Origin of the sequence: Prosthecobacter sp. (assembly GCF_044227185.1) — a bacterium.
Classification (GTDB): domain Bacteria; phylum Verrucomicrobiota; class Verrucomicrobiia; order Verrucomicrobiales; family Verrucomicrobiaceae; genus Prosthecobacter.
In genome coordinates, this window is sequence record NZ_JBGAFO010000001.1 from 624758 (window position 1) to 678265 (window position 53508).

Below are 53508 nucleotides of genomic sequence, written 5' to 3' on the forward strand. Positions count from 1 at the left end.
GCTACGGCCGCGCGGTGTTGCTCCAGGTGAATTCTGGATGGGCGGAGCCCGGCAGGATTTTCTTCTGCAAATGCAGGATGAGCATGGACATGAAGGTGGGCTTGACCCGCAAGGCTTTTAAGTCTGCGGCGGTGCCACGCTCGAAACGGACGCCCACGGCAAAGGGCGACTCAGGCCGGGGAACCGAGACCTGAATCTCCATGACCGAGTGCGGCGCGAGAGTGTGCCATTGGAGGCCCGTCAGGCACCAGGTGGCGTGCTGGATATCAACGGGAGAAGGCCCGTCGATTTTGTAGCTGAAGGCCGGCGCGGAGGGGTCGCCGCCAAAGTAGGAGTAGGGCTCGTCCGTGTCATTGGCGACGCGGAAGGTGGCCATCTTTCCATGCTTCGCCTCCATAAACCCCACGAAGCGGATCGAAGGTCCGGGCCGCCAGAGAAACAAGAGGAGGGCTCCCACCAGCAGCAGACCGATGAGCGAGCCGAGGATGATCCAGCGGGTTTTTCTTTGGGACCAAGTCATGGTGATGTGTGCGTTTGCGGGTGCACCGTGTCGCTCCAGATGGGTTCTGGATAGGCGAAGTCCGGTTGGATTTTCATCCGCAGTTTCAGGATGAGTACAGACATGAAGCTGAGGCCGGGCCCGCGAGCGCTTATCTCTGCGGGGGTGCCGCGCTCGAGATAAATACCCACCTTGAAGGGAGATGAAGACGCATCGTGAGGAGCAGGCACCATAATCTCGGTCTCCGCATGCGGCGCCATGGTGAACCAATCGCCGCGTGTACAGTTCCAGACGTCAGACTGAACCTTCCAGCCGGAAGCCTCTTGAATTTTGTAGCTGTAAAGCGGGAGGTTCATTGCGTAACCCGTGAATGAATACGGATCGTCCGTGTCATTGGCGATCCGGAAGGTGACCACCTTTCCATGCTTCGCCTCCTGAAAACCCACGAAGCGGATGGATGGGCCGGGCCGCCAGAGGCACAGGAGAATCCCGCCCACCAGCAGCAGGCCGATGAGCGAGCCGAGGATGATCCAGCGGGTTTTTCTTTGGGGCCAGGGCATGAGGATGTGTGCGGCTAGGGCTAGGGTTGCGCGACTTCGCTCCAGGTGGGTTTCAGATCCCCGGAGCCTGGCTGGATTTTCTCCCGAAGATACGTGAGGAGATCGGAGATGAAGTTGGAGTAGGCAGGCGTCATCAACTGCTCGGCCGAACCGCGTTCGAGATAAACGCCCACCTTGAAGAGCGCTGAGGGCGCCTCTGGAGAAACGGCCACCTCAAACTCCGTCACCGCATGGGGCGCAACCGTGAACCACGCCGTATTCGGGCGGATCTCGCCCAGATAAAGATCCTTCCAGCCGGAAGGCCCCTGAGTTTTGTAACTGCAGACTGGGGAGAACGGCCCGTCGCCCAAGAACGAATACGGGTCGTCCCTGTCATTGGCGATCTGAAACGAAGCCAGCTTTCCATGCTGTCCCTCCTGGAAACCCACGAAGCGGATCGAAGGCCCGGGCCGCCAGAGAAACAAGAGGAGGGCTCCCACCAGCAGAAGGCCGAAGAGCGAGAAAAGGATGAGCCTGGATTTCATGCAGAGGCGGCAGAGCGCGTGGTGGTGGTGGCGGTGGAGTCAGGCGGAAGGGAGGGCTTCATTCATGGGCTGGCCTGGAACAGCACGCTCCATCACTCCAATGTCTTGGAGTCTGAGGGTGCAGGCTGCGGCTGCGGCGCCGCCCGCGGGCTGCGGCTGCGGCGGTCGAGCCATTTCATCATGGATGGCACGGGGACAAACGTGACCAGCAGCACGATGAGCAGACCGCGATCCCCAGCAGGCACGAGCGGGAGCGCGATGCTGAGCGCAAAGCCCAGGCCCGAAAGCAGCGCCAGGTACAGCAGCACCGTGCGCCATGCAAAAGGGCCGCCGGCGGAGAGCCGGTGGAAAAGCAGCGCCGCCGGCAGAAGACAGAAGCCCTGGAGATAGGCGGGGACGCCGAGCGCGCTGCCCAGCGCAAACCCCAGCACCACGGCCAGCAGGACCAGCGCGGTGTTTCGCAGCAGCAGCAGGGAGATCTCACACAGAAGCTTCATACGAGGTGGCGGCGGTGAGCGAATGAGGAACGGTGCAGGCCTGGGCGAGTGCCAGGTCTGCCCTGCATGCTAGCAAGCCGCCCCCCACCTGCGCAAGCACGGCTTGCCAGCAGGCGGCGGCTGCCCGGGCGGAAGTGTTCAGCGACAGCCCTCCCTCACCTCGGGGTGCGTGTTGATGTAGGTGTTGAGGCCTTTGCCCCCGTCTGCCAGGCGCTTCATCGCCCGCACGTGGGCTGCGCCGATGATGGAGGCAGGGTAGTCATAGGTGCCGCCTCTTCTGAAGCGGATGCGGATCCAGTCCGCGCCGTACTCGTAGGCGGCGATGCCGGAGTCTCCGCTTCTGTCTTGATATGATTTCATGGTAGGACTTGGCATCCGCCGGGGTTACCGTAAATTCGCACCCCGGCGCGGATGTGGATTGTCCCTGATGGCTGGAACGTTGGCAGCGGGGCCGGGGTGCAGGACCCCGCAATGCTACGGGAGCGTCCGATGGCGGCGAGAAGCCCACGGTCTCGGGCATGCGCTTTACGGCTGGACGACGTCGCTCCAGGTGGGGTCCGGGTCTGCGGAGCCGGTGATCTTTTCACGCAGCAGAGAGATGAGTCCGGAAAAGAACCGGCTGACGCCGCTGTGAGTGCGGTCGGTGAGCTGTGTGGCGCTGCCACGCTCAAAATAGATGCCGATGACAAAGGGAGCCGCGGAGGCTTCCTGAACGTCCCGCACGGACACCTCAAACTCAGTGACGGAATGGGGCGCGAGCGTGTGCCACCCGGAGCCGGTGCCGCACCAGCCCATGGCGTGAGCCCGCCAGCCTGCAGGCTCGTAGATTTTGCAGCAGTAGTGCGGAAACTTCAGCCCCTCGCTAAAAATGGAATAGGGCGCACCGGAGTCATTGACCATTTTGAAGACGGCCACCCGCCCTTGGTTCTCACCCTTGAACGCCACGAAGCGAATCGACGGACCGGGCCTCCAGAAGACGCCGACGAGGAGGAGACCCACGAGCGAGAGAAGAATGAGCCTGGGTTGCATAAGGGGGCATCAAGAACGCATGGGAGTGGCGAGGAACGAGGGTGCACGATGTGACCCAAGAACCACGCTGCATGATGGACATGCCTTGGGGTGGAAGTGTGCAGCCAGGCCGTCTCAGCTCAGACGAGGCCTGGACCTGCCACGTTTTCGGAGCTGATGCTGATAGTGGCCAGGTCTCCCTCCAGCAGCTTCAGATCTTCGGGATCGGTGATGCCCGCCGCGGCCTGGCGTGCGGCGGCCAGGTGCGCCAGCGCGGCCTGCGGCTGCGTGAGCGAGAGGGCGCGGGCCATGGCCTCATGACCAAAGGCCACATGAAAGGGGTGAAGCTGATGCTGCAGGGCCGTCTCCAGCGCACGGCGGGCGTGATACAGCGCGGTGTCCGGCTGGCGCAGCACGGCATGCACGCGGGCCACCTGCCACTCGCCGATGGCGAGGTTTTCCGCATTTCCCACAAAGCCCCAGTGGAGGCGCGAGGCATGCGCGCTGTGGCTCATGAGGGCGTCGTCCTCCGGAGTGCGGTCCGGTTTGTCCAGCAGCGTCCAGGTTTCATTGAAGAGGTCCACGGCCATCTTTTTGTGAAACTGCGTTTCGGTGAGCGCGGGCTCTCCGGTCTTCACGGCAGACGTGGCGGTGGTGCTCATGGCGGAGCGTTTTAGCCTGCCGGGCCGGTCCAGGGCAATCCAAAAGTTAAGACTCAGGAGGAGGAGGCTTGTGACGGAAGATTTAGCGAATGGCTTCATTCCACCGGTTGACGTCGAAGCTCGGCAATGTGCTTTTGATGACCTGCTCAATCGTCGCCACCTGACTGGCATAGGCTCCGTCCGCAAAGTGGAACGTCATCTGCTGATAGCACTTTCCCCATTCGCTCCCGTGGAGAAGAAACACCACCGTGACGGACGTTCCCGTTCTAGAAATGAGCCGGTCATAGCCGTCAAACTTAGTGCGCACGGGATTGGGACCGCAAATCTCTTTCAGCACATAGGCCTCGGGAGATTTGTACCCCTCCACTGCACGAAGGCGCTCGGAGCAATATCCGAGACTCATCGCCTCAATGGAAAGATCGCCCTTTGGGGACGTGAAGCGAGCCCACCATCGAATGTCTTCCTTTTTGGCCTTCGGGTCCTCCACGAACGACTGCGGATAGGCAAAAGTGAGCGAGGCCAAACCCCGATCATAGACCGCATTTTTGCCTGGCTCCCCGCCCCCGGCCGACACGTGCCAGACCATCATGAGGGAGACCAGTGCGGTCTTCATGGTTTTCCATATCAATGCCCTTCCAGCCCCTTTGCTCCGCACCAGGCCAATGTCCTCCTCCAGCCGCCGCGTCCACTCGGGGCAGGGGCGGTCATAGGGCAGGCCCAGTTTGTCCCGCAGCTCCGCCCAGGTGGCGCCGGCACGGCTGCGCCTCAGGTGCTGCTGGATGGCGGCTTTGAATTCGTGGTAGTTCATGGCAGTCGCGGAACGAGGCACGCTGGGGCAGACGGCCGGGCCGTGCAAGGCAGACTTTGCGGGCGCCCGCCGGCGCGGCAATCTGATGCCTCACGCTTCATTCACTTCCGCTTCCGCATCCGCGGGCATTTCCTCAAACAGGCCTCTCCACATCTCCACGTCTGTGCCGTCATCGACATCCCAAACCCGGAGCTCCTCCTTGCCTTGCTGCCGGAAGAAAAAGCCTGTGCTGCTGTCGTAACACGAGTAGGCGCTGTAGTAAAACGTCAGCACCTCACCTTCCGCGAATGAATCACGAAAGGCAGCAAAGCTCTGCCTCACGCGATAAACGTGACCCCGTTTGAACGGGCCGTCGTGCACAGTGCTGGCATTGGGCGGGAGACTCATTTTTCAAAAGGCCTTCATGCCGCGGTCATGCCACAGGCACCCCATCCATCACAAAGAACTGCGCCTCCGCCGCGCCCTCTCGCAGGCTTTTGGCGTGTCGGTACTCCTCCGAATGGAAGAACTGCTGCGCGGCCGCATACGTGGGAAACTCCAGAATCACCACGCGGTTCGTTTCCTGCGGCCCTTCGAGCGTCATCGACTCGCCCCCGCGCGCGATGAAGCGCCCGCCGTATTGCGCGATGATGCCCGGCGTCAGCTTCATGTACTCCGCATAGCGCGTCCAGTCCGTGACTTCGATTCGTCCGATGATGTAGGCAGGCATGGGTATGGGAGTTGGGAGGTGGAAAGGTTCGCGGGGGTGGTTATGCACCTGGCAGGCGCCGCTCAGTTGTCATCCAGATAAATATAGGAGCCGGGATACAGCGGGTAGTAATGCTCCGGGTAGACCACTTCTTCGTGGCCATCTTTCCCGCCGCCATGAAAGCCATGCCCGTGCGGAGGAATCTCTTCATCAGAGAGCACCAGGCCGTGGCGGGCGATGAGAGAACCGCCCCACACCAGCCTCATTCCCGTCAGCCTCTCCTGCTTGTCGAAGGAGCAGGAGGCATAGCTGGGCGCTCCCCACAGGGTGCTGACAGCGGCAGGGGGAAGATCGGCTTTCGTGAGTTCAACAAACCCTCCGCCACCCGCTTTGGCGGACTTCCTGGCGGCGGCTGCGCGCAGCTCCGCGATCACGGCGGGAGTGAACGTGGCACGGATGTGCGCCCGGCGGCCCATCTCGAAATAGCCATCGTCCCAGTACGAAGGCAGGCGCAGGAAGTACCAGCAGGCCGCCAGCGCGGCGCCGCGCATGAGCCAGCGCTGCCAGGCCGAGGCCGGAGTCCGGCAGGGCAGCAGCACCCACACCGCCGCCAGCAGGGTCAAAAAGCCCGGCAGGAACCACGGCGGCACGAGGAACAAAACCGCCCAGCGCCCGCCGGCATAAGCCGTGAGCGCGGTGAGCAGCGCGAAGCCTGCGAGGAAGAGGATGCGGCGCTTCATGGCGGAGCCGGATGATGGCTCTCGCGCGGGTGGAAGCAAGCCTCCGGTCCTCGCATCATGCCAAAAGACGCACGCCGTGACTTCTGCGCTCCGGGCGTAGGTCGGTTGTGTTTGGCGTCGAGAACGCATCAAGCTCCAACACCGCCTCCGCCAAACCGCCCGACTGCGAGGACGTTCGTACGCCATAGAGTTTGCAGCACGCTCGCAGACGGGCGGGGTTCGCCACACCCATCCTACGGCCCGCAGGCGCAGCCTCGATCACCCAGCCTTTTCCTTTTCCGCCGGACTCTGCATCAGCCACAAAATCGCCGCGGCGATGTCATTGTAAAACACACGGTGGTTCAAATCTCCAAACGCCAGCCGCGCGAGATACGCGATGGAAGTATTCGGCACCACGATGGCCACGCACAGCGCAGAATCCTTCAGCTCCGCGGAGAAGGACTGCTGCGTCAGCACGATCTCGATCGGCGGGCGCTCCAGTTCCAGCGCATCGTACAGCACCCGCGTGCAACGCGTGTCTGCCTGCAGGGCGATGACGCGCTGCTGGCACTCGCGGATGAGCTCCTCCGTGGGAATGCCGCGAATGCGCGCGACGATGATCTCGCCGACGAGCTCGACCCAGAGCTGGGAGGTGGGGTTCATGGGGGTAGGCTGCGTGGGTTCCGGAGTTCGTGCCCACGAACGGACCTGCGGGAAGCATGATCAGGTGTGGCGTTCATTGGGGGCGAGCTGGAAGTAACCGGACAAAACCTCAGATATGGCGTCTTGAAACTTGCCGGTGATATACTGGCCCCAGGTGCGCGCCGCCTGGCAGGTGCCTGCTGCTGGATCCGCCAGGAAGAGGTTCTGAATGATCGCCCATTGGTTGTCAAAACGGGCAACGTGCCGGGCGGGATCAATGCCTCTTTGAGCGAGGCCGGGGCCGATGATCACCACCTGAATGCCGATGCCCCATACCAGAGGAAAAAAGCCGCATTTAAAAGCCACGCGTTTGCGAAGCTGCCGCAGGTAGGCACGGAAATCTGCCGGAGGCTCATCCGGGGACACCACCACGATGGCCCGGTTGGTGTTCCAGGTCTGCCGTTTCAGAAGGAGGAGGGCATCGGGAATGGAGGCGATGCCATCCACCCGGACAAACCCGTGCTCGGTCATCGTCAGGGCCAGGTCTGACAGCAGTTCATCGTTCATGGGAGGCGGTGGCAAGGCACGCTGTCTGGATGCAGCGTCTTCATGCGCCGGACCTTGCCAGCAAGGCGGACACTTTCAAGAAATTAGCCGTGAGTCTGCATGGGCGCTAGGTACACCACGCTGCAGCCGGTGAAGAGCTTCCTCAATAAGTCGCGCATGAAGTGAGTCTGTTTATGTGCCCTGGGGCTCATGGAGCTTCCGCGCGGCCACCACGAAGTCGAGCCAGGCGAGGCGGCGCTGACACTCCGGGCAGACGTTGTCCCAGGTATGCTCCGGGGGTGGGTAGATCACACGGAGCAATGGGAAGGGACACGCAGCTCTCAACTTCCGCGGTGACACACCGAAATAGGCCGGATCGTAGGAAAGAAAATCAATCCAGCAAAAATTGCACAGCACGATGGGAAGCTTTCCGAACGCTTCGTACTCGGCGTATTGATGTTTGCCTTCACGCAAGTGCTGCAGTTCTTCCGGATGGTGGCCGCAGTCCATGCAGGGCGCCACCTCCCGCCGCTCAAGCGGGGAGAAGCACAGCGGGCATTGCGGTGGGTTTTTCATGCAAACAAGCTTGTCGTCGGTGCCGTAACAAGCCGCTGGTTGTTCGGCATTCCATCGAACATTTCATGCGTGGTCAGATCGAAAGGCAGTATTGAAGTGGTCGAAGCCGGCTGCTTCCATGTCGAAACAGGCTTTGCCGTGCATGAAGTCGAACAAGTCGGACCGTGCTTTGGCAGAGATCTCGAAGACCGAGGGCGTGAAGGTCATGTCGCGATGACGCCCGCGGGTCACGTAATCACGAAAAGCGTCTTTGCTGGCCAGCGCGGCAGTAGGGAGCTCGCTTAGAAGGACGTGGTTCTCCCCGACCCACATGCGCCATCCTTCGTGTTCATTGTTGGTTCGACGAAAGCTCATCCATGAAAGTGTAACCGCCAAAGCACGGCGGCTGCAAGACAGACATGGGAATCTGCTGGAAGGCCGCTCTTGTGCGCTGGGTGTGGCGGGGCGCTGATCGACGGGCAGGAGCGCCCATCGTACTTACACCAGATCCGCCCGCGTGAACGCCGCGACCACCGGATAGCCTTTCTCCTCGATCGCCGCGCGGCCGCCTTCGGAGCGGTCCACGAGGATGAGGGCGAAGGCGACTTTGCCGCCTTCTTCTTCGATGGCTTCGATGGCCTTCAGAGTGGAGCCGCCGGTGGTGATGACGTCATCGACGACGACGACGGGCTGCGTGGTGATGAAGTTTCCCTCGATGCGCTTGCCGCGGCCGTGTCCCTTGGCTTCCTTGCGCACCACAAAGGCCTGCACGGGCGTCGCGTCGCCCGCGATGCTGGAGCTCATGGCGACGGCGAGAGTGAGAGGATCCGCCCCCATGGTGAGGCCGCCGAGGGAGCCGATGCTGAGGCCGCGCTTTGCCTCTTCTTTGCGCAGCAGGTCATGCAGCACCCGGCCCACGAGCACGGCGCCGCGGGCGTCCAGCGTGGTGACGCGGCAGTCCACATACAGGTCGCTCTCCTTGCCGGAGGCGAGCGTGAATTTGCCGGTCTTGACGGACTTGGCTTTGAGAATTTTGAGGAGTTCTTCGCGGTCTTGTTCGAGGGACATACTCCGGCCAAATAAAGGGGCTGGCATGGAATGACAAGCGCTTTGCACCGCGGGATGCTGGCGCAGTGAATTTCCTATTGACCGCACAAGGCATTTCCCGGTATTTCTCGCAGCATGAAGTGGAAAATTTTCTTTGTGGGCCTCGGGCTGGCAGGCGGGACGGTAGGCGCATCAGCCAAGACACCGTCATGGTACGAACCGCGCGCCAGCGACCTGAGGCTGCAGGGCAGCTGCGCGGTGAGTGGCACGCGCATCTACTCCCTTCCGGAGCAGAAACTCGTCATCAATCCGAAGCTGCTCGCGGCCAGGACAGACTCCCTGGAGCTGTCCTTTGAAAAAGGCACCTCGGTCACAGCGACGGTGTTTGAAGTGGGCCCGGGCGGCAGGCTGATCTTTCGCGACTGCAACCTGAACCAGGTGTGTGTGATCTGCCAGCCTGGCGGAGAGGTGCGGATCGAGAATTGCGCGCTGATGCAGGCTTACTTTCCCGCCGCCGACCCCGTTTCCACAGAGCCTGGTTCCCCCACGCCGAAGATCGTGATCCAGGATTCCGTCATCAGCCATTCGCACATCGGCTCTCCTGTGGCCACGGGTCTGACGGCCAAAAACAGCCGTTTCATCATCTCAGAGCTCACCGCCACCCAGCAGGACGGCGCCAACACGGTCTCCAGTTTCAACGGCTGCGTTTTCTCCCAATGCACGCTGATGGCCGGCGAGGTGCTCATGTGCTCCTCCCAGTGTTGGTTCAGCCAGTGCGAGTACCCCGGTGAGTTTCCCCAGGATTTCGCGTCCTACCTGCCGAAGCCCGTGCTGGTGCAGGTGGCCTGGAGCGGCCTCGCGCCGGTGAGCCTGCCGAAGAAGGCGGGCATGGTGTTTTTTGAATCAATCGATGCGTCGTCCCTGAGTTCCGCAGGCACGCGGAGCGGCGGCCCTGAGCTGGCGAGCTCCGCGGCAGCGGGCCAGAACCTCACGGACGCCCTGAGCCTGGCCGATGTGAATGGAAGCATTGCCAAATACCCGTCCAGAATCACCTCCACCCCCAGCGCGCTCTCATCCACATCCACGGCCACACCCGTACAGGCGCCCACGGTGGTGGCGGCGGGGCTGAACTTCAAGGCCCGCCTCACCAGCGTGAACGGCCTGCTGATCCAGCAGCTGCTGTCCGGAGAGGAGGCGGGAATGGTCACCAAGATGAGCCTCACGGCGCTGCCCTCTCTCGGCAGCCAGCCTTCGGTGGTGAAGTTCAACCAGTCGGTGGGAGACGACATGCAGAAGGCCCTGGATGAGGTGAGCAAGTTCACGCAGCTCCGTCATGGCGGCCTGCCAGGCGGGCACACGGTGGAGGTCGGATTCGCGGACAAGTACGTGGCCAAGGACGGCCCCTCCGCCGCCGTGGCCTGTGCGCTGCTGCTGGAAGGGGCCATCACCGGGAAGACATGGGACCCCGCCTTTGCCGTGACGGGAGACATGAATGCCGACGGCAGCGTGCAGCCCATCGGCGGCGTGCAGGCAAAGATCCGCGGTGCCACGAAGGGCGCCTGCAAGCTCGTGGGAGTGCCGGTGAAAAATGAAAAATCGGTGCTGGATGTTTTGATTCTGGAGGGCCCGGCCCCGCTGGTGGGCATCACCGTCTTTGGCATCAAATCCTTCGACGAGGCGCTGCTGCTGGCGGGCTCTGAACGCCCGCAGGCGCTGCAGGCGGCCCTGACGGACTTTGACAACATGCGCACGGTGATGCTGCGGGACCCGCGCCAGATAGTGCCGCTGCTGCGCACGCCGCACGCCGCGCAGCGCCTCCAGGCGCTGCTGGCCGCCGCGCCCAACTGCTACTCCGCGAAGTATCTGCTGATGTACGTGCAGGGCCGCGCCCCGCGCACCCTGTCCATCGGCGGCTCCATCGAGGCTGCGCAGGGCAGCGCGGACGCCATCGTGTCTTCCATCGATCATGACGTGGACACGAACGTCTCCAGCCTCAAGGGAGACGAACTGGGCACCAGCCTGAACAAGCTGCGCACCCTGCGCCCGCTGCTGGACCCGCGCGTCTGGCCCTATGTGGACAATCTGACGACTTACGGCGATGTGATCCGCAGCGCACTGCTCAATCCCGTGCGCTCGGGCGCGCGCTACGTCGATCTCGTCACCAAAGCCAACAAAGCCGCCGCCGGCGCCAAGGCGGCCTATCAAAAGCTGATCAACGACGTTCAGGTGCGCGAAGAGCTGGGGCTGTAGGACCCCGAACTCTGGCTCCTGGCTTCGGAGCCCTCACATCGAGTGCTCTGGAGGAATGAGGCTTCCATTCAGCGCGGCGCAGGAAGACAGGATTCCCCATCAAGGCGTCCTGTGAGTCCTGTCATCCTGTCCAAATCGGCGGCCTGGGACCGCGACGAGTTCAATGGGTCTTTAGCTCCCAGCAGGTGGCAAAACACGAGGGCAGCGGGAAGCGCAGGCGGGAGCGCCTGCGCGGAACGGTCTGGCTTGGCGGAGTGCTGCGGGCTCGGAGGGCCCGCGCTCCAAAACGGGTTGCGACACGCCGTGCACCGTCCCGTTTTCAGACGCCGCCGCCTTCGGTTTCGGAAGCGTCGCTCTCAGTCTCGTTTTCCGCCTCGTTTTCGCCTCTGGTCTCGCTCTCCGGTTCTGTTTCTGTTTCTGGCGCTGCCTCTGCCTCCGGCTCCGATTCAGTTTCGGATTCCGACTCTGCCGCAGGCTCTTCACTCGTCGCTTCGGACTCGGGTTCTTCCTCCGCGACGGGCTCGTCAGACTCTGCTTCCGCGGCCTGTTCAGGCTCTGCTTCTGCGGCGGGCTCGGGCTCGGGTTCGGCTGCAGATTCGGCGTTTGTTTCTTCGCCGGCTGGGGCTGAAGCAGCAGCAGCAGCAGCAGCATCGGCTTCACCGGCCGGCGGTGCTTCCGCATTCGCATTCGCATCCGGCGCTGGCACCACGCCGTCCACCGTGAGGGTCACGCCCACGGCCTTCGCGGCGTCCGCAGCAGGACCGCCGAAGGCCAGCAGCGTGGCCACTTCGTCCTGCATGTCGGCGATTTCATCCAGGCGCAGCTCGGGATCCCGCACGATGAAGATCTCACCGGTCTTCTTGTTTTCGTAGAAGAGCATCTTCGCGCCATCCACCTCCTTCTCGGCGGTCTGCGAGAGCTGGCGTTTGCGCTCCAGCATCAGGGCCAGGATGTAGCGCGCGTTTTCCGTGCGCGGGTCGCCTTCCTCAATGAAGCGCTGCAGCAGGGCCTGCGCGCTTTCCTTCGGGGCGATCTCGGGCTTCGGCTCCACGAGGACCTTGTTGTAGATGGTCTTCCAGGAGGCCACGGGCTTGCGCTGCTCCAGCTCCTGCGGCCAGGCTTCGGCGCACACATCCCGCCGCACGTAGCCGTTTTCCTCCGGGTCGAAATAGATGGTGGTGTGGAAGCTTTCGCCGTCTTCAAAGGGACGGCCGGTGATGGCGCAGGCGTGCGCCCGACTGCGGATGGACCAGTTTTGCTGCATCAATGAATCAGTGAGGTTTAAAGTTGCAGGTTTGAAGTTTCAAGTGGCCGAGGCGCCCGGCACGGCGGCGCTGCGGTTGCGCGGGCGGGCGATCTGCGCGGCCTTCTTCTTGAAGAGGCGGAGCGTGAACGTGGGCAGGTCGCGGTTCTGAGAGCGGTAATGGAACAGCACGGCCCCGAGCGTGCCAAACAGCAGGTGCGGCATCCACACCGTGAGCCAGGGGGGCAGGTGGCCGCCTTTGCCGAGATTGAGGAAAAGATTGTTCATGAACATGAAGATGAAGAAGATGAAGACGCTGCCTGCAATGCCGCCCACCGAGCCGCGGCGGGAGTAGGCCACGCCCAGCGGCGCCGCCACCAGCACCAGCGCCATGGCCTGCCACGGCAGGGCAAAGCGGTGCCAGAGGTGCGTGCGGAAGGGGGCCAGCTTGTCATCCGCCGCCTTCGGGTGGGCGCGCAGGTAGGACACCAGCTCCGGCACGCTCATGAAGTCCGGGCGCAGCGCGTAGCTCACGAGGCTCCAGGGAGTTTCCTCGATGCCGGCCACCTCCAGCACACGCTGGCCGTTTTTGTCTTCCGGAAAGGAGCGGATGTCCGCCGCGCTGCCGTTTTTGTAGATCCATTCCTTGCCGTCGTAAAAACGCCATCCGGCGCGCGGGGACCAGCCCACCGCCGGCGCGATGATGGTGCGCCGGGGCTGCCCTTGGGCGTCCTCCTCACGAATCTGCACGCCGTGCATGCGCTCCTGGCCGCTGCGCATGGAGAAGGGAAAGGTGGCCACGTACCAGGTGCGGCGCGTCTGCTCATCATGAAACATGATGGCGGAGGCCATGATGGAGTCCGCCGCATGCACGCTCATGGCGCGGAAGACGGCCTCGCGGTTCCCCTCCGCGCGCGGAGCCCAGTAGTAGTTGGCCGCCATGTCCAGCATGCAGGCATAGACGCTGCACACGAAGATGGGGCGCAGCACCCGGGAGAGACTCTGCCCGGTGCCGAGCATGGAGATGAGCTCGTTCGCCTTTGACATGCGCGTCAGCGAGTACAGCACGGCCAGCAGCAGGGCCACGGGCAGGATCTGCGTGTACACAAAGGGAATCATCCCCAGGTAGAAGGTGATCACCCTCACCGCGCCGGATTTTGACTCCTGGAAGTCCTTCATGTTGTCCAGCAGATCCATGATGATCCACAGGGTGAAGAAGGACACGAAGCAGAACACCAGCGGATGGAGGAAGGTGCGCAGGGTGTAGCGCTCCAGAATGCCGATGCGCCGGTAGTAGTGCAGGGCAAACGGGGCCGAGAGAAACACCAGCGCGATGAAAACCAGCTTGAAGGCAAAGGCCACGGGCACCGGCGGCTCCCCGATCTCCGTCATGTGCGAATGCGCGATGTAGTCCACCAGATCGCTGGCGATGGCCCACACCGCCAGGGAGACGGAGGCCACGCTCACGGGAAACATGAGCCGGCGCAGGTCTCCCCAGCGCCGCCAGATGACGATGAGCAGCACCGGCACGCCCAGCCTGATCCACAGATTGAGATAGGGCAGCACCCGCGCCAGCACCAGGATGCCCTCCGGCACATCCATCTGGGACTGCTGCGCCTGCTGCACCGCGGCATCCACCGCATCATCCGGGTGGGTGCGGTGCCAGCCCATGAGCATGGAGATGATCAGCAGGGTGATGATCACGGCAAACGAACCCCGCCCGAGATAGGGGAGTTCACGCGCCTTTTGCCAGGCCTGCATCACACGTTGCAACCACTGCTTCATGCCGGAGGGGCCATGAGAGTCGGTGAGAGGGCCGGGTGCGTCAAGGCTGCACGGGCACCGGACCCAAAGAAGAAGCCCGGAGCGGCGGCCCCGGGCTTCGAATTTCTCAGAGGTTTGAGAGGCTTGGGAACCGGCTCACTTCACGTCCAGGCACACGCCTTCGACGGTGCTGCGGGCGAAGATTTTGCCGTTGGCCAGGATCGGGTAGCTCCAGACCTTGCCGTCCAGCACGTCCTTGCGCGCCACTTCCTTGTATTTGTCAGGGCTGGCCTCGACGACCACGATCTCGCCCTTGTCGCTGGTGGCGATGATCTTGTCTCCGGCGAGGATGACCTGGCCGGGGCCAAAGCCCTTCTCCGCCCACTTGTCCTCACCCGTGCGGATGTCCACGCAGGCCAGGGGGCCGGCGCCGTATTCCTTGAAGCTGAACATGCCGTAGAGGTAGCCGTCCTTCACCACCGGGGTGCTCCAGTGGTTGAAGCACTGGTTTTCACGGCGCCAGATCTGCGTGGCCTCCAGCTTGTCGCCGCTCTTGCTGATCTTGAAGGCGCCCGCGCCCACGCCGTAGCCGGCGGAGCAGTACACGATGTCCTGATAAACCACGGGAGAGGCCGCGGTGCTCACCTTGTAGGGGAAGGGGGCGCGCCAGAGGACATCGCCCTTCTGCGGGTTCACCGCGACGAGGCCGGTCTGCGTGAAGAAGATGGCCTGATGCACGCCCAGGATGTCTGCCAGCACGGGGGTGGCGTGGGTCATCTTGTCGTCCTCGCCCTTCCAGAGCACTTTGCCGGTGTTTTTGTCCAGGCCGATGAGCGCCTGGCCTGCGCCGCCGCCGGCGAGCAGAAGCACATCGCCGTCGATCACGGGAGACGCGGCGTTTTCCCATTTGATCTGCACGCCCGCGTTGTCCTTCATCACATCATGGTCCCAGACGGGCTTGCCCGTGGCGGCGTCAAAACAGAAGACATGCAGCATGGAGTCGATGGCATACACCTTGCCGCCATTCACCACCGGGGTGGAGCGGGAGCCGTCTCCGCCTTTGTTATCGGGCGTGCCGGAGTCGCCGCCGCCGTCATACTTGGGCACCACGCTCAGTGGCTTGCTCCAGAGTTCCTTGCCGTTCTTTTCATCCAGGCAGGTGAGCATTTCGCCGCTGTTGCCCTCGCTCTCTCCGGTGACGAGAGTGTACACCTTGCCGCCAGCCACCGCGAAGGAGCTGAAGCCGTTGTGGGTGGGGTGCTTCCAGACCTGCTTGAGGCTCCACTTGGCATTGGCCAGAGCGGGCACGATGCCGTTGCCGGACGGGCCGCGGAAGGTGCCCCAGTCGGTGGAGTCAGCGGAGAAGGCGGTCGTGGCCAGGGCCAGGCCGAGTGCGGTGGTGAGGTGAGTGCGTGTCATGATGAATGAGGAGGGGGGGATGGGAACGGGCAAGGCGCGGAGGCTCTTTCGTGCAGCATCGTCACAGAAGCGAACGCGGCTGCGCGGGATGGATATTAAACTGCGGACTGGCGCGAATGTCCACGAATGAGCGCACGAGTTGTGTGCGGGGCCGGCAATAGGATGGGCGTGGCGTAAGCCCGCCCGCCCATAAGCGTGCTGCGAACGCCACGGCGTATGAGAGTCCTCGCAGTCGGGCGGAATTACTCCACCGGCCGGCGGGAGCGCGGCTCGGCGTGCACTTTGTCCGTGGCGCCTGCGGCGGTGACGAAGGGGCCGTCAGCCATCGGGGCCACTTTGCTGAAGCCCACTTCCGGCATGTCGCTGGGCTTGCCTTCCAGGGGGAAGTCTTTGCGCAGCGGGAAAAACGGAAAGCCTTCCCACATGAGGATGCGGCGCAGGTCTGGATGGCCGCTGAACTTGATGCCCATCATGTCGTACACCTCGCGCTCATGCCAGTTGGCGGTGGGCCAGAGATCGCTCACGGTGGGGACTTCCTCATCCTCCGCCACGGCGGCGCGCACGCGCAGGTGCTGCAGGTGGCCGTAGCCATAGAGCTCATACACCATCTCAAAGCGCGGCTCGCGGCCCATGTAGTCCAGGCTGGAGACGTCCACGAGGTAGTCGAAGTTCAGCTCATCGCGGCAGTACTTCAGCAGCGGCTTGGCGCTGGCGAGTTTGACCACGAGGGTGTGCTCTCCACGAAACTCCTTCGTTTCCAGCACGGCATCGCTGAACTTCTGCTTCAGGGCTTCCACCATTTGAGGGGCTTTCATGGTCGTCAGAAAAAATTAAGCGGTGAGTTCCTCCAGAAGCTCCCTCTTCTGGTCTGAGGTGGAGTGCTCGGTCTCGATCTTGTGCTGCAGGCGCATGAGGCCTTCCAGCAGCGCCTCCGGGCGCGGCGGGCAGCCGGAGATGTAAACGTCCACCGGAATAAGCTGGTCGATGCCCTGCAGCACCGCGTAGCTGCGGTACATGCCGCCGCTGCTGGCGCAGGCGCCCATGGCGATGCACCACTTCGGCTCCGGCATCTGGTCCCACACGCGCTTCACCGCCAGGGCCATCTTGTAAGTCACCGTGCCGGCCACGATCATCACGTCGGCCTGGCGGGGGGAAAAGCGCATCACCTCCGCACCGAAGCGGCTCAGGTCATAGCGGCTGCACGCCGCGGCCATCATTTCGATGGCGCAGCAGGCCAGGCCCATCGGCATCGGCCACATGGAGTTCTTGCGCATCCAGTTGATGGCGGCGTCCATCTTGGTGACGATGATATTGCCTTCGACCTTCGAGTCGTAAGCAGCAACAGTGGAATCAGCGGAGGCGACCATGGGAGTCAGGGGATTTTGGGACCCCTAGAATTACGCCCCCTGCGCAGGGGCGGCAATCGGATTGTGAAATATTTCACAAGGGGGGAACGATCAGCAGTTGGAAACGAGCCTTGGTGCGGTCTCAAGCTGAGAAGGCTTCATCGTTCTTGATACAGGCCATTTTCAATGGTTTGTGGTATTAGATGATATGAACCCCCTAGACCCAGCTCGGCTATGAAAGGAAGAAGCACAAATCGCTCATAGATTCTTGCAATTCGCTTCCATGATAAAGCGACGTAACGAATTTATTTTCAGTAATTTATATTTGATTTCAGCGCGCTTTCAGAAACCACCATTCATCAAAATTGATAAAGTGGTTGACCCCAAACGAGAGGGGTGATGCTTTCTAGGTATGTCCGAATCATTTCTTCGCTACACTGACCTCGCTGCAGCCATCCAAATGGCGCGGCTCATGGCATGAGCACGGAACAAATCATCCGAGCGCTCACGGGTGGCATGGTCTATAAAGATGCACTTCGGCTGGCGAGGAGGGCAGCGCCACTGATGGATCTTTCAGTTCAGGAGTTCATGCGTCTTCGCAAGAATTTGTCCTGATCAAGCCTGTTCTACTTTTGCGATGAACCGCTCGCTGTAGCCTTCTTTGAGAAGTTGGTCACGTTTCAATGGCTTACCTTTGGCAGCCGCTTGCTGTTTGACCGCCGCGAGCAATTGTGAAATGCCCTGATCAAGCAACTGATTGTCGCTCTTGATCCGTTTCGTGGCTGCGGCGGCTTTCTTCATGTGTTGAAGATTACGCACCTAAAGCATCGCTGCCAATCAATTGTTGCGGGCAACAATTACTGACGATCACAAAGGAGTTCACGCCCCAACTGCGCCAAGTGCCAGCTCCACCTGTGCCATCTTTGACACTTTGGCACAATCTTTGACTCCTTGGCCGTTGACCCCTTGACCTCTCACATCACTCACAATCAACAACTTACATTCCTAAAACCCCACTTGGCACGCGTCTAGCCATAGAAAGACCACCAAAACCCTCAGTTTAACCTTTCTCCCCCAACCCTAAAACCATGAGCAAAATCCTCGGCATTGACCTCGGCACCACCAACTCCTGCATGGCCGTCCTCGAAGGCGGCAAAGCCACGGTGCTGGAAAACAGCGAAGGCGCACGCACGACGCCTTCCATCGTCGCCTTCACCAAGAGCGGCGAACGAGTCGTCGGTCAGGCCGCCAAGCGCCAGGCCGTCACCAACCCCCGCAACACCGTCTTCTCCGTGAAGCGCCTGATGGGCCGCAAATTCACCGAACTCACCGACGCCGACAAGCGCATGCCCTACAAGATCGTGGCCGCTGCCAATGGCGATGCCCACGTGCAGGTGGAAGTCGGCGGTGAAACCAAGACGTATTCCCCGCAGGAAGTCAGCGCCATGATTCTCTCCAAGCTGAAGGCCGACGCTGAAGCCAAGCTGGGTGAAACGATCACCGACGCCGTCATCACCGTCCCCGCCTACTTCAATGACTCCCAGCGCAACGCCACCAAGGCTGCAGGCGAAATCGCCGGCCTGAACGTGCGCCGCATCATCAATGAGCCCACCGCCGCCTCCCTGGCCTACGGCCTCGAAAGCAAGTCCGACGAAAAGATCGCCGTGTATGACCTTGGCGGTGGTACCTTCGACATCTCCGTCCTCGAAATCGGCGACGGCGTCTTTGAAGTGCTCGCCACGGACGGCGACACCCATCTGGGCGGTGACGACTGGGACAACACCCTCATCACCTGGATCGTCAACGAGTTCAAAGCCGACAGCGGCATCGACCTCAGCGGCCAGCCGGACGCCCTGCAGCGCATCAAGGAAGAAGCGGAGAAGGCCAAGATCGCCCTCAGCTCCAGCCAGAGCTACGACCTGAACCTGCCCTTCATCACCGCCGACGCCACCGGGCCGAAGCACATCATGAAGACCCTCACCCGCGCCAAGATGGAGCAGCTCTGCGACTCCCTCTTTGAGCGCACCATGAAGCCCGTGCGCGACTGCCTGGCCGCCGCCAAGCTGGACGCCAGCAAGATCGACGAACTCGTGCTCGTGGGCGGTATGACCCGCATGCCCAAGGTGGTGGAAACCGCCAAGAAACTGGCCGGCAAGGACCCGCATCAGGGTGTGAACCCGGACGAAGTGGTCGCCATCGGTGCCGCCATCCAGGGCGGTGTGCTCAAAGGCGACGTCAAAGACGTGCTCCTGCTCGACGTGACGCCGCTGACCCTCGCCATCGAAACCGCTGGCGGTGTGGCCACGCCGATGATCCCGCGCAACACCACCATTCCGAAGAAGCACAGCCAGACCTTCTCCACCTATGCCGACCAGCAGCCCGGCGTGGAAATCGTGGTCCTGCAGGGCGAGCGCCCCATGTCCCGCGACAACAAGACCCTCGGCACCTTCAAGCTCGACGGCATCCCGCCGATGCCCCGTGGCGTGCCGCAGATCGAAGTGACCTTCGACATCGACGCCAACGGCATCCTGCACGTCTCCGCCAAGGAAAAGACCACCGGCAAAGAGCAGCGCATCTCCATCCAGGGCAGCTCCGGCCTCAGCCAGGACGAGATCGAAAAAGCCAAGCGCGACGCTGAAGAGCACGCCGAGGAAGACCGCAAGCGCAAGGAAGGCGTGGAAGTGAAGAACAAGGCCGACAGCCTGAGCTACGAGATCGAGAAGACCCTGAAGGAGTGGGGCGACAAAGTCCCTGCCGAGCAGACCAAGCCGATCACCGACAAGCTCGCCGATCTCAAGTCCGCCATCGAAGCGAACGACATCGACAAGATGAAGTCGCAGACCGAAGAGATCGAGAAGCTGTTCGCCGCCGCCTACCAGGCCGCTGCCGCCGCAGGAGCCGGAGCCCCCGGTGCCGAAGGAGGCATGCCCGACATGAGCGGCATGGGAGGCCAGCCCTCCGGCGGCACCGCCGAAGCCAAGTCCCAGGACAAAGGCAAGGTGGTCGATGCCGACTTCGAAGTCGTGGACAAGGACAAGTGAGTTCTTCTAACTGACGCAAACTCAGCTAGCTGACCTAATGTTGTCTCTTCAGACCAGAACGATTCCCACTCCGGTGACGAGCCTCCGCGGCTCGTCACCGCGTGGCGTCCTGGAAGGACGCGAGATATTAGCCGGTGGTGCAACCACCGGTTCGTATCGCACGTCCTCGGTTCTCTCCCGTGGCGCACCGGTAGGTGCGCGAGAAGCGTCCGCCATCGGCCCAGCGCCGGTTCGCGGCTGCTTCTCGCGCCCCTCCAGGGCGCTCTCTTCCCCAACGCTGGGGAATCGCGTGGATCCGGTGGTTGCACCACCGGCTAATATCTTTCGTGCCTCCGGCACGACCGAGCGGCACTCGTTCGTACCCCTCGTTTCCCCACGATGAGCCTCGAAGCCCTCAAAGAACTGTCCGCGCTCGATGGAGAGGTGAAACGCCTCCTCCAGCGATACGAGGAGCTGCTGCTGCAGAGGCGGCGGCGCTACCTCTCGCAGATCGTGGAGTGCTTTGCAGGGCTCACGGAGGCGGAGGGCTTCCGCATCAAGCGCGATCCCATGGGCGTCAGCGCGCGCCTGTCAGACACGGAGCTGGCCATCAGCGGCACGGACCCGTCCCACATTCTCGTCGAGGCGCAGGCCAAGTACATCATCACCTGCTCGCTGGCGCAGAACCGCGCCTACGGCATCCTGCTCTGCCGCCAGCCGCTGGTGGAGTTCACCAACCAGAGCTCCGACACGAACGACCAGATCACCAACAAAAAGCTGGAGATCCAGTACCTGCAGTCGCTCATCGAAAACCAGAGCAACGACCAGTGGTACGTCATCGGCCGCCTGGAGACCATGGCGGACAACCTCAACATGGTGGGAGTGCAGCCGCAGTTTGAGTCTTTCCAAACCTTCGACCAGGCGGTGAAAACCGCGCTGCGTGAAATCTCCAACGCCGCCATCGCCCCCCGCGCGCCATGAAGACGACGAACTCACAGCTTCCCATGATGGCGCAGCGCTCCGATGCCCGGAGCGCGGGCGCTGCGCGGCTTTGCACGCTCGTCACCCTCGCCGCCCTTCTCGCCGCCTGCGGTAAAAAGCAGGAGGCACCGAAGGCCGCTGAGGCTCCGAAGCCGGCTGCTGTCTCTGACACCAAGATCGAGGCGGAAGTCTCCGCGGCGCTCACGCCGGCACCGGCTGCTTCTGCCGCGGACCAAGCCTTGAAGGCTGAAGCGGAAGACATCCTGGGCCGCTACCCCGGCAAGAACGCCGTGGAGCTGCTCGCCACGCCTGAGGTGAAGGACAAGCTGGCCGCGACGATGAAGAAGCTCGCCGCCGACCCTGTGCTCATGAAGCGCGTCAACTCCAGCGTGGATCTGGCCGCCCAGATCAAAGGCCTCGAAGGCGCGGCCAAGCTGGACCTGGACATGAAGGACTACGACCGCGCCCGCACCTCCCGCATGCTGCAGTCCGTGCTTTCCGAAGAGCCGCAGCGCATCGTGGACTTCCTCATTGGCGAGATCGGTGAAGCAGCGCCGGACCTCAGCTACGGCGGCCTCGAGCGCGCACCGAACGGCGTCGCCATCGTGCCAAACACCATCCCCGCTCCGGCGCCCGCGCCCGCGCCTCCTCCGGAGGAATGACGAAACCAGAATTCCGAATGACGAATCAAGTTCCAATGACGAAACCCCGAACATCTGCCGAAACGCCCCGTAGCACTTCCTTCGTGCCTGAGGCTTCGTCATTCATTCGACATTCCTCATTCTGGTTTCGTCATTCCTCTCTCCGCAAACACCACAATCTCCTTTCCTAGACTTTCCGCCCGGCCAGCCGGCACACCAACCCGTGTGACAGCAGGCCGGGCAGACAACCCGAACCAAACCGAACCAGAACCAGAAACCCTAAAAGCAGAAACCAGACCAACTATGGCCACCTCCATCACTCCCCTCGGACGCCGCGTCCTCGTGAAGCGTTCCTCCAGCGAAGAAAAGACCGCCGGCGGCATCTTCCTTCCCGACACCGCCAAAGAAAAGCCCCAGGAGGCTGAAGTGCTCGCACTCGGCACCGGCAAGGACGACGAAGGCAAAGACGTGTCCACCCTCTTCACTGTGAAGAAGGGCGACAAAGTCCTCATCTCCAAGTACGGCGGCACGGAAGTGAAGCTCAACGGCGATGACGTCCTCATCATCAACGAAACCGACATCCTCGGCATCATCGGCTAATCCCCACTCAAACCTCACACCCCCAACTCACTACTTATACTGTTATGGCTAAACAACTTCATTTCGACGAACACGCCCGCCAGGCCCTTCTCCGCGGCGTCACCAAGCTCGCCAAGGCCGTCAAGGCCACGCTCGGCCCCTCCGGCCGCAACGTCATCCTGGAAAAGAAATTCGGCTCCCCCACCATCACCAAGGACGGTGTGACCGTGGCCAAGGAAATCGAGCTTCCAGACCCCTATGAAAACATGGGCGCCCAGCTCATCAAGGAAGTCTCCTCCAAGACCTCCGACACCGCTGGCGACGGCACCACCACCGCCACCGTGCTGGCTGAAGCCATCTACTCCGAAGGTCTCCGCAACGTGACCGCCGGCGCCAACCCCACCTCCCTGCAGCGCGGCATCCTCAAGGCCACCGAGGCCATCGTCGCCAAGCTCAAGGAAATCTCCACCCCCGTGAAGGACAGCAAGGAAGTGGCCCAGGTCGCAACCGTGTCTGCCAACTGGGACGCCAGCATCGGCAACATCATCGCCGAAGCCATGGACAAAGTGGGCAAGGAAGGCACCATCACCGTGGAAGAGGCCAAGAGCATCGAAACCACTCTGGAAGTGGTGGAAGGCATGCAGTTCGACAAGGGCTACCTCTCCCCCTACTTCGTGACCAATCCGGAAACGATGGAGTGCAACCTCGAGAACGCCTACATCCTCATCAACGAGAAGAAGGTCAGCAACCTCAAGGACATGCTGCCCCTGCTTGAGAAGGTCGCCCGCTCCGGCAAGCCCCTCCTCATCATCGCTGAAGACGTCGAAGGCGAAGCCCTGGCCACCCTCGTGGTGAACAAGCTGCGCGGCACCCTCAACATCGTCGCCGTCAAGGCTCCTGGCTTCGGCGACCGCCGCAAAGCCATGCTGGAAGACATCGCCATCCTCACCGGTGGCCGCTGCATCACCGAAGACCTCGGCATCAAGCTTGAGAACATCGAGCTCTCCGACCTCGGCCGCGCCAAGCGCATCACCATCGGCAAGGAAAACACCGTCATCGTTGAAGGTGAAGGCTCCTCCGAAGCGATCGCGGGCCGCGTTTCCCAGATCAAGAACCAGATCGCCGAAACCACCAGCGACTACGACCGCGAGAAGCTCCAGGAGCGCCTTGCCAAGCTCGCCGGCGGCGTTGCCGTCATCAACGTCGGTGCCGCCACCGAAACGGAGATGAAGGAAAAGAAAGCCCGCGTCGAAGACGCCCTGCACGCCACCCGTGCAGCCGTTGAGGAAGGCATCGTCCCTGGCGGCGGTGTGGCCCTCATCCGTGCTCAGGCCGCCATCGGCGACCTCAAGCTCGTCGGCGACGAAAAGACCGGCGCTGAAATCATCGCCCGCGCCATCGAAGCCCCCCTCCGCCAGCTGGCCGCCAACGCCGGTCTGGAAGGCGCGCTCATCGTGGCCGAAGTGAAGAAGGGCAAAGGCAACAGCGGCTACAACGTCGCCACCGGCGAATACGTGGACCTCATCAAGGCTGGCGTCGTTGACCCTGCCAAGGTGACCCGCAGCGCTCTCCAGAACGCCGCCTCCATCTCCGGCCTGCTCCTCACCACGGAATGCCTCATCGCAGACATCCCCAAGGAAGAGAAGGCTGACGCCGGTCACAGCCATGACCACGGCGGCATGATGTAATCACATCCTTTTGACCGCTGCGTGACCCAACCCACGCGGCGGCTCAGAAACCCAAAACGCCACGCGGCCCGGAAGCAATTCCGGGCCGCTTTTTGGTACTCAATCCTCTGCGTGCCCCGTCACTCTCTCAATCCTCCTCTTCCTCCTGCTCTGCCTCTTCCTCCCGGACTCCAGGAGTAGGAGTAAGAGAAGGAGTAAGATTGAAATGCTCGCGGAACTCACTCATATTTTCAGCGTTTTCCCGCTGCACGAACCTTTCTTATTCCCATCCTCCCATGACCCTCTCCCACGCTCTCCGCCTCTCCGCTCTCACCGCCGCCCTGGCCCTCTGCAGTTGCGCCACCAGCACCCCGCACGCCACCATCATCGCTCCTCTCACCGCTCAGATCTGCCAGGGCGACGAGGTTTATGCCAAGGTGACTACTTCGGACGGCCGCATGACCGAGGCAGAGTGCGAGACGCTCGGCCTGCAGATCACCCGCGACGTCCAGGCCATGGCACCGCCCCCGGCTGGCGCACCCAACCGCTATGACGTGGAGGTGAACATCACCCGCTACTCTGGCGGGAACTTCTTCGCACGCACCCTGCTGCCCGGCACGGGCCAGATCCGCACGGAGGGCACCGTGACCGTGTATCAGATGCCGAAGCATGTGCTTGTGGGGCAGTTCGTCATCAACAAGCACTTCATGATCGGCGGGATCTATGGAGCAACCGTGGACGTCAACACCATCTCCACCGCCTTCTCGCGCGCCGTGGCCAAGACGCTCTGCCAGGTGCGGTAGGAAGGCACGATGGTCACTCCTGACCGTCGATCAGCCTTCACAAAAGCTCCAGCGCCCCTTCAAATCAAAAGAACGTTCTCCGCCCGCTGAACGTGGCGGGGACGCGCTGACCACCAGACCCGCGTGTCCGCCGCACTCTGCTGGAGCGCGCGCGTCCCGCGTGCCGCATTCAGCGTCCCCGCTGAATGCCGTCCACAAAGGACGGCTCCCTCCCGCAGCTCACAGCAGACCCGACCCGCGGGTGCTTTAGGGACGGTTTTTCGCGAGACGCGAAAACAGCACGCGAGGACGCGCGCGCTCCGGCGTTTCCATCGTCCACCATGTTCCGACCTCTCGCCCTGCTCCTCACCGCCTTCGCTCTTTCCGCCACTGCGGCGGACCAGCCCAATCTCGTCTTCATCCTCAGCGACGATCTCGCTCAAGGCGATCTGGGTTGCTACGGCCAGAAGCTCATCCAGACGCCAAACCTGGACCGCATGGCGAAGGAGGGCACGCGCTATCTTCAAGCCTACTCCGGCACCAGCGTGTGCGCGCCTTCACGCTCCTGCCTGATGACCGGCCTGAATACCGGCCACTGCCCCATCCGCGCCAACCGCGAGATCGGCGCCGAAGGCCAGAAGCCGCTGCCGGCGGGGACCATCACCGTCGCGCAGATCCTTCACGATGCCGGCTACGCCACCGCCTGCATGGGGAAGTGGGGCATGGGCATGTTCGACACCACCGGCAGCCCTTTGAAACTCGGCTTTGACCACTTCTACGGCTACAACTGCCAGCGCCACGCCCACAGCTACTTCCCCACCTATCTCTACAACGACGACAAGCGCTTTGACCTCCCCGGCAACACCGGCCACGGCGTGGGCAAAACCTACGCGCAAAATCTCATCTCCGACGAAGTCATCCGCTGGGTGCGAGAGCACAAGTCCGGCCCCTTCTTCCTCTTCTTCGCCATCACCCTGCCGCATGGAAACTTCGAGATCGACGACCAGGGAATCTACAAGGACAAGCCCTGGACCGAAAAGCAGAAGAACTACGCCGCCATGGTCACCCGCCTCGACAGCGATGTGGGCCGCCTGCTCGCCACGCTCAAAGAGTGCGGCATCGATGAGAAAACGCTGGTGATGACGTCCGGCGACAACGGTTCCTCCTTCGCTCCCGATTCCGAAATGGGCAGGCTCTTTGACCAGGCCTCCAACGGCCTGCGCGGCTACAAACGCAGCCTCTATGAAGGCGGTCTGCGCCAGGCCGCACTGGCACGCTGGCCCGGCCAGGTGCCCGCGGGGCGCGTGACCGATGAGCCCTGGGCCTTCTGGGATTTCCTCCCCACCGCCGCCGAGCTCGCCGGGGCCAAGATCCCCGCCGCCTGCAAAACGGACGGCCTCTCCTTGGTCTCCTTCCTCAAAGGCGGCCCGGCACCGAAGCGCGACCATTTTTACTGGGAACTCCACGAAGGCCCCTCACTCCAGGCCGTCCGCTTTGGCGACTGGAAAGCGGTGCGCAACGGGCCCGAGAAACCCATCGAACTCTACGACCTGAAAACCGACGTCGCCGAGGCCCATGACCTCGCCAAAGAGAAGCCCGATCTCGTCGCCAAAGCCGCCGCGCTCATGGAGTCTTCCCGCACGCCAGATCCCGACTGGCCGCTGGTGCAGAAACGTGGAGGGCAGGGGAGGAAGAAAAAGCCCTGAGTGCGCCCGCAAGAAGGCGAGGTCCGAGAGCAAAGGCCGGCTTGCCGGTCACAAGGCTGTGCGCCCCCCCATTTGCGGTGCCTTGTTCCGGCATGAAATCCTTCTAAACATTGATTTACAGCAAGATAGAACTTAAAATTTTTCAGTGCTGAAGCTGCGTTATTTTGAAATTCCATGGAATTGAGAGTGAAGAAAGCTTGATTATCTATGGAAATTTTAATAGATTTGGAACGCATGAGCTTCCAATCTCCCAACGCCACCCTGCCGCCACCCGGTCTGACTGCTCGCCCCGGGGATCTTTTTGCCAGTGAAGTGGCGGCTCTGGTGCAGGACATCCAGCGCACCCGGGATTGGTTCAACAGCCAGCTCGACGCCCAGCTCTCCGCCCTTCGCCAGCTCTGCGCCACCGCTCCCTCGCCGATGCCGGCGGAGGAGCCGAAGGGCGGTCTTTCCATGGCCACGCTGTTTGAGGCCCCGCGGCCCGTCTCCGCGCCGCTGCCGCCGCCCGTCGTGGAAGTGGTGGCCACCCCTGAGGCGAGCAAGGTCACCTCCGTGCACCAGGCCATCGTCCTCCCTCCTACGCTGACCGCCACTCTGGACCCGCACCTGGAGCAAGCGACCCTGCATGAGCTCAACAACGCCCTGACCCGCGCGTTTTCGGAAATCTCCGCCCGCGGCGGGATGATCGGCTGAATCCCCGGCTCTCCACGTCATCCGAGACAAATCTTCGGCAAGCTCCGGTATTCCGGTGACGTACAAAAGTGCTCTCCATGAATACCATTATCACCGACCCTGTCGTGGCATCGCGCCGCGAATTTCTCAAAACCACCACGAAGACCGTCGCCAGCCTTTCCGCGCTCTCCGGCATCAGCATTCCTTTTGTGCACGCCGCCGGCAGTGATGAAATCCGCACCGCCCTGATCGGCTGCGGTGGTCGTGGCACCGGCGCCGCCAGCAATGCGATGGGCGTGCAGTCCCGCGTGACGCGTCTGGTGGCGATGGCGGACGTTTCCAAAGAGCGCCTGGACTCCAGCTTTGACAACCTCACCAAGAAGCACCCGGACCGCATGTCCGTGTCTGAAGATGCGAAGTTCATCGGCTTTGACGCCTACAAGCATGCCATCGACAGCCTGCGCAAAGGAGACGTGGCCATCTTCACCACGCCGGTGGCCTTCCGCTGGGTGCATTACAAGTATGCCATCGACAAGGGCGTGAACATCTTCATGGAAAAGCCCATCTGCACGGACGGCCCCACCGCCCGCCGCCTGCTGGCCTTGAACGAAGAGGCCAAGAAGAAGAATCTGAAGGTGGGCGTGGGCCTCATGTGCCGCCATTGCCGCGTGCGTGGCGAGCTCTTCAACCGCATCCAGGATGGCGAGATCGGCGACCTGATGCTCATGCGTGCGTACCGCATGCAGGGCGTCATCGGCAGCGTGTTCACTCCGCGTCGTGATCCAAAGGCCCATCCAAACGAGCTGCTCTGGCAGATCAAAAATTTCCACAGCTTCCTCTGGGCCTCCGGCGGCGGCTTCAGCGACTTCAACATCCACAACATCGACGAAGCCTGCTGGATGAAGAACGACTGGCCCGTGGAAGTGCAGGCCAGCGGCGGCCGCAGCGACCGTGGCGACAACGTGGACCAGAACTTTGACCACTACTCCTGCGAGTACACCTTCAAGGACGGCGCCAAGCTCTACCTGGAAGGCCGCACCGCGCTGAACACGCACACCCAGTTTGCCACCCAGGTGCACGGCACCAAGGGCAGCGCCATCGTCTCCACCGCCGGCCACTTCCCCTCCAAGGCCATGACCTTCAAGGGCCAGAACATGGTGCGCTCCAACATCATCTGGCGCGGCAAGCAGCCAGAGCCGAATCCGTATGATCTTGAGTGGCAGGACCTCATCGAGGCCATCATCAAGGACACTCCCTACAATGAAGTGGAGCGCGGCATCAAGTCCAGCGTGACGACCGCCATGGGCCGCGCCGCCGCGCACACCGGCCAGGTCGTGCGCTACAACGACTACATCAACAGCCCCTTCGAGTTCTCCCCGAACGCGGATCAGCTCACGCTCGACGGCCCGCCGCCGCTCGTGGCCGACAAGGACGGCAACTACCCCGTGCCGAAGGCCGGTCAGTTCAAGGACCGCGAGTACGCCATGGAGCCGCAGGCGAATCCCTTCCCGCTCATCCAGTTCCCGCCGGAAGCCGCCCCCGAGCCCCTCTCCCCGCCGGAACGGCCCAAAAAGCCCGCCGCGAAGAAGCCGGAAGCCAAGAAGGCGTAAGACTGAAGCACCCACCGTCTGCTCAACCGCCGCCCCTCACCGGGCGGCGGTTTTTTTTGTGGCGTAGGACTACCGTGGCGAAGCCCGCCCGTCCATCAGCGTACGGCAAACACCCAGGCTTACGCCCCCCCCTCGCAGTCGGTCGCAGGCCGGAACTCCGGACCCTCAACAATCAGCAATCGAATGCTCATCAATCGTCAATCACGCACGCCCAGCGACGCTGTGCGCGAGATCGATTGACGATTGTCGAGCCATCGATTTTAGATTTTTGAAGTGCCAGGCCTGCGCCTTGGAGCAACGCTGCTGTCTGGACGTAGGACGGCCGTGGCGAAGCCCGCCCGTCCATCAGCGTACGGCAAGCACCCAGGCTTACGCACCCCCCCTCGCAGCCGGACGGTTTGGCCGAGAAACGTTCGCGTGATGAAGAGTCCATCATCCGCCAAACACACCCAACGGCGCCTCACTCCGTCAGCGAATGCAGATACTCCTCCAGATTCGTGTATCCATCCCCGTCCGCATCCGCCGTCCCATCCGCAGGGTCTTGCGCATCGAGCCCATGCGCCTGCTCCCATGCATCGGGCATGCCGTCGTGATCAGTGTCGGCAGGCGCGGTGCCGCTGGCGAGTTGAGGATGCCCGCCCACCTGCGCGGGTGAATTGATCATCGAGCCCGTGCCATTTTTCACGTCCGCAGTGATGCGCGCATCCACCGCATCGCGCCTGGGCCGCGTGGCACCGGCTTGTGCCAGCACGCTGGTGCAAGCAGCCTCCGCATCCGTCACCGTCACAGGCCACGTGGCAAACCGCTGCGCCGCGCGGTACTGCGTGGGCGCGATCTTCTGATCAAACTTGTAGCTCACCAGCGACCATTCATCGCCGCTGTTTGCCGCGCGGTGCGGGCCGCGGTTGCCCTCCACATAGACCTTCGGAACGCCGCTGGAATTCACGATGATCTCATACAGCCCGGGCTCGGTGGAGCGGCCCGGTTTGAAGAAGTTCCCCACGAAGTTCACGAAGGAGTTGGAGTCGTTGTCAAAGACCTCTCCCGCCAGGCTGCCGGGATCATAGATCACATTGTTGAGGATGTCGTGCGTGCCGCCGGCGGAGATGAGCGGATTGCGGAAGCCGTTGTGCGCCATCAGCGTGTGGTGCACGGTCACATGGTCGCAGCCGTCGCCGATGAGCAGTCCGGCGCTGTGGTAGCCTTTGTGATGGCGGCTGTGATCCAGCGCCTCGCTGACGATGCACCAGCTAAAGGTGATGTCATGCGCGCCGAACCAGGTGTTCACGGCCTCATCCTCGCTCCAGCTCGCGGAGACGTGGTCGATCACCACATGATGCGCGCCGTCGGTCACTTTGCCGTGCGTGCCGAGGATCGTGAGCGCGTCGTTGTCGTCCGGCTCAATGCGGCCTTCGTTGCCAGGCCGCAGGCGCAGATGCTGGATGAGCACGTCATGCGTGGCGATGGTAAGCCCGGCGTTTTTCAGGCAGATACCATCTCCTGGTGCCGTCTGTCCTGCGAGGGTGAGGAAGGGATGCACGACGATGAGCGGGCTCTCCAGCCCGATGGTCCCGCCCACGCGAAACACCAGGGTGCGCGGCGCGGGATCATTCAGCGCCTCCCGCAGCGTGCCGGGCCCGTGATCTGCCAGCGAGGTGACTTCGATGACCCTGCCGCCACGCCCCGCCGGGGTGCGCGTACCAAAACCCTCCGCGCCGGGAAACACCGGCAGTCCCTCCAGCGGCGGCAGCGCGCTGGGCTGGCCGGGATTCTTCGCGGTCTGCGGCGCCGTCCATTTCTTCACCAGCGGAATGCCCGGGTAGATGATGAAGCCCAGGAAGAGCAGGCCGCCGCCGTAGAGAGCCACGCGCGCCCGCATGCCTGCCGCTTTTTCACGCAGCATGCGCCAGCCCAGCCAGGCCGCCAGGAGCGGGCAGAGCGTCATGGTGCCAAACACGACGTAGGGCGTCAGGTGCTTCACCATCCAGTTAAAGCCGGTGGAAAGGCGCAGCACGTGCAGCAGAACGAAAAACCAAAGCAACAGGGGAAGGGCGAGCAGGAGCGGGATGGGCCTGCCACGGCGGTCGGAGGAAGCTGCATTCATCGGAGGGTTGAACCTGCCCGAAACCGCCGGGTTGCAGATCTAAATTCCAGGCTGATGCGGGGGCGTTTTCGGTTCTTAAGAAGCTAAGGTGTATCTGAGGGCAATCTAAGGAGTGATTTAGAAGCCGAGCTCAGACTCGGCTGATACCGTTCTCACGTGGAAAATCAGGAGGCTGACACCCCCATACCAGAATCTCTGAGCGCCACGCCCGAAGCCGAATGTGTGCGGCTGTTGGACGGGCGCAGGCGCTGGCTGAAACTAGGTATGTGGGGTGCCCTGGGCACGATTGGAGGAGGTCTTGGCTATTTCATGGCACCTCCTGCAATCGTGCCCCTTTATTTCAACGGTCTCTATGCCTTCGCGCACGAGAGCCACCCCGCCGTGGTTCATCAACTGGTGGCGGCCGCCAATGAACTGGTGGGAAAGCCCTACAAGTGGGGCGGCGGGCACCAATACCTTTTCGACAACGGCTTCGACTGCTCCGGCTCCGTGTCCCACGTGTTGTACCGGGCAAAGCTGCTGGACCGGCCGCTCAGCTCCGTCGCTTTTGCGCGCTATGCCTGGGCCGGGGTCGGGAGTTACGTCACCGTTTTCGTCAACCCGGGGCACCATGTGTTCATGCACATCTGCGGCCTGCGTTTTGACACCTCCGGCGCACTGACGGGAGAGGGCCCGCGCTGGCGCGTGGGCAGCCGCTCCTACGCAGGCTTTTACCCCCGGCATCCCGCCTGGCTGTGAGCCAGCCTGAAGTCGCCGTTGCGTCCCGGAGGAGGACTGCTTTGCACGGCCGCCAGGCCGGGCCATGAGAGTGCTTTAGGGTGCTTCCCCGATCCGTTTTTGGCCGCAGTCAGGTCTCCGATGCGTATTCCTTGGTAGCCCCCTCCCCCTTTTTCCAGAGTTTTCCCGCCCGTCCAACGCCGCGGGCTCATCTTCCATTCTCACCCTGGCCACCCCATGAACTCTTCCTTTCGCTTTCTCCTGCTAACGCTCGCCTTTGGACTGGCGGCATGTCATAAAAAATCGTCCCCAGCTCAGGCAGACATGGATGCGGAGTCCCGGCAGAAGGCCGTGGAAGTGCGCGCTGCGGCTGACAAAGAAGCGGCGGCGGTGAAGGAGTCCGCAGCCATCAAGGAGGCCGCCCGCAAAGAGGCCGCCGCCAAGGAAGCACTGGCACCCGGCTCCACCGTCCCGGCGGCTTCGCTGCCAGAGCCGCTTCCCTCTTCCACACCGCCCGCACCCGCACCCCCGAAGTAGAGAAAACAGCGGTCGCTCATTGAAGATAGGGTATCTCCCAATTGACAGTGCCGCACCTCACTGGACAGACTGCGGGCATGAATTCATTGCTCCTGGTCATTGCGCGCTTCTTTCAACGCTGGCGAGTCTGGTCCTGGAGCCTGGGGCTGGTTCTGGCCATGATGCTGGCCTCTTGCGCAAGCCCCGAGGGCAATGACGGCCTCTCGGGCGCCCCCGCGCCGAATGTGCAGGGGATTTATCAGGGCTCCTACACCTACGGCGGCGCCTACCAGAAGCTGAAGGGGCACTCGGTCAGCTTTGAGATTTCCATCCGGCAGATGCGTGGCTCCAGCAAGATTTCCGGCGTCGTCAAGGAAGCCTACACCGGCTCCGGCACCCTGAAGGATGGCTTTGTCTGGTCGGACATCCACGGCACCTGCCAGACAGACAGCGGCTACGTCCACTTAAAATTCCGCAAGACCTACCGTCACTCCAAAGAACCGTCCGTGATGTATTCAGGGTCCCTCCCGCCGGGGTCCAGCCTGCTCTCCGGCACCTGGTACCTGGAGTCGAAGACGGCCGACAGCGGCATGTTTCAGATCAGCAACATCCATGTGCAATGAACTCCACCGCCACTGCTTTCGTCCTGCTCGCGGCCCTTGGCCTGACGGGCTCCCTCTCACCTGCGCAAACGCCTGCCCCGGCTGCGACTGCGGCTCCGCCGGCCATCCTGGTGAGCGGCTTTGAAGCCTTTGGCGGCCGCACTGAAAACGCCTCCTGGGTCCTGGCGCAGGAAATCGCCAAGGCCTTCCCCAACGAGGTGCGCAGCCTTCAGGTGCCTGTGATCTGGGGTGCCCCGCTGACCTGCATCAAGGACGTCAAGCAACTGCCGCAGGTGTGGATCGCCTTCGGGGAGGGGACCTCGGAGTTTCAGATCGAAACCGTGGCCCACAACGTGCGCGGCAGGTATCCCGACAACCATGGCACCAAACCTGTGACGCCAGACGTCGTCAAAGACGCCGAACCGGAGCTGCACCTGACCGCGAAGGTGGAAGGGCTGGCCGAGGCGCTGACCCAGGCGGGATTCCCCACCCACGTCTCTCAGAACGCCGGCCGTTATCTATGCGAGGAAATGCTCTACGCTCTGCTGCACGAACAGAAGGAGCATCCCGAGGCGCTGCGGCTGGTGCTCTTCATCCACGTGCCGCCCCTGACGCCAACGGGGAAGGGGGCCGCCACGAAGAAAGAAACGGCGGCTGGCGTGAAGCACAAGGTGGACGCCGAGTGGCTGCAGGCCTTTGGCAAACAGCTCTTCGCCTCCCTGCGCCAGCAGGGTCTGCTCCCAGCGCCAGCAGCACCGGCAGCCCATTAGCCTCGGAAGCCCTCCCGGGCACATGGGTGACACTTTTTAGTGATGGTGCCCGCCGCCATGACTCACGTGACCACCGCCGCCGTGGCTGGCATGGCCGCCGCCATGGCTCACATGACCGCCGCCGTGAAACACCGGGCCCCTGCTGTGACCGACGTGCCCGCCATGGGAGGGCAGCACATACCCAGGGCGAACGTAGGAAGGCCGATAGTGGTAGCTGCGATACCCGTAGCCGCCGCCGTAATACGGCCGCACATACGTGGAGGTGGGCTGCGTGACCCACTGGTAAATGGGGTAGCCCATCGCGTCATAACCGACGATCTGATACACGGCATACACGGGTGTCCCGTTGGTGAGGTAGCTCACGATCCGGCGCGCGCCCGGATAAGGCTGCACTCCCAGGGAGGGTACGGGAACCGGCGGCAGGTAGGCGCCTGCAGGAGCTGCGAGGCCAAACACACTGGCCGCAGCAAGGAGGCTGATGAGTGTCTTCATAAGGTTCATGGAGGGTTGCTCCACCTGATTAAACGCCCGGCCGTCCAGCTTATTCAATGGGCACCCGGCAGGTGGGTGCTGTTTGAAGAGCAGCCCCCGCCCGGCGTTCTCCCGCCGCGAAAAGCAGTCTCTCCCGCGCGGCGAGAGGACTGCCTTCTGCTGCCGAAGCGCCGACCAAAATCGCAGCTTTCAATCACCCCCGCTTAGCGGTGATGATACCAGCCTTTGTGCAGACCATGGTCGTGGCCGTATCGATTCCAGTGCCCCGGCGGCACGGGCTTTCCATAGACCGGGCCCACAGGCTGGGTCACCCACTGGTAGATCGGGAGGCCCATGCGATTGTAGCCCACGATCTGGTAGGTGGCGTACACGGGCATGCCATTGATGTAATTCACGATCCGGCGCTGATGCAGATACGGATGAGCGGCGTTTGCGGGAGCTGCAATGCTGAACACGCTGACCGCTGCGAGAAGGGAAAGAAGTGTTTTCATACAAGTAAGGGAGGTTTGTTCCTTTGATTTCGACGCCTCCTTCCGCCTGGCCATTCGATTTTCGAGGCCCGAAATTTGTGCCAGAGAGTCTCTCTCGAATGCGGCTCAGGCAAAGCCTGGGCCTTCACAGGGGTACCTTCAAGAAAGGCCAGGGCGGTGGACCGCTGCCACATCCCATCCCCCGGCCCTAAAGCTAGACTTAGCAAAGAATCGGTTCTCGCGCTTAACACTGTCTGGAAGAGGCGAGTATAATCAGGGTGCCTTGTCACTGCTTTCCCCTCGCGGGGAAAGTGGGAAACGGCCCCCCTTAGTTACTCATCATCTCACGACTCCATGCAGCAATTCCGCCATCCTCTCCTTCCTTCGTCTCATCCCTCCCGTGTCCGCCTCGGCTCCAGCTTCGGCTCGCTCATGCTCAGCCTTTCCCTGCTCATGAGTTTCACCACTTCGGGAGAAGCGGCCCGCCGAAGGGGCGAAGAGGAGGTGGCCACCTCGCAGGATCCTGGCATCATGAACTCCGTCCAGGGCATTCTCGGAGACATCAACGGTCGTCTCTTCAATCTTCGCGCCGGCTGGGGTGAAGAACCTCAGGACACCATTTCAGACTCCCTCAGCGGCGGTGTGGATGAGGGTGTCATCGACGGCCAGGGGGATGGACCTGAAACACCCATCGCCAAAACGATTCCCAAAAGCCGCCAGTGGGAAGTGTTCTCCACCGTCAACTACGCCAACGTCAACATCAACGGCATTCAGTCCCAGGCCGGGGTGAACTCCCAAACCTGGGCGCCCGGCGTCGGCCTTGAGCGTCACTTCACCCGCCGGCTGACCCTTGGCTTCGCCGCCAACCTCCTCGAAAGCCATCAAACTTACTCCAATAATCTCGGCAGTCTCAGCATGCAGGGGGTCGCCCTCTCCGCCTACGGCTCCTACGTGCGCCGCTCCTTCTGGACGGACCTGCTCTATAGCTGGGGCACCTTTGACCTCGACACTAAACGCAACCCCGTCGGCTTCCCTCAGGCGCTCGGCAATTTTAATGCCATGACCAACGCCCTCCAGCTCAACTCCGGCTGGAGTTTCCGTGTTCCCGCCTGGAAGCTCGTCCACGGCCCGCTTGTCGGTCTTGACTGGCTTCACATCAACACCAGCGGCTACAACGAAGCCGGCGGCGGCGGCGCAGCCCTCAGCTATGCCTCGCACTCCGTGGATTCCCTCATCACCCGCGTTGGCTGGAGCGCCAGCACGGAGTTTGACACGAGCTTCGCCAAAATCACTCCCCAGCTTCGCCTCACCTATGAGCGCCAGAACATCAACAACAACAACGGCGTCAGCACCAGTCTGCCCGTCACCATCACCAACCAGTCTCCAGGCCAGTCCTACATGGTGGCCGGTGCGGGGGTCAATTTTGAATTCACCCGGGACTTCAGCATGCTCCTGACCTACCAGGGCCAGTACCTCCGCGAAAACATGCAGGCGCACTACGGCACCGTGCGCTTCAGCTACAAGTTCTAGTCTGCCGCGGCATTCAGGAAGGCCAGGGCGGCGGACCTTTGCGGGTGCGCCGCCAGCTCCGCGCGCAGTCCCTGAAGCCGCTCCAGCAGCTCTGCACCCAGCCGTTCGCGGAGCTGCGCCAGTTGGGCGGCATCCAGCCCCTGCTGCCGCACGGCCTTCTGCCAGGGTGCCGTGAAGATCAGGTGAAGGGAGTTCTGCAGTTGGCCGCCGCAGAGGGCCTCCCACTCACCGCCATCCAGCCAGATGCCGCCGGTGGATGAGCGCTCCACTCGAAATGACTGCCCGTACCCCACGCGGTAGCGCGTCATCACGGTGCCGGATTCAGGGCAGAGCTTCAGCGCATCGTCAAACTCGCTCACCGGTGCGGGCTGGGCGGCGTGGCTCTCGTCCGCCACCTGCACCGCCGCCGCAGGCAGGGAGCTGCGCCAGCGCCAGTAATTCTCCCCGGGGATCCAATGCCCGCCGGTTTCAGGACAGCGAAACGCGGTCAGGCCGGGTTCCAGTTCGACACGTTCTAGACGACGACGATGGGCGAGGGGGCTTTGCATGGTGGACGCGAACCTCCACCAGGCCTCCCGCCCATGCCATGACATTTCCCACTGGATTGTGGAAACGACACGCCGCACGCCGTGTTTCCCGCCATCGACAACACCCGCGTGCTGCGCATGCTCGCCCTCATGGCCGCCCGTGGAAAATCCGTCGCCTTTGCCCGCATCCGTGCGGAGGTGGTGCGTTTGGTGGCGCTGATTCCGGAGGGCAGGTTCACGACGTATGGCAGCATCGCCGTTCACATGAACGTCATCGCCCGCCACGTGGCCACGGTGCTGAGCCGGCTGACGCCGGAGGAATCCGCCACGCTGCCCTGGCACCGCGTGGTGGCGGCGAATGCGCGCATCAGCCCGAACATGCCCGCCGAATCCTCACGCAAACAGCGCCGCCTGCTGAAAGCCGAAGGCCTGCGCATCGACAAAGAGGGATACATCCAGGACGCCGACGCCCATTTCCACAACATGGGCGTACGGCGCAACATCCGCTGGAGCGAGGAGCCCTGAGAGGTCCCCTTCAGAAGCGGGCCGCCTTCAACGCGAATTCACCACCGACTCCGGACCTTCTCCGGTGCCCATCTCCTTCAAGGCGTTCTCGATTTTTAGCAGCCGATAAGCCACCAGGGCGGGCTGCCAATGGGGTTCGCTCTGGCTGATTTTTTGGATGAGCGTCTGCGCCGCCCGCAGCTTCCCCACGGCTGCCTCATGGCGGCCCTCCTCCATGGCCTTCATGCCGTCCTGACAAAGCACCGTCGCATTCCGGTAGGCATCCGCAGGCTCTGCCGCAGGCGCCCAGGCCGCGAGTCCGAAAAGGATGGCGGCAATGATGGCGGGAACGGATGAGGTGTTTTGCATGACAAACATTTTCCTGGTTTCTTGATGGCGAAGGCCGATCATCCATAAATCGCCTCGTTTGTCAGTACTTTTGTGGTGGAAGGCTCTTCCTGGATGCCTCGTGTCCATGCAAACAGGACGGACGGACATCCCCTGTCCATTTCCAATGAAGCCGGCCCGGCCGGCCTCGCTCACTGGCCGTAAATCTCGACCCACTGCAGGCCGCCTTTTCCGCCGGGTGGCGTGAAGTACCGGCGACCCAGGTAGGTGCCGTTGACGGGACGCATGGAACCTCTGGACGGGTGGCTGGCACGGGTGAGGACAGGCCGGCCATTGTAGGTGCCGTTTTCATCGGGGACGCTGCTGCAGGAAGCCGCAAACAGCATGGCAAAACCAAGGGCGAATATGGCGGGGAGGTTGGGATGCTTCATGGACTAAAATCAACGTCTGCGCAGCAGCGGCTGATTCAAGAAATACATCGTGGCACGATAGTTTTTCTCCAGCCCGGAAAAGGGGGGGCCGGGACCTGAGGGCTTGCCTTCCGCCAGGGCTCCGCTTTCATCCCCACATCACTGCCCCGCCCACGCCGCCGGCCATGTCCCGACCTTTCCTCCTCTTTCGCCTTCTGGCTATTCTGGCCGCCGCATTTTTGGCTCGACCCATCAGCGCGCCGGCCGCTGATGCCAACACCCTGTCGCCGCAGGAACAGGCAGCCGGCTGGAAGCTGCTGTTTGATGGCCGCAGCACGGCGGGCTGGCATACCTATGGAAAGAAGACCGTCACCCCCGGCTCCTGGCAGATCAAAGACGGCTGCCTGGTGCTGCCTCAGGGCAACGGCCGCCCTAATGGCACGGGCGGCGATCTGGTGACGGATGCCCTGTACACCAACTTCGACTTTCAGTTCGAATGGCGCGTGGGTCCCGGCGGCAACAGCGGCGTGGAATACCTCTTCACCGAAGGCGAAAAACGCACCGCCTCGTTTTATGCGGGCGACACCGGTGACAGCCCGCTGGGCTTTGAGTACCAGGTGCTGGATGACGAGCCCCACGCGAAGAACGCGGCCAACCGCCTCGCAGCCTCCATCTACTCGCTCGTGACCCCCACGGGCAAAACGCTGCGCCCCGTGGGTGAGTTCAATCAGGGCCGCGTGGTGGTGAACGGCAGCCACGTGGAGCATTGGCTCAATGGCAAAAAGGTGGCCGAGTGCGGGCTGGGCAGCGCGGAGCTGCAGCGCATCATCGCTGACAGCAAATACAGGTATTACCCCGGCGTCGGCGTGAAGCGTGCCACCGCCATCGCCCTGCAGGATCACGGTGCCGACGTGGCCTACCGCAACCTCAAGCTGCGTGTACTTCCCGGCAACACCCCTGCCGCGGCAACGCCGGTCCCCTCGACGGCGGAAGCGCCCATATCTCCCACGGCCGCGCGGAAGATTCCCATGCAGGCCGCCGACTGGCGCGTGTGGTGCTGGTCCAGGGCTGACAACCGCTGGATCGAGCACCCCTTGGAAAAAATGACCGTGCAGATCCAGGACGGCGTGCTCACGGCCCGCAACACCACCGACAGCAACTGGCCCCGCGCCATCCTCGTCTATCACGGGACCCTGCTGGAAGGCGACTTCATCGTCTCCGCCGACTACCGCGGCCAGCTCGAATCCTTCGATCTCCAGTCCGCCGACGGCGCCAACCAGCGCCTTTCCGTCATGAGCCCGCCGCAGGACAGCTCATGGCACCCCGTCCTCCTCAGCCGCAGCCAGGGCCAGCTCACCGCCCGCATCAATGAAGCCTCCGCCCCCGTTCAGAACGGCAAAGCACCTCCTGGTATGAAAGGCTATTTTTGCTTCAAACTGCGCCCCGGTGAGGCTGTGGAGGTTCGGAACCTCAGGGTGCAGGCGGGGAGGTAAAAGCAACAGCAGCGCAGCACACCCAAGCAGACGACTGCGGCCCAGCACTCTGAGAGGCATTGGGGGCCCTGAGAGGCATTGGGGGCCGCCCATCAAACCGCCCCCCCCGCGCACGTGGGATGCCGTTTGGTATGCTGTATGCCGTACTAAATGCCAGGCATTATTTAAGCTGCCCTGACAGGGTTCTTTGAAATTCAATGCATTAATGTTGTTTGTTTTGCTCCGCTTTGGCGCGCGTTTCCTTTCTTTTCTTCCCCGGGGTCGCCCATCAAAACTTCCCCTTCAGCAAGTCCCTCACCGCTGCGTACCCCTTCGGACTGAAGTGCGTGCCGTCCTCGACGAAAAAGTCCGCCTTGGGCTGCCCCTGGGCATCAAGGAAGGCAGGGAAGAGATCGATGAACTCCACATTCTTTTCAATCTTCGCGAGCTCCGCCATCAGCGCGTTCATCTTCTGAATCTCCGCCAGCACCTCGGGCGAGCTGCTGGAGCGGCGCACCGGCGGGAGGCCCAGGCAGTAGATGCGGGTGTCCGGCAGAGTGGTGTGAACTTGAGTGATAAAGGCGCGCGCCGCGTCGCGCACCTGCCCGGGCGATTTGCCCGCAGCGAGGTCATTGCCGCCGGCGTTGAGCAGAATGGTCTTTGGCGCATAGGGCAGTACGATGCGGCCGGCGTAATGCAGCACGTCCGTGAGCTGTGCGCCGCCGAAGCCGCGATTGATGACCTGATGCTGCGGGAAGTAGGTGCTCACGTCGGCCCAGCGTCGCGCATTGGACCCGCCCACCAGCAGCACGGCGCCCCTGGGCGGTGGCGCGCCGGCATCGGCCGCTTCGAATTTTTTGATGGTCTCCTCCCACCGTGCGGGATTGCCGCCGTCTTTAGCCTTGCCTTTGCCGGCTTTGACGTTTTGTGCCTGCCCCTCAGCAGCGAGGAAGGCAGCACCTAGCAGAGCAATGAACAGCCAGACTGCGGCGGTGAACGTGCGGGGCAGGGAAGACGAGGTCATGGTGGGTGAGGTGGGGTGGCTGCTATGAATCCCCGGCAAAAAGGAAAAGGTGCCAACTTTGACCCGCCTGAGCCCATTTTCCTCCCGGGCAAGGGATTCGCAGCCATTGAGGGACCGCCGGGCCCGGCAGTGCGAATACCAGACCCTGGTATAACCTGCCGCGGTTTCCACCCGGCGCTGTTTTATTTTTTGAGATCCAAAAAACGCAGAATGACGGTCACGGGCTGAGCCCTCCAGTTTTCAGTGATAAACTGCCCGCCCTGCCTGGCGGCAAGCCCCTGCACGGCCAGCAGATTCCACGTGGATGGATCATTGCTCGCGGAGATGTTGTAACCGATGGACGCAGAGCCTCTCTGCGGGAACGCGCTGGCAGTGAACCGCGCGTCCATCCGAAACGTCGCTGTGTCGAACCTCATGGAAAGCCCGTCACGGTACCAGCCATGCGCGATGCTGACCTCGGCAAGTTTGGTGCTGGAAAGAGCCTCCAGATCTGCATCGCCCGGAGCCAGCTTTGCGAGCTTGGAGGTTTCGATGGCGAAGAACTCCGTCGCTGGGACATCCGCATGCGCTGCCCTTGGAAAGCCTGCGACCAACCCGATAACCAACGCTGCGAAAAAGGAAAAGGAGCGCATGCCCTCGATTAAACCGAAAAGCAGCGCCCGGTTCAATCTCGGCGAAAAGGAAAAAAGAAAGCTCGGTAAGGCCAATCGAGGGATGCCTTCGGGGCGCTGCGTGACGCATACTAAATGCCAGGCATTATTAAGGTGATTGGCGGGTAAATATTTGATAAACAGCAGGTTACTGAGGACTTGATGAGGGATAACAGGCGCGCAGAGGGGGTTGTTTCCGGGTGTCGCTAAAGGGGGGACGGTTTTTCGAAACCGGATTCTCTTTTCAACAGACCAGAACCAATTCTGCACCGCATTTGAACAAGAGCGGGGGAGCCAGGCGGCCCTTTTGCGGCGAGGCATGTGCCACTTATGAAGACCATGCTGGCCACTGTATTTCACGGCGTCAATGACATCCGAGTGGAGTCGGTGCCGAAACCCACGGTGGGGCCGGGAGAGGCGCTGCTGCGCATCACCGCCACCACTATCTGCGGCACAGATTTGCACATCGTGCGTGGCGAATATCCCATCAAGCCCGGGCTCATCATCGGGCATGAGCCCGTGGGAGTGATCGAGGAACTGGGTGTCGGCGTCACGGGCTACAACATTGGAGACCGGGTGCTCGTCGGGGCCATCACACCCTGCGGGCAGTGCCGGGCCTGCCTCTCCGGTCAGTCATCCCAGTGCGGTCATGGCCAAGGCTGCCAGACCATGGGGGGCTGGCGCTTTGGCAACACCATCGACGGCGCGCAGGCTGAGTATCTCCTCGTGCCCTATGCGCAGGCAAACCTGGCCAGGATTCCTGACGAGGTGACAGACGAGCAGGTGGTGCTGCTGGCGGACATTGCCTCCACCGGCTTCGGCGGCGCGGAGAGCGCCCGCATTAAAATCGGTGACACGGTGGTGGTCTTTGCCCAAGGGCCCATCGGCCTGTGCGCCACCGTGGGTGCCCGCCTCATGGGCGCCACTCTCATCATCGGCGTGGATGGCGATGAGCAGCGCCTGAAAATGGCGCGAAAGATGGGGGCCGACCTGACGCTCAACTACCGCGAATGCAATGTGGTGGAGGAAGTGCTAAAGCTGACCGGTGGCGGCGCGGATGTAGCTATCGAGGCCCTGGGCACGCAGGACACTTTCGAGTCCTGCCTCCGCTGCCTGCGTCCGGGAGGCACGCTTTCCAGCCTTGGCGTGTATTCCGGGAAACTGCAGATCCCGTATGAGGCGTATGCCGCGGGCTTGGGGGATCACCGCATCGTGACCACCCTGTGCCCCGGCGGCAAAGAACGCATGCGCCGGCTGATCAATGTGGTGCAGTCCGGCAGATTTGACCCCACCATGCTCGTCACCCACCGCTTCTCCCTCGCGGACATCAGGCAGGGCTACGAGGTCTTCGGCAGCCGCGCCGAGGGCGTGCTGAAGGTATTGATCACACCCTGAGCCACGTCCCGCGTCAGGCGAACAGAAGAACGCCGCACCCTACGCCAGGCATTTTCTCACGGGCAGGGACGCTCATAGGGCAGCCCCAGCTTGTCTCGTAGCTCCACCCGGGTGGCACCGGCACGGCTGCGCCGCAGATGCTGCTGGATGGCGGCTTTGAATTTGTGGTATGTCATGGTAGTCCCGCGCTCTGATTCACTGGTTTTCTTCCCAGGGCAGACTCAGGGCATGGAAGTAGGGGCGGAAGGCCTCTTTCGCAATGCGGCCAATCATCTGGATGAACGCGTCCTTTTCACCCCGGACGTGATCGGCATCCAGCGCGGTGTAGTACGCCAGGCGCATCTCCACCGGAAGCACGGCAGGAGGGTAGCCCGCCTTCATGAGCTCCAGGTTCATGAGCAGCCGCGAGGTACGGCCGTTGCCATCGGCAAAGGGGTGAATCTTCACGAAATCGCTGTGCACCCGGGCGGCGCGCTCGACCGGGTGCAGCGCCATGGCCTCCGTTTGATGCCAGGCGATAAAGTTCTCCATCAACTGCGGCACGAGCAACTGGTCCGGCGGAAGGTGAGCGGCACCGGCGATGCGCACGTTCACACTGCGATAACGCCCTGCGTTGTCGTCATCAATGCCTCTCAGGATAAGCTGGTGGAGGGACTTGATGGTCCACTCGGTCAGCGGCTCGTTTTTCCGGACCAGATCCTCCAGCAGCAGGATGGCATTGCGATGGTTCACCGCCTCCAGGTGCTCCCGCAGGGACTTGCCGCCGATGGTGATGCCCTCCAAAGCCACCTTGGTTTCCTGAAGGGTCAGCGTGTTGCCCTCGATGGCGTTGGAATGGTAGGTCCATCGCACAATGAGGTCTTCCCGCAAATTCCGCACTATCACCGGGTCCAGCGGCCGATGCTGGTCCAGAGTCGCCTTGAGGCGGTCGATGGCGGGGAAGGTGTGCATGGAGACGGATAACTGCGGCAGATTATATCAGATTCCCGCCTTTGCTCGCGCTCATGCAGGCAAAACAGGGCGGCAGCAAGGCCACGATCACCCCCTGTCGGGTGCTGCTTGAAACCGCCAGCCCGCACCTCTGTCTTCATCAACAGCCGAGCCGGCGGCATAGAATACCAGAGTCTGGTATGCTGTAGTTCACCGCTCTGCCGTTGCAGCAGTCTTGAAAAGGGGGGTATTGCATGCCAGGCAATTCAGTAATCTAATTTGCATCAAATCACTGATACCCAATAAGTTGAGCGTCGATACCTATCTCTCCCACCGGCGCGCGCTATTCACGCCTGACCAAAAGGGCACCAAATCACAGATCTTCCTCCCACGGCAAAAACTCAAGGCATGAAAATACTGGCGAAAAGCCTCTTGCACGATCTGCGCGACCATTTTCAACAAAGAATCAAAATGCCGGGCGTTATTTAAGCCTTCAATTACCTGCATCATTTGTTCTGCTCATCTCGACCCGTGGACAAAATTTCATGCATCTCCTTGATCAGGCAGACCTTGGCTTCCATGTCCATCGGACCCGCCGCAGGTTCACCCATTCGCAATGAATGGCCACGATCCTTATGCAGCACCAAGCGCGGCGCTCTTGCGAAAATGCCCGTGCGGAGACGGTCTTCGGCGAAGGCCAATTGACGCCTGCCCGGGCACTGTGAGTCGATTTCCCCAAGGTGAAACGAAGCGTGTCCGCGATACGCTGCAAGGTGGTCGATCATGGGTTGGGTATCCTCGAACCACTGTCTCCACCAGGCGTTGGACGCGGCCACCACTCGCATTTCTGGATGAGAATCTGGATAGGGCGCGTCATTGGCCTTGGCCAAAGCCGCCGCTTTCATCTCTTCGTAGTTTCGCTGATACCGTTCTCGCAAAGTTTCCAAGGTCCATCCTTCGACCGGGGGCATCACGACATTTCGGTCCATTGCCACATCTGCAAAAAGCTGGCTTTGGGGAAATTCGCGCTCTACATCAAGTTTTGTCACCACACCATCGCCATCGCTGTCCCAGCCCATGACATGCTCCACATATCGGTCAGTCGTTGCACGCCTGAACCCCTCAGCCGGGCTTTCAGTCGCGGCGCCCACAAAGATTATGCCTTTTGGATCAATCTGCTGCGTGCTTATCAGGCGCGCCACGTTCAGCCCTCCTTCGGAATGAGCCCAGATGACCACCCGCTGGGGGTCGATTCGGGGATGCGTCATCAAGAAATTCCACAGATCATGCACATCATCCATCTGAGTCTCCACACTCACGGTTTGCCGTATGTCGGCATCAATGCAGGATTTGAGATAGTGCTTGGTGGTTTCCAGCTCGCTGTCGGCATCATGGCAGGAAGGCATCGTCATTTCATTGCATCGCACGCCTCGATTGTCATACCTGACCACAGCCACCCCTGACGCGACGATGTCCATGGCCAAATCGCGATACACCAGATCCCGTTCGGTGCCGGAATTGCCCATAAAACCGTCACGATCCATAAACCATCCGCCGTTGACAATAAAAACGGCAGGATGCCGCCCCGCTCCATCATCCGGCCAATCAATTTGCCCTTTGAGCTGTGTTCGCCCATCGCGGGTCGGCACTTGGAATTCTTGGCTTGTGGTCATCCGTTTTCGGGTTTTGTTTTTGTCCGTGATGCGGCATTTTCTTTTTCTAGAGGGGCCGACACAAATGAAACCCTAGTCGGCACCTCCCCGCTTCAGCATCACCGCCAGCAGCGCAATGTCCGCCGGATTCACCCCCTGCGCCCGCGCCGCCTGCCCCAGGGTCGCCGGGCGCAGCGCGCTCAGCCGGTGCTTCGCCTCCGCCTTCAGGCCGGGAATGGCGTGGTAATCAAAGTCCGCAGGAATCCGGTTCTCCTCCATCCGGGAGGTCTTGGCCACCATGTCCTCCTGCCGCGTGATGTAGCCGGCGTACTTGACGTCGTTTTCCACCAGGCTCCACACCTCCGGCGTGAACCGGGAGTAGATCTCCAGGGGAAGCATGGACGGGCTGCTCTCCGGCCGACGCAGCCACTTTTCCAGCGTCACCCCCTCCGTCCGCGCCTCCTGTAGCAGGCTCCGCGCGGCGGCGATGGCGGCGAGCTTTTCCTCCGTGTGCCGGACGCGAAAAGGGGAGGCCAGGCCGACTTCCGCTGCCAGCGGCGTGAGCCGGAGGTCGCAGTTGTCCTGCCGCAGCAGCAGCCGGTACTCGGCGCGGGAGGTGAAAAGCCGGTAGGGCTCCGTCGTACCCTTGGTCACCAAATCATCGATCATCACCGCCAGATAAGCCTGGCTCCGTTGGAGCAGGAACGGCGGGCGGCCCTGCACCTTGAGCGCCGCATTAGCGCCCGCAATGAGGCCCTGCCCAGCGGCCTCCTCATACCCGGAGGTGCCATTGATCTGCCCGGCAAAATAGAGCCCCGCCACCCGCTTCGTTTCCAGGGTGGGATGGAGCTGGGTCGGGGGGCAGTAGTCATACTCCACCGCGTAGCCGGGGCGGATGATCTCGGCCTTTTCCAAGCCGGGGATGGAGCGGATGAAGTCATATTGCACCTCAAAGGGCAGGGAAGTGGAGACCCCGTTCACGTAGAATTCGCGGGTGTGGCGGCCCTCGGGTTCCAGGAAAATCTGGTGCCGTTCCTTCTCCGCAAAGCGCACCACCTTGTCCTCCACGGAGGGGCAGTAGCGCGGCCCCACCCCCTCGATCTTGCCCGAATACATGGCTGACTTGTGGATGTTGGCCCGGATGATGTCGTGAGTTTGGGGGGTGGTGTAGGTGATCCAGCAGGGAATTTGTTCCACGTGGAACGTTACAGGGCACCAGGAATTGAGGGTAAACTGGTTCGGGCCCGTGCCAGGAAGGGGAGGGGAGCCTTCGATTTGGGCCTCTGGTTCGTCCTCGGGGAGGGTACCGGAGAGGTAGCTGAAGCGCGGCGCGGGCTCATCCCCGGGCTGGATCTCGCACTTGGAGAAGTCGATGCTGCGGCTGTTCAGGCGGCAGGGGGTGCCGGTCTTGAAGCGCTGGACGTCAAAGCCGAGCGCCCGGAGGCTGTCGGAAAGTGTGGAAATGGTGTCTCCCATGCGGCCTCCAGCCTGGTTTTGCTGGCCCACATGGAGCAGTCCGCGCATGAAAGTACCGGAGGAAATGACCACCGCCTTGGCTCGATAGACCATCCCCAGGCTGGTCCGAACACCGACAAGGGCGTCGTTTTCGACCAAGATCTCGGCAGCGTTGCCTTGGTGCATGTCGAGATTGGGCTGGTTTTCCAGCAGCCACTTCATGCGAAATTGGTAGGCCTTCTTGTCGCACTGGGCCCGGGGAGCCTGCACGCTGGGGCCTTTCCGGGCATTCAGCATGCGGAACTGAATGCCAGTGGCGTCCGTGTTCCGGCCCATAACCCCGCCGAGGGCATCGATCTCCCGCACCACATGTCCCTTGGCCAGTCCCCCAATCGCCGGGTTGCAGGACATCTGGGAAATGGTGTCCAGGTTCTGGGTGAGAATGGCCGTCTGGCAACCAAGCCTTGCGGCCGCCATCGCCGCCTCCACGCCAGCATGGCCGGCGCCGCAGACGATGACGTCATAGTGCTTGGGGAAGGTGTAGAGGCTCGTGGACATGGGGGTCACGACAGTAGCACAACCCACCAAAATGTTCCATGTGGAACAAACTGGAATCGTGAACAGCGTTTCAGAGGGGCGGGGAAGCGATGGTGCTAGATGAAAAGCGGCAGAAGAAAGAAGGACAAGAGGGGCAGGGGAACCTTCCGGCCGTCACGGCGCGCCCCACAGCTTTGCCGACGTCGCCATCGGGCCCCTTCTTCCCACATCCTTCCGCATGGGACCTCGCCCATCCCGTCCCGCCGGGCAAACACCCCGCTTGCTTCCGGCATGCATCCAGCTAGTATCGACCCACCCCATGGCCACTGCAACCGCCCCTTCAAACACCCTGGCAAAACACGCTGCCGACCCCATCAATCAGAAGCTCACCGCCGCCGACAAGATCGAGCTCTACCGCAAGATGGTCCGCATCCGCCGTTTTGAGCAGGTGTCCCTGCAGCACTACCAGGCCGGGCGCATGGGCGGTTTCCTCCACCTCTACATCGGCCAGGAATCCGTGGCGGTGGGCACCGTCTCCGTCATGGGCGAAAACGACCACGTCATCACTGCCTACCGCGACCATGGCCACGCGCTGGCTGTGGGCATGGGCATGAACGAATGCATGGCCGAACTCTTCGGCAAAGCCACCGGCTGCTCCCGCGGCAAGGGCGGCTCCATGCACTATTTCGCTCCTGAAAAGAATTACTGGGGTGGCCACGGCATCGTCGCCGGCCAGACCCCGCTGGGTCTCGGCCTCGCCTACGGTCTGAAATATCGCGGCCTCAAAGGTGCCGCCCTCTGCTTCCTCGGCGATGGCGCGGTGAACCAGGGTGCCTTCCATGAGTCCCTGAATCTTGCCGAACTCTGGGACCTGCCCGTGATCTACGTCATCGAAAACAACGGCTACTCCATGGGCACCAGCCAGCAGCGCTCCTCCGCCTACCAGGATTTCCTGGCCAAGCGCGCCGAAGGCTATGGCATGGCCTGGGAGCAGTTCAACGGTGAAGACGTCTATGAAGTCCGCGCCGGAGTCGGCAAGGCCATCGCCCGCGCTCACAACGAGTCCAAGCCGAGCATCCTCGAAATCGCCACCTACCGCTGGGAAGGCCATTCCGTGGCCGACGCCAACAAGTTCAAATACCGCACCAAGGAGGAAGTGGAAAAATTCCAGAACGACCACGACCCCATCCAGGTGTGGAAGCGCAACCTCCTCAAGGAAGGCGTGGCCACCGAAGAAGAGCTGAAGAAGATCGACAAGGAAGCTCAGAAGGAAGCCGAAGATTCCGCCGAGTTCGCCAAGAACAGCCCCTATCCCGAACCGGAGACCATCTTCGAAGATGTGTACTGGGAAGTGGACAACAAGACCGAAGCCGGCCAGACCGGACGCCACTTCTTCAACGACTGAAGCACCGGGTTGCTTCCAGTGACCCGTGTGGACTTATTTTCAGTCGTCCTCGGGCAGGTACTCATTGCACAGCAGGTCACCCACTGTCTCGATGCCCTGGCCCCTGGTGAAGTGGTTCAGCTCCACCTCTTCCTTGATGAGGTCGGGAAGAGGTTGCCGAAGCGCGAGGAGCTCTGCGGGAACCGTCTCGAAGTGACAGCATAGGTATTCCAAAAGCTCGACGGCCGAGACGCGGAGAAATTCCTCCTCGGAAGACAGGAAGGGCAGCAGAAAGGGATAGTCATCGCGAAATTTTCTAACGAACTCCTGAGCGAGCCGCTTGCCCCGCCAAGGCGTGTAGCTGGGGAGACGAACCATCCTGAGGTAGTCCTCAATGCGTCCCCGCTCCCTCCAGACAAGCACGCACCTCCCAGGCCTCGGCCACGGTGCCAGCCAGTAGAGGAGCGAAATCCGCGATCTGGCGCTGATGCCATGTCTCCATTTCTTCCTCAAACATGGGACGCCCCTAGTAGCCTAAATCATTTATCATCAATATGTTAAGCACTCACTTCCCGCCGCCAGACGAAATGACCGTGTCCGCCTGACTGCTCAGGATGACGGCATGCTTGTCATAGGTGACCTTCGCCCCCACCATCTGAGTCACATAGTTCAGCGCCTCACTGAGGGGGATGTTGGACAAAGACAGGCTCAGTTTTTTCCCGGCCAGCTCCTCGCCCTTGATGATCACATTCGGCGTCACCTTGCCGTCGCTGGCATTCTTGGCCAGAGCCCGCAGTCCTTCCACGGCCTCCTTCAGAGTCACGTCCGTCATGTCCACCTTGGGCAGGGTGACGGCGGCATATTGATTTTTCAGCGAGTCATCCTTCACCGGATGATTCGCGCGGATGTAGGCCAGCATGTTCGCAGTCTCAGCATGCTTCGGATTCGCCGCCGCCACGCGGGACAGGAGCCGGTAGGCCGTGTCCATGTCGCCGCGATAGTAGGCCGCGCGCCCCTGCTGATAGAGGGCGTTCAGGTCCTCCGCCTTGATCGGCGAGATGGCGGTAAAAAGAGCGGTCGTCAGAAGCACGACGGCCATCGAAACACGGGACCCAGTCAAAGAAGATGTTTTCATGGTGGTGGATGGATTTGAAGTGATTTCATCAAATCGCTGAAAGAATGTCAAGACTGCGTGCGCGTCTCCAGTCCTCAAGGCTTGATGCCGCGCGCATCCTGCTCCATCGGTGAAACATGCCGCCGCCGAAAAAAACCGCCGCCAGCCAGGTGAATGTCTTCATCGGCAGTGATGAAGCGCGCGTGAAGGAAGCCGCGCTTTTGCTCGTCCGCAGCCTCACGCCCCCGGACGCCGGCGACTTCGGCAATGACGTCATCGACGGCACCGCCGACAACTCCGAACACGCCGGCACCATCTGCTCCAACGTGTGCATGGCCCTCCAGACACTGCCCTTCTTCGGCGGCTCCAAGGTCGTGTGGCTGAAAAATGCCAACTTCCTCGCCGAAGGCGGCGCTGGCCGCGGCCAGGATGCGGTGAGCGGATTCGAGCGCATTCTCGATGTCGTCGAACGCGGCCTCGGCACGGACGTGAGCTTCGTCATCAGCGCCACAGGCATCGACAAACGCCGCGCCGCCTACAAGCGCCTCACCAAGATCGCGAACATCGAAGTCTTCGACAAGCCCGACACCTCCCGCGCCGGATGGGAGGGCCCCGTACTCGCCATGGCCTCGCGCAAGGCCAAGGAACTCGGCATCACCTTTGAAAGCGGCGCGCTCGAGCTGCTGGTGCAGATGGCCGGCGACGACACGCGGCAGATGGAAAACGAGCTCGAAAAGATCGACCTCTATCTCGGCGAGCGCCGCCGCGCCGGGCTGAAGACCGTGCAGAACATGGTCTCCATGAGCCGCGCCGGCGTGCTGTGGGACCTCGGCAATGCCATCGGCAAACGCGACCTGCCGCGCGCGCTCGATCTGCTCGGCACGCTCATGTATCAGGGGCAGAACGCCATCGGTCTGCTGCTGGCCGCCATCGTGCCGCGCGTGCGCAGCCTCCTGCTCATCAAGGACCTCGGCTCCCGCCACAGGTTGAACAAGATGAACTACAACGGCTTCTGCGCCTCGCTGGAAGGCCTGCCCTCCACGGCCACCTCGCATCTGCCGCGTAAAAAAGACGGCTCCGGGTTCAATGCGTATCCGATGTTCCTCGCGCTGCCCGAAGCCGGAAACTTCACGCTCGAAGAACTCCACGCCGGGTTCAAGGCCTGCCTCGTGGCCAATGCGAAGCTCGTCACCTCCTCGCTCGATCCCAAGCTCGTGCTGGAGCGTCTGCTCGTCGGCCTGCTCGCCCGCTCCTCCCGTTGATCGTTCCCGCTGCTTCTCCTCATGTCCACCTCCACCCTTCTTGCCTGTCTCGCCATCGGTGTCATCAGCGGCGCAGTCGCCGCGCTGTGCGGCGTCGGCGGCGGTGTGGTCATGGTGCCCGCCTTCGTGCTGATCCTCAAGCTGCCGCACAAAACCGCCGTCGCCACCTCGCTCGCCATCATCATTCCCACCGCGCTCATGGCCACCACGCAGAATGCGAAGCACGGCTTTGTGGAGTGGAAAGTGGCCGCCATCACCGCAGTCTCCGCCTCCATCTTCGCCTACTTCGGCGCCGGCTGGATGAAGACCCTCAGCAGCGAAACTCTCACCCGCATCTTCGGCGTCATCCTCGTCACCTTCGGCACCCGCATGCTCCTTTACGGAAAGGCGTGAGCCACGCCGGTACGATGGACACTCCTGTCCGTCGATCAGCGCATGAAGATCATCCCTGACAGCCAGGCACCTCGCAGCATCGCCGCTGCGTGCGTCTCGGTGTTTGAGGTGGCGCACCGACGAAGGCATCTGCGGTTACGCTGCTCGACGGGCAGGAGTTCCCCTCGTACTTACCACACCAGCGCATCCAGCAAAAACACCGCCACCATCCCCAGCGCCACCATCAGCCGCAGCACCAACCCCAGGCCGGTGCCAAGCAGGGAGCCCCACGCGGATTTCGCCGCAGGCTGCAGCCGCTTCTTGGCAAAGATGAGCTCAAATGAAATGCCGCCCAGCAGGGGGCCGAGCAGCAGGCCAAAGGGCACAAAGAACATGCCCACGATGCCGCCGATGAACACACCCGCGATGCCCCAGCGGCTCGCGCCAAACCAGCGCGCGCCCATCGCACCACTTGCGAAATCCACCACGTAAGACAGCACCAGTCCGAGCGCCAGCACCACAAAGCCCCAGGTGCTCACGCCGGACTCCGGACGCAGCAGCGTATGAATCACCGCCGCCGCAAAGATCAGCATCGGCCCCGGCAGCAATGGCACCACGGATCCGATGAGGCCCACGATCAGCAGGCAGATCGTCAGCGTCCACACGCCCCACATCTGCCAGGGCATGGAGGTGAAAAAATGCGTGGTCGAATGCCACGCGCTGGTGAGCCACTCAGTCATCACGCCAGATCGTTTTGGATTCCACCGGCTGCCGTACACTTCGCGGCCACTTCAGACCTTCCCGCGGCCAGCCCAGATAAATGAGACCCACGCAGCGGTCCTCCGCGCCAAGCTGCAGCCACTCCGCAAACTCGCGCGTGCCCAGCAGCGGGGGCGATGACCAGTAGCAGCCCAGCCCCGCGGCCGTGGCGGAGAGCTGCAGGTTTTGCAGCGCGCAGGCGACCGCCTCCATCTCTTCAATCTCCGGAATCTTCGCCCCGCCGCGCCGCTCCATCACGCAGGCGATGACCACGGGGCAGAGCAGGGGGTTCTCTCCCATCTTCTTCATCTTGTCCTCGCGGAACTCCTGTGCCGGCGTCGTCTCTCGATAAACACGCTGCATCGTCTCAGCCAGGCTCTGCCGCGCCGCACCCTGATGCACGAGGAACTTCCACGGCTCCGTCAGCCCATGCGTCGGCGCCCAGGTCGCATCTTCCAAAATCTGCAAGAGCAGCCCACGCTCCACGCCACGCGCGCCATCCATGTCCACCGGCTTGATGGAACGACGATGTCGGATCAGCGCGCTGAGCTGGGAATGAGAGGGGAGGTCGGGCATGTCCGCGACCCTTACACCATCAGCGCCACTTTGCTCAAGCTTTGAAGCATCAGGGTTGTGGCTGGGTGCCGGAGGCTGTCAGCAAACGAATCAGGGCTGCCAGACCCGGCTTGTCCATTCTCTTTTCCGCCACGGCATGGATCGCGTCATAAAGCGCCGTCCCCCACTCCATCCTGGTTTCCACACCACTTCGTTCCAGAAACACCAGCGCCGCACCGACCGCAGTCCGTTTGTTGCCATCGAGAAAAGCCTGGGCCTGTGCAATGTGAAAAGCGTACGCCGCTGCGATGCCTGCAAGATCAGCAGCAGCATAATAAAAGTCGTTCATCGCCGCCCCCAGCGCCGAGTGAATGAGATGTTCGTCGCGCATCCCCGGCGAGCCGCCAAACCGTGCGATGGAGATTTCGTGAATGATGATGATCTCCTGCCAGGTGATGAACTGCGGTTCGGTCATCACTGCGCAAGTCGCTCCATCAACTGGCTGTGCTTGTCGAAAACTCGATTCACCACATCCTTGAATTCCGCCAGCGGCTTTGCTCCGGCTGTTTGGACGGCGGCATCTCTGCTGATGTGCTCCGCCACGAGTCTCTGCTCCTGCGCAGGCAGGGCATCGTAGAGTTCAATGACTTCCGTCGCACTCATGGCTCGATCATGATACCAAGGAACCCGCCTCATTTCATCCCTTAATTTCGGGGGGATCTCACGGACCGCAGCCGCAGACCCTTGAATCTGATTGACGCCTCTTCAGCCGTCTTGTTAAAAGCAATGCGCAAAGCGTTCCCTGCGGTATTCGCAGACAAATCGAACTCACTTTTCTCATCATGCCTCTCTTCTGTTGCGGTCATTGCGGACAATCGATTGATGCGGACGACGCACTCGCGGGCACGGAGGTCGGCTGCCCCGGCTGCCAGGCAGTGATCATGGTGCCAGCCTGCGCGCGCTATGAGTCCTACCAGCCTTATCAGCCACCGGCGTCCAACCAAACGCAGCCGGGTCTCCATGCCAGCCACTCCTTCTCGGAGCCTGACCCGTGGCGCCGCCGTGCTCCCCTGCTGGGCAGCGGCGTGGCGTTCGTGCTGTGCTTCCTCAAAAAGCTCGTCGAGCCCGTCTCCAGCCTGGATGCCGCGCTGGGCAACACGGGCCTCGCCAGCACTTTCGCCGGAGCCCTCGGTTACACCATCGCCGCGGGCCTCTTCGCACTGCTCGCAGCTCTCGTGCTCGGGGGCATTGCCGCGGCACGCCGAAAGCCCTTTTCCTCCGCACTGGCACGCGGCTATGGCGTTGCCGTGGTGCTCGCCGCGCTTCTCATGATGGCGGGGTCGTTGTCGAGGCCGCGCCGCTTCGCCGCACCCTCGCCCTCCGCGCCTTCATCTCCTCAGGTCAGTCAGAACACGCGTGACGAGCTGAACAAGCTGCAGGCAGACATTGAAAAAATGCAGCAGGGCGCACTGCCCGGGAACGACGCCTCCACAACAACACCGGCCACTCCACCGGCGGAGCC

62 protein-coding genes (1 of these 62 running past the window's edge) are annotated in these 53508 nt (G+C 62.1%); 22 read left to right on the plus strand and 40 right to left on the minus strand.

Translation table 11 applies throughout. The features are described 5' to 3' along the window. Position 1: 1 nt before the first annotated feature. From ACILSQ_RS02575 to pyrE, 16 genes are all read right to left on the minus strand, one after another. On the minus strand, positions 2-520 hold the full coding sequence (locus ACILSQ_RS02575; protein WP_395742013.1) for a hypothetical protein: 519 nt from the start codon (positions 518-520) through the stop codon (positions 2-4). Further along, positions 517-1059, minus strand: a complete 543-nt coding sequence (locus ACILSQ_RS02580) for a hypothetical protein (RefSeq protein ID WP_395742014.1) — start codon at positions 1057-1059, stop codon at positions 517-519. The genes ACILSQ_RS02575 and ACILSQ_RS02580 overlap by 4 nt, the downstream gene beginning before the upstream one ends. Before the next feature lie 20 nt (positions 1060-1079). Beyond that, a complete protein-coding gene (locus ACILSQ_RS02585) occupies positions 1080-1583 on the minus strand; it encodes a hypothetical protein (protein WP_395742015.1) in 504 nt (167 codons plus the stop codon). 92 nt (positions 1584-1675) lie between these two features. Further along, positions 1676-2080, minus strand: coding sequence for a hypothetical protein (locus ACILSQ_RS02590; protein ID WP_395742016.1), 405 nt, complete (start codon positions 2078-2080; stop codon positions 1676-1678). Between the two features lie 138 nt (positions 2081-2218). Further along, a complete protein-coding gene (locus tag ACILSQ_RS02595; RefSeq protein WP_395742017.1) occupies positions 2219-2440 on the minus strand; it encodes a hypothetical protein in 222 nt (73 codons plus the stop codon). 165 nt (positions 2441-2605) lie between these two features. Further along, positions 2606-3109 (minus strand): hypothetical protein, encoded by a 504-nt coding sequence (locus tag ACILSQ_RS02600; RefSeq protein WP_395742018.1) that lies wholly within the window; start codon positions 3107-3109, stop codon positions 2606-2608. Positions 3110-3228: 119 nt separating this feature from the next. Beyond that, positions 3229-3750: a hypothetical protein gene (locus ACILSQ_RS02605; RefSeq protein ID WP_395742019.1), complete on the minus strand. Its 522-nt coding sequence runs from the start codon at positions 3748-3750 to the stop codon at positions 3229-3231. An 82-nt stretch (positions 3751-3832) separates the two neighbouring features. Continuing rightward, positions 3833-4558 (minus strand): hypothetical protein, encoded by a 726-nt coding sequence (locus ACILSQ_RS02610; RefSeq protein WP_395742020.1) that lies wholly within the window; start codon positions 4556-4558, stop codon positions 3833-3835. 90 nt (positions 4559-4648) lie between these two features. Next, on the minus strand, positions 4649-4945 hold the full coding sequence (locus tag ACILSQ_RS02615) for a hypothetical protein (RefSeq protein WP_395742021.1): 297 nt from the start codon (positions 4943-4945) through the stop codon (positions 4649-4651). A 25-nt stretch (positions 4946-4970) separates the two neighbouring features. Next, positions 4971-5267: a DUF1330 domain-containing protein gene (locus tag ACILSQ_RS02620; RefSeq protein WP_395742022.1), complete on the minus strand. Its 297-nt coding sequence runs from the start codon at positions 5265-5267 to the stop codon at positions 4971-4973. 62 nt (positions 5268-5329) lie between these two features. Further along, a complete protein-coding gene (locus ACILSQ_RS02625) occupies positions 5330-5986 on the minus strand; it encodes a hypothetical protein (RefSeq protein WP_395742023.1) in 657 nt (218 codons plus the stop codon). A gap of 258 nt (positions 5987-6244) precedes the next feature. Then, a complete protein-coding gene (locus ACILSQ_RS02630) occupies positions 6245-6628 on the minus strand; it encodes a hypothetical protein (protein WP_395742024.1) in 384 nt (127 codons plus the stop codon). A 60-nt stretch (positions 6629-6688) separates the two neighbouring features. Further along, the gene (locus ACILSQ_RS02635; protein ID WP_395742025.1) at positions 6689-7174 is read right to left on the minus strand and encodes a hypothetical protein; all 486 of its coding nucleotides are present in this window, start codon (positions 7172-7174) and stop codon (positions 6689-6691) included. A gap of 171 nt (positions 7175-7345) precedes the next feature. Beyond that, positions 7346-7729 (minus strand): hypothetical protein, encoded by a 384-nt coding sequence (locus ACILSQ_RS02640; RefSeq protein WP_395742026.1) that lies wholly within the window; start codon positions 7727-7729, stop codon positions 7346-7348. Between the two features lie 63 nt (positions 7730-7792). Continuing rightward, positions 7793-8083 carry a hypothetical protein gene (locus ACILSQ_RS02645; protein ID WP_395742027.1) on the minus strand — a complete coding sequence of 97 codons (291 nt, stop codon included), beginning with the start codon at positions 8081-8083 and terminating at the stop codon, positions 7793-7795. 123 nt (positions 8084-8206) lie between these two features. Beyond that, positions 8207-8776: an orotate phosphoribosyltransferase gene (pyrE, locus tag ACILSQ_RS02650; protein ID WP_395742028.1), complete on the minus strand. Its 570-nt coding sequence runs from the start codon at positions 8774-8776 to the stop codon at positions 8207-8209. 114 nt (positions 8777-8890) lie between these two features. Between pyrE and ACILSQ_RS02655 the strand changes: the two genes are divergently transcribed. Next, a complete protein-coding gene (locus ACILSQ_RS02655; RefSeq protein WP_395742029.1) occupies positions 8891-11005 on the plus strand; it encodes a S16 family serine protease in 2115 nt (704 codons plus the stop codon). A gap of 319 nt (positions 11006-11324) precedes the next feature. On the opposite strand, the gene ACILSQ_RS02660 is transcribed toward ACILSQ_RS02655, so the two are convergent. The 6 genes from ACILSQ_RS02660 to ACILSQ_RS02685 all read right to left on the minus strand — a co-directional run bounded on the left by ACILSQ_RS02660 (position 11325) and on the right by ACILSQ_RS02685 (position 17578). Next, positions 11325-12269, minus strand: coding sequence for a hypothetical protein (locus tag ACILSQ_RS02660; protein ID WP_395742030.1), 945 nt, complete (start codon positions 12267-12269; stop codon positions 11325-11327). 39 nt (positions 12270-12308) lie between these two features. Continuing rightward, positions 12309-14033 (minus strand): LptF/LptG family permease, encoded by a 1725-nt coding sequence (locus ACILSQ_RS02665; protein ID WP_395742031.1) that lies wholly within the window; start codon positions 14031-14033, stop codon positions 12309-12311. 135 nt (positions 14034-14168) lie between these two features. Next, entirely contained in the window at positions 14169-15431 is a 1263-nt protein-coding gene (locus tag ACILSQ_RS02670) for a PQQ-binding-like beta-propeller repeat protein (protein ID WP_395742032.1), read from the minus strand. 242 nt (positions 15432-15673) lie between these two features. Beyond that, positions 15674-16246, minus strand: coding sequence for an NADH-quinone oxidoreductase subunit C (locus ACILSQ_RS02675; protein WP_395742033.1), 573 nt, complete (start codon positions 16244-16246; stop codon positions 15674-15676). Between the two features lie 15 nt (positions 16247-16261). After that, on the minus strand, positions 16262-16798 hold the full coding sequence (gene nuoB / locus ACILSQ_RS02680; protein ID WP_395742034.1) for an NADH-quinone oxidoreductase subunit NuoB: 537 nt from the start codon (positions 16796-16798) through the stop codon (positions 16262-16264). 594 nt (positions 16799-17392) lie between these two features. Beyond that, entirely contained in the window at positions 17393-17578 is a 186-nt protein-coding gene (locus tag ACILSQ_RS02685; RefSeq protein ID WP_395742035.1) for a hypothetical protein, read from the minus strand. Between the two features lie 287 nt (positions 17579-17865). On the opposite strand from ACILSQ_RS02685, the gene dnaK reads away from it, so the two are divergent. The 9 genes from dnaK (at position 17866) to ACILSQ_RS02730 (ending at position 28435) form a co-directional block, all read left to right on the plus strand. Next, positions 17866-19818: a molecular chaperone DnaK gene (dnaK, locus tag ACILSQ_RS02690; protein WP_395742036.1), complete on the plus strand. Its 1953-nt coding sequence runs from the start codon at positions 17866-17868 to the stop codon at positions 19816-19818. 378 nt (positions 19819-20196) lie between these two features. After that, positions 20197-20778: a hypothetical protein gene (locus ACILSQ_RS02695; RefSeq protein ID WP_395742037.1), complete on the plus strand. Its 582-nt coding sequence runs from the start codon at positions 20197-20199 to the stop codon at positions 20776-20778. Continuing rightward, entirely contained in the window at positions 20775-21440 is a 666-nt protein-coding gene (locus ACILSQ_RS02700; protein WP_395742038.1) for a hypothetical protein, read from the plus strand. The genes ACILSQ_RS02695 and ACILSQ_RS02700 overlap by 4 nt, the downstream gene beginning before the upstream one ends. Before the next feature lie 282 nt (positions 21441-21722). Then, a complete protein-coding gene (locus ACILSQ_RS02705; protein ID WP_395742039.1) occupies positions 21723-22019 on the plus strand; it encodes a co-chaperone GroES in 297 nt (98 codons plus the stop codon). Between the two features lie 44 nt (positions 22020-22063). Continuing rightward, a complete protein-coding gene (gene groL, locus ACILSQ_RS02710; RefSeq protein WP_395742040.1) occupies positions 22064-23686 on the plus strand; it encodes a chaperonin GroEL in 1623 nt (540 codons plus the stop codon). Positions 23687-23961: 275 nt separating this feature from the next. Next, a complete protein-coding gene (locus ACILSQ_RS02715) occupies positions 23962-24468 on the plus strand; it encodes a DUF4410 domain-containing protein (RefSeq protein ID WP_395742041.1) in 507 nt (168 codons plus the stop codon). Between the two features lie 320 nt (positions 24469-24788). Next, on the plus strand, positions 24789-26153 hold the full coding sequence (locus ACILSQ_RS02720) for an arylsulfatase (protein WP_395742042.1): 1365 nt from the start codon (positions 24789-24791) through the stop codon (positions 26151-26153). Positions 26154-26387: 234 nt separating this feature from the next. Beyond that, positions 26388-26846, plus strand: a complete 459-nt coding sequence (locus ACILSQ_RS02725; protein ID WP_395742043.1) for a hypothetical protein — start codon at positions 26388-26390, stop codon at positions 26844-26846. A gap of 77 nt (positions 26847-26923) precedes the next feature. Next, positions 26924-28435, plus strand: coding sequence for a Gfo/Idh/MocA family protein (locus tag ACILSQ_RS02730; protein ID WP_395742044.1), 1512 nt, complete (start codon positions 26924-26926; stop codon positions 28433-28435). A 460-nt stretch (positions 28436-28895) separates the two neighbouring features. Here ACILSQ_RS02730 and ACILSQ_RS02735 read toward each other — a convergent pair whose 3' ends face one another. After that, positions 28896-30539, minus strand: coding sequence for a pectate lyase (locus ACILSQ_RS02735; RefSeq protein ID WP_395742045.1), 1644 nt, complete (start codon positions 30537-30539; stop codon positions 28896-28898). A 309-nt stretch (positions 30540-30848) separates the two neighbouring features. On the opposite strand from ACILSQ_RS02735, the gene ACILSQ_RS02740 reads away from it, so the two are divergent. The 4 genes from ACILSQ_RS02740 (at position 30849) to ACILSQ_RS02755 (ending at position 33144) form a co-directional block, all read left to right on the plus strand. After that, positions 30849-31277, plus strand: a complete 429-nt coding sequence (locus ACILSQ_RS02740) for a peptidoglycan endopeptidase (RefSeq protein ID WP_395742046.1) — start codon at positions 30849-30851, stop codon at positions 31275-31277. A gap of 216 nt (positions 31278-31493) precedes the next feature. Further along, positions 31494-31793, plus strand: a complete 300-nt coding sequence (locus tag ACILSQ_RS02745; protein ID WP_395742047.1) for a hypothetical protein — start codon at positions 31494-31496, stop codon at positions 31791-31793. 77 nt (positions 31794-31870) lie between these two features. Further along, positions 31871-32395 carry a hypothetical protein gene (locus tag ACILSQ_RS02750; RefSeq protein WP_395742048.1) on the plus strand — a complete coding sequence of 175 codons (525 nt, stop codon included), beginning with the start codon at positions 31871-31873 and terminating at the stop codon, positions 32393-32395. Next, on the plus strand, positions 32392-33144 hold the full coding sequence (locus ACILSQ_RS02755) for a hypothetical protein (RefSeq protein ID WP_395742049.1): 753 nt from the start codon (positions 32392-32394) through the stop codon (positions 33142-33144). The genes ACILSQ_RS02750 and ACILSQ_RS02755 overlap by 4 nt, the downstream gene beginning before the upstream one ends. Positions 33145-33180: 36 nt before the next feature. Here the strand turns inward: ACILSQ_RS02755 and ACILSQ_RS02760 are convergent, their stop codons facing one another. Further along, positions 33181-33636: a hypothetical protein gene (locus ACILSQ_RS02760; protein WP_395742050.1), complete on the minus strand. Its 456-nt coding sequence runs from the start codon at positions 33634-33636 to the stop codon at positions 33181-33183. 203 nt (positions 33637-33839) lie between these two features. After that, on the minus strand, positions 33840-34127 hold the full coding sequence (locus tag ACILSQ_RS02765; protein WP_395742051.1) for a hypothetical protein: 288 nt from the start codon (positions 34125-34127) through the stop codon (positions 33840-33842). Between the two features lie 333 nt (positions 34128-34460). On the opposite strand from ACILSQ_RS02765, the gene ACILSQ_RS02770 reads away from it, so the two are divergent. Then, the gene (locus tag ACILSQ_RS02770; RefSeq protein WP_395742052.1) at positions 34461-35636 is read left to right on the plus strand and encodes an autotransporter outer membrane beta-barrel domain-containing protein; all 1176 of its coding nucleotides are present in this window, start codon (positions 34461-34463) and stop codon (positions 35634-35636) included. Here the strand turns inward: ACILSQ_RS02770 and ACILSQ_RS02775 are convergent. After that, a complete protein-coding gene (locus ACILSQ_RS02775) occupies positions 35633-36184 on the minus strand; it encodes a hypothetical protein (RefSeq protein WP_395742053.1) in 552 nt (183 codons plus the stop codon). The two genes, ACILSQ_RS02770 and ACILSQ_RS02775, sit on opposite strands and share 4 nt — an antisense overlap. 81 nt (positions 36185-36265) lie before the next feature. Here ACILSQ_RS02775 and ACILSQ_RS02780 point away from each other — a divergent pair, with 81 nt between their 5' ends. Then, the gene (locus ACILSQ_RS02780) at positions 36266-36688 is read left to right on the plus strand and encodes an MGMT family protein (protein WP_395742054.1); all 423 of its coding nucleotides are present in this window, start codon (positions 36266-36268) and stop codon (positions 36686-36688) included. Positions 36689-36715: 27 nt separating this feature from the next. On the opposite strand, the gene ACILSQ_RS02785 is transcribed toward ACILSQ_RS02780, so the two are convergent. Together ACILSQ_RS02785 and ACILSQ_RS02790 are read right to left on the minus strand one after the other, a co-directional pair. Further along, on the minus strand, positions 36716-37036 hold the full coding sequence (locus ACILSQ_RS02785; protein ID WP_395742055.1) for a hypothetical protein: 321 nt from the start codon (positions 37034-37036) through the stop codon (positions 36716-36718). A gap of 170 nt (positions 37037-37206) precedes the next feature. Further along, the gene (locus tag ACILSQ_RS02790; RefSeq protein ID WP_395742056.1) at positions 37207-37446 is read right to left on the minus strand and encodes a hypothetical protein; all 240 of its coding nucleotides are present in this window, start codon (positions 37444-37446) and stop codon (positions 37207-37209) included. 164 nt (positions 37447-37610) lie between these two features. On the opposite strand from ACILSQ_RS02790, the gene ACILSQ_RS02795 reads away from it, so the two are divergent. Then, positions 37611-38918 carry a family 16 glycoside hydrolase gene (locus ACILSQ_RS02795; RefSeq protein ID WP_395742057.1) on the plus strand — a complete coding sequence of 436 codons (1308 nt, stop codon included), beginning with the start codon at positions 37611-37613 and terminating at the stop codon, positions 38916-38918. Between the two features lie 268 nt (positions 38919-39186). Here the strand turns inward: ACILSQ_RS02795 and ACILSQ_RS02800 are convergent, their stop codons facing one another. Together ACILSQ_RS02800 and ACILSQ_RS02805 are read right to left on the minus strand one after the other, a co-directional pair. Next, complete coding sequence (locus ACILSQ_RS02800; RefSeq protein WP_395742058.1) at positions 39187-39921, minus strand: GDSL-type esterase/lipase family protein; 735 nt, start codon at positions 39919-39921, stop codon at positions 39187-39189. Positions 39922-40103: 182 nt separating this feature from the next. Beyond that, a complete protein-coding gene (locus ACILSQ_RS02805) occupies positions 40104-40892 on the minus strand; it encodes a hypothetical protein (RefSeq protein WP_395742059.1) in 789 nt (262 codons plus the stop codon). 9 nt (positions 40893-40901) lie between these two features. Here ACILSQ_RS02805 and ACILSQ_RS02810 point away from each other — a divergent pair, with 9 nt between their 5' ends. Next, a complete protein-coding gene (locus ACILSQ_RS02810; protein ID WP_395742060.1) occupies positions 40902-41966 on the plus strand; it encodes a zinc-binding dehydrogenase in 1065 nt (354 codons plus the stop codon). A gap of 195 nt (positions 41967-42161) precedes the next feature. On the opposite strand, the gene ACILSQ_RS02815 is transcribed toward ACILSQ_RS02810, so the two are convergent. From ACILSQ_RS02815 to ACILSQ_RS02825, 3 genes are all read right to left on the minus strand, one after another. Further along, entirely contained in the window at positions 42162-42917 is a 756-nt protein-coding gene (locus ACILSQ_RS02815) for a Fic family protein (RefSeq protein WP_395742061.1), read from the minus strand. A 485-nt stretch (positions 42918-43402) separates the two neighbouring features. Next, the gene (locus ACILSQ_RS02820; RefSeq protein WP_395742062.1) at positions 43403-44569 is read right to left on the minus strand and encodes an alpha/beta hydrolase family protein; all 1167 of its coding nucleotides are present in this window, start codon (positions 44567-44569) and stop codon (positions 43403-43405) included. Positions 44570-44641: 72 nt separating this feature from the next. Then, positions 44642-46561: a tRNA uridine-5-carboxymethylaminomethyl modification enzyme MnmG/GidA gene (locus tag ACILSQ_RS02825; RefSeq protein ID WP_395742063.1), complete on the minus strand. Its 1920-nt coding sequence runs from the start codon at positions 46559-46561 to the stop codon at positions 44642-44644. Between the two features lie 298 nt (positions 46562-46859). Between ACILSQ_RS02825 and pdhA the strand changes: the two genes are divergently transcribed. Then, entirely contained in the window at positions 46860-47945 is a 1086-nt protein-coding gene (pdhA, locus tag ACILSQ_RS02830) for a pyruvate dehydrogenase (acetyl-transferring) E1 component subunit alpha (RefSeq protein ID WP_395742064.1), read from the plus strand. A gap of 39 nt (positions 47946-47984) precedes the next feature. Here pdhA and ACILSQ_RS02835 read toward each other — a convergent pair whose 3' ends face one another. From ACILSQ_RS02835 to ACILSQ_RS02845, 3 genes are read right to left on the minus strand one after another with little or no spacing between them, the layout of a single operon-like run. After that, positions 47985-48302 (minus strand): hypothetical protein, encoded by a 318-nt coding sequence (locus ACILSQ_RS02835; protein ID WP_395742065.1) that lies wholly within the window; start codon positions 48300-48302, stop codon positions 47985-47987. 13 nt (positions 48303-48315) lie between these two features. After that, positions 48316-48441 carry a hypothetical protein gene (locus ACILSQ_RS02840; RefSeq protein WP_395742066.1) on the minus strand — a complete coding sequence of 42 codons (126 nt, stop codon included), beginning with the start codon at positions 48439-48441 and terminating at the stop codon, positions 48316-48318. 48 nt (positions 48442-48489) lie between these two features. Beyond that, positions 48490-49059, minus strand: a complete 570-nt coding sequence (locus tag ACILSQ_RS02845; protein ID WP_395742067.1) for a tetratricopeptide repeat protein — start codon at positions 49057-49059, stop codon at positions 48490-48492. A 116-nt stretch (positions 49060-49175) separates the two neighbouring features. Here ACILSQ_RS02845 and holA point away from each other — a divergent pair, with 116 nt between their 5' ends. After that, complete coding sequence (gene holA, locus ACILSQ_RS02850) at positions 49176-50300, plus strand: DNA polymerase III subunit delta (RefSeq protein ID WP_395742068.1); 1125 nt, start codon at positions 49176-49178, stop codon at positions 50298-50300. A gap of 21 nt (positions 50301-50321) precedes the next feature. Further along, positions 50322-50693 carry a TSUP family transporter gene (locus tag ACILSQ_RS02855; protein WP_395742069.1) on the plus strand — a complete coding sequence of 124 codons (372 nt, stop codon included), beginning with the start codon at positions 50322-50324 and terminating at the stop codon, positions 50691-50693. Between the two features lie 170 nt (positions 50694-50863). On the opposite strand, the gene ACILSQ_RS02860 is transcribed toward ACILSQ_RS02855, so the two are convergent. The 4 genes from ACILSQ_RS02860 to ACILSQ_RS02875 are packed head-to-tail and all read right to left on the minus strand — an operon-like array spanning position 50864 to position 52649. Continuing rightward, a complete protein-coding gene (locus ACILSQ_RS02860) occupies positions 50864-51412 on the minus strand; it encodes a DUF456 domain-containing protein (RefSeq protein WP_395742070.1) in 549 nt (182 codons plus the stop codon). Further along, positions 51405-52007, minus strand: a complete 603-nt coding sequence (locus tag ACILSQ_RS02865; protein WP_395742071.1) for a nitroreductase — start codon at positions 52005-52007, stop codon at positions 51405-51407. Before ACILSQ_RS02865 ends, ACILSQ_RS02860 begins: the two co-directional genes overlap by 8 nt. 49 nt (positions 52008-52056) lie before the next feature. Next, positions 52057-52461 (minus strand): type II toxin-antitoxin system death-on-curing family toxin, encoded by a 405-nt coding sequence (locus tag ACILSQ_RS02870; RefSeq protein ID WP_395742072.1) that lies wholly within the window; start codon positions 52459-52461, stop codon positions 52057-52059. Further along, on the minus strand, positions 52461-52649 hold the full coding sequence (locus ACILSQ_RS02875; RefSeq protein WP_395742073.1) for a hypothetical protein: 189 nt from the start codon (positions 52647-52649) through the stop codon (positions 52461-52463). The genes ACILSQ_RS02870 and ACILSQ_RS02875 overlap by 1 nt, the downstream gene beginning before the upstream one ends. 179 nt (positions 52650-52828) lie before the next feature. On the opposite strand from ACILSQ_RS02875, the gene ACILSQ_RS02880 reads away from it, so the two are divergent. Next, positions 52829-53508, plus strand: the 5' portion of a protein-coding gene (locus ACILSQ_RS02880; protein ID WP_395742074.1) for a hypothetical protein. The gene runs 583 nt beyond the window's last position; only the first 680 of its 1263 coding nucleotides appear in the window; its start codon is at positions 52829-52831; its stop codon lies beyond the right edge, outside the window.

Coding starts and splice junctions, on each gene's coding strand:
- ACILSQ_RS02575 (WP_395742013.1), bottom strand. CDS start 520: ATGACTTGGTCCCAAAGAAAAACCCGCTGGATCATCCTCGGCTCGCTC.
- ACILSQ_RS02580 (WP_395742014.1), bottom strand. CDS start 1,059: ATGCCCTGGCCCCAAAGAAAAACCCGCTGGATCATCCTCGGCTCGCTC.
- ACILSQ_RS02585 (WP_395742015.1), bottom strand. CDS start 1,583: ATGAAATCCAGGCTCATCCTTTTCTCGCTCTTCGGCCTTCTGCTGGTG.
- ACILSQ_RS02590 (WP_395742016.1), bottom strand. CDS start 2,080: ATGAAGCTTCTGTGTGAGATCTCCCTGCTGCTGCTGCGAAACACCGCG.
- ACILSQ_RS02595 (WP_395742017.1), bottom strand. CDS start 2,440: ATGAAATCATATCAAGACAGAAGCGGAGACTCCGGCATCGCCGCCTAC.
- ACILSQ_RS02600 (WP_395742018.1), bottom strand. CDS start 3,109: ATGCAACCCAGGCTCATTCTTCTCTCGCTCGTGGGTCTCCTCCTCGTC.
- ACILSQ_RS02605 (WP_395742019.1), bottom strand. CDS start 3,750: ATGAGCACCACCGCCACGTCTGCCGTGAAGACCGGAGAGCCCGCGCTC.
- ACILSQ_RS02610 (WP_395742020.1), bottom strand. CDS start 4,558: ATGAACTACCACGAATTCAAAGCCGCCATCCAGCAGCACCTGAGGCGC.
- ACILSQ_RS02615 (WP_395742021.1), bottom strand. CDS start 4,945: ATGAGTCTCCCGCCCAATGCCAGCACTGTGCACGACGGCCCGTTCAAA.
- ACILSQ_RS02620 (WP_395742022.1), bottom strand. CDS start 5,267: ATGCCTGCCTACATCATCGGACGAATCGAAGTCACGGACTGGACGCGC.
- ACILSQ_RS02625 (WP_395742023.1), bottom strand. CDS start 5,986: ATGAAGCGCCGCATCCTCTTCCTCGCAGGCTTCGCGCTGCTCACCGCG.
- ACILSQ_RS02630 (WP_395742024.1), bottom strand. CDS start 6,628: ATGAACCCCACCTCCCAGCTCTGGGTCGAGCTCGTCGGCGAGATCATC.
- ACILSQ_RS02635 (WP_395742025.1), bottom strand. CDS start 7,174: ATGAACGATGAACTGCTGTCAGACCTGGCCCTGACGATGACCGAGCAC.
- ACILSQ_RS02640 (WP_395742026.1), bottom strand. CDS start 7,729: ATGAAAAACCCACCGCAATGCCCGCTGTGCTTCTCCCCGCTTGAGCGG.
- ACILSQ_RS02645 (WP_395742027.1), bottom strand. CDS start 8,083: ATGAGCTTTCGTCGAACCAACAATGAACACGAAGGATGGCGCATGTGG.
- pyrE (WP_395742028.1), bottom strand. CDS start 8,776: ATGTCCCTCGAACAAGACCGCGAAGAACTCCTCAAAATTCTCAAAGCC.
- ACILSQ_RS02655 (WP_395742029.1), top strand. CDS start 8,891: ATGAAGTGGAAAATTTTCTTTGTGGGCCTCGGGCTGGCAGGCGGGACG.
- ACILSQ_RS02660 (WP_395742030.1), bottom strand. CDS start 12,269: ATGCAGCAAAACTGGTCCATCCGCAGTCGGGCGCACGCCTGCGCCATC.
- ACILSQ_RS02665 (WP_395742031.1), bottom strand. CDS start 14,033: ATGAAGCAGTGGTTGCAACGTGTGATGCAGGCCTGGCAAAAGGCGCGT.
- ACILSQ_RS02670 (WP_395742032.1), bottom strand. CDS start 15,431: ATGACACGCACTCACCTCACCACCGCACTCGGCCTGGCCCTGGCCACG.
- ACILSQ_RS02675 (WP_395742033.1), bottom strand. CDS start 16,246: ATGAAAGCCCCTCAAATGGTGGAAGCCCTGAAGCAGAAGTTCAGCGAT.
- nuoB (WP_395742034.1), bottom strand. CDS start 16,798: ATGGTCGCCTCCGCTGATTCCACTGTTGCTGCTTACGACTCGAAGGTC.
- ACILSQ_RS02685 (WP_395742035.1), bottom strand. CDS start 17,578: ATGAAGAAAGCCGCCGCAGCCACGAAACGGATCAAGAGCGACAATCAG.
- dnaK (WP_395742036.1), top strand. CDS start 17,866: ATGAGCAAAATCCTCGGCATTGACCTCGGCACCACCAACTCCTGCATG.
- ACILSQ_RS02695 (WP_395742037.1), top strand. CDS start 20,197: ATGAGCCTCGAAGCCCTCAAAGAACTGTCCGCGCTCGATGGAGAGGTG.
- ACILSQ_RS02700 (WP_395742038.1), top strand. CDS start 20,775: ATGAAGACGACGAACTCACAGCTTCCCATGATGGCGCAGCGCTCCGAT.
- ACILSQ_RS02705 (WP_395742039.1), top strand. CDS start 21,723: ATGGCCACCTCCATCACTCCCCTCGGACGCCGCGTCCTCGTGAAGCGT.
- groL (WP_395742040.1), top strand. CDS start 22,064: ATGGCTAAACAACTTCATTTCGACGAACACGCCCGCCAGGCCCTTCTC.
- ACILSQ_RS02715 (WP_395742041.1), top strand. CDS start 23,962: ATGACCCTCTCCCACGCTCTCCGCCTCTCCGCTCTCACCGCCGCCCTG.
- ACILSQ_RS02720 (WP_395742042.1), top strand. CDS start 24,789: ATGTTCCGACCTCTCGCCCTGCTCCTCACCGCCTTCGCTCTTTCCGCC.
- ACILSQ_RS02725 (WP_395742043.1), top strand. CDS start 26,388: ATGAGCTTCCAATCTCCCAACGCCACCCTGCCGCCACCCGGTCTGACT.
- ACILSQ_RS02730 (WP_395742044.1), top strand. CDS start 26,924: ATGAATACCATTATCACCGACCCTGTCGTGGCATCGCGCCGCGAATTT.
- ACILSQ_RS02735 (WP_395742045.1), bottom strand. CDS start 30,539: ATGAATGCAGCTTCCTCCGACCGCCGTGGCAGGCCCATCCCGCTCCTG.
- ACILSQ_RS02740 (WP_395742046.1), top strand. CDS start 30,849: ATGGCACCTCCTGCAATCGTGCCCCTTTATTTCAACGGTCTCTATGCC.
- ACILSQ_RS02745 (WP_395742047.1), top strand. CDS start 31,494: ATGAACTCTTCCTTTCGCTTTCTCCTGCTAACGCTCGCCTTTGGACTG.
- ACILSQ_RS02750 (WP_395742048.1), top strand. CDS start 31,871: ATGAATTCATTGCTCCTGGTCATTGCGCGCTTCTTTCAACGCTGGCGA.
- ACILSQ_RS02755 (WP_395742049.1), top strand. CDS start 32,392: ATGAACTCCACCGCCACTGCTTTCGTCCTGCTCGCGGCCCTTGGCCTG.
- ACILSQ_RS02760 (WP_395742050.1), bottom strand. CDS start 33,636: ATGAAGACACTCATCAGCCTCCTTGCTGCGGCCAGTGTGTTTGGCCTC.
- ACILSQ_RS02765 (WP_395742051.1), bottom strand. CDS start 34,127: ATGAAAACACTTCTTTCCCTTCTCGCAGCGGTCAGCGTGTTCAGCATT.
- ACILSQ_RS02770 (WP_395742052.1), top strand. CDS start 34,461: ATGCAGCAATTCCGCCATCCTCTCCTTCCTTCGTCTCATCCCTCCCGT.
- ACILSQ_RS02775 (WP_395742053.1), bottom strand. CDS start 36,184: ATGCAAAGCCCCCTCGCCCATCGTCGTCGTCTAGAACGTGTCGAACTG.
- ACILSQ_RS02785 (WP_395742055.1), bottom strand. CDS start 37,036: ATGCAAAACACCTCATCCGTTCCCGCCATCATTGCCGCCATCCTTTTC.
- ACILSQ_RS02790 (WP_395742056.1), bottom strand. CDS start 37,446: ATGAAGCATCCCAACCTCCCCGCCATATTCGCCCTTGGTTTTGCCATG.
- ACILSQ_RS02795 (WP_395742057.1), top strand. CDS start 37,611: ATGTCCCGACCTTTCCTCCTCTTTCGCCTTCTGGCTATTCTGGCCGCC.
- ACILSQ_RS02800 (WP_395742058.1), bottom strand. CDS start 39,921: ATGACCTCGTCTTCCCTGCCCCGCACGTTCACCGCCGCAGTCTGGCTG.
- ACILSQ_RS02805 (WP_395742059.1), bottom strand. CDS start 40,892: ATGCCTCGCCGCAAAAGGGCCGCCTGGCTCCCCCGCTCTTGTTCAAAT.
- ACILSQ_RS02810 (WP_395742060.1), top strand. CDS start 40,902: ATGAAGACCATGCTGGCCACTGTATTTCACGGCGTCAATGACATCCGA.
- ACILSQ_RS02815 (WP_395742061.1), bottom strand. CDS start 42,917: ATGCACACCTTCCCCGCCATCGACCGCCTCAAGGCGACTCTGGACCAG.
- ACILSQ_RS02820 (WP_395742062.1), bottom strand. CDS start 44,569: ATGACCACAAGCCAAGAATTCCAAGTGCCGACCCGCGATGGGCGAACA.
- ACILSQ_RS02825 (WP_395742063.1), bottom strand. CDS start 46,561: ATGTCCACGAGCCTCTACACCTTCCCCAAGCACTATGACGTCATCGTC.
- pdhA (WP_395742064.1), top strand. CDS start 46,860: ATGGCCACTGCAACCGCCCCTTCAAACACCCTGGCAAAACACGCTGCC.
- ACILSQ_RS02835 (WP_395742065.1), bottom strand. CDS start 48,302: ATGGTTCGTCTCCCCAGCTACACGCCTTGGCGGGGCAAGCGGCTCGCT.
- ACILSQ_RS02840 (WP_395742066.1), bottom strand. CDS start 48,441: ATGTTTGAGGAAGAAATGGAGACATGGCATCAGCGCCAGATCGCGGAT.
- ACILSQ_RS02845 (WP_395742067.1), bottom strand. CDS start 49,059: ATGAAAACATCTTCTTTGACTGGGTCCCGTGTTTCGATGGCCGTCGTG.
- holA (WP_395742068.1), top strand. CDS start 49,176: ATGCCGCCGCCGAAAAAAACCGCCGCCAGCCAGGTGAATGTCTTCATC.
- ACILSQ_RS02855 (WP_395742069.1), top strand. CDS start 50,322: ATGTCCACCTCCACCCTTCTTGCCTGTCTCGCCATCGGTGTCATCAGC.
- ACILSQ_RS02860 (WP_395742070.1), bottom strand. CDS start 51,412: ATGACTGAGTGGCTCACCAGCGCGTGGCATTCGACCACGCATTTTTTC.
- ACILSQ_RS02865 (WP_395742071.1), bottom strand. CDS start 52,007: ATGCCCGACCTCCCCTCTCATTCCCAGCTCAGCGCGCTGATCCGACAT.
- ACILSQ_RS02870 (WP_395742072.1), bottom strand. CDS start 52,461: ATGACCGAACCGCAGTTCATCACCTGGCAGGAGATCATCATCATTCAC.
- ACILSQ_RS02875 (WP_395742073.1), bottom strand. CDS start 52,649: ATGAGTGCGACGGAAGTCATTGAACTCTACGATGCCCTGCCTGCGCAG.